This is a genomic window from Micromonospora sp. ALFpr18c (genome assembly GCF_008868155.1).
Classification (GTDB): Bacteria; Actinomycetota; Actinomycetes; order Mycobacteriales; family Micromonosporaceae; genus Micromonospora.
On sequence record NZ_WBKR01000030.1, the window covers coordinates 1 to 40,644 of the forward strand.

General features: G+C 70.2%; 39 protein-coding genes. 32 read left to right on the forward strand and 7 right to left on the reverse strand.

All coding sequences use genetic code 11. From position 1 onward, the window contains the following. Window positions 1–1,111: 1,111 nt before the first annotated feature. Both F8271_RS08635 and F8271_RS32260 read right to left on the reverse strand, forming a co-directional pair. The gene (locus tag F8271_RS08635; RefSeq protein WP_151489169.1) at window positions 1,112–1,645 is read right to left on the reverse strand and encodes a hypothetical protein; all 534 of its coding nucleotides are present in this window, start codon (window positions 1,643–1,645) and stop codon (window positions 1,112–1,114) included. Between the two features lie 301 nt (window positions 1,646–1,946). Then, a complete protein-coding gene (locus F8271_RS32260) occupies window positions 1,947–2,303 on the reverse strand; it encodes a transposase (RefSeq protein ID WP_192580197.1) in 357 nt (118 codons plus the stop codon). A 240-nt stretch (window positions 2,304–2,543) separates the two neighbouring features. Between F8271_RS32260 and F8271_RS32265 the strand changes: the two genes are divergently transcribed. Both F8271_RS32265 and F8271_RS08645 read left to right on the forward strand, forming a co-directional pair. Further along, a complete protein-coding gene (locus tag F8271_RS32265) occupies window positions 2,544–2,762 on the forward strand; it encodes a hypothetical protein (protein ID WP_192580198.1) in 219 nt (72 codons plus the stop codon). Window positions 2,763–2,818: 56 nt separating this feature from the next. Then, a complete protein-coding gene (locus tag F8271_RS08645; protein WP_151489171.1) occupies window positions 2,819–3,670 on the forward strand; it encodes a menaquinone biosynthetic enzyme MqnA/MqnD family protein in 852 nt (283 codons plus the stop codon). Between the two features lie 77 nt (window positions 3,671–3,747). Here F8271_RS08645 and F8271_RS08650 read toward each other — a convergent pair whose 3' ends face one another. Both F8271_RS08650 and F8271_RS08655 read right to left on the reverse strand, forming a co-directional pair. Next, a complete protein-coding gene (locus F8271_RS08650) occupies window positions 3,748–4,716 on the reverse strand; it encodes a serine hydrolase (RefSeq protein WP_151489172.1) in 969 nt (322 codons plus the stop codon). Next, window positions 4,716–5,693 carry a hypothetical protein gene (locus tag F8271_RS08655; RefSeq protein WP_151489173.1) on the reverse strand — a complete coding sequence of 326 codons (978 nt, stop codon included), beginning with the start codon at window positions 5,691–5,693 and terminating at the stop codon, window positions 4,716–4,718. Before F8271_RS08655 ends, F8271_RS08650 begins: the two co-directional genes overlap by 1 nt. Window positions 5,694–6,065: 372 nt before the next feature. On the opposite strand from F8271_RS08655, the gene paaA reads away from it, so the two are divergent. The 5 genes from paaA to paaE are packed head-to-tail and all read left to right on the forward strand — an operon-like array spanning window position 6,066 to window position 9,783. After that, window positions 6,066–7,145, forward strand: a complete 1,080-nt coding sequence (paaA, locus tag F8271_RS08660) for a 1,2-phenylacetyl-CoA epoxidase subunit PaaA (protein ID WP_151489174.1) — start codon at window positions 6,066–6,068, stop codon at window positions 7,143–7,145. Continuing rightward, entirely contained in the window at window positions 7,142–7,426 is a 285-nt protein-coding gene (gene paaB / locus F8271_RS08665) for a 1,2-phenylacetyl-CoA epoxidase subunit PaaB (protein ID WP_151489175.1), read from the forward strand. Before paaA ends, paaB begins: the two co-directional genes overlap by 4 nt. A gap of 55 nt (window positions 7,427–7,481) precedes the next feature. Next, the gene (paaC, locus tag F8271_RS08670) at window positions 7,482–8,207 is read left to right on the forward strand and encodes a 1,2-phenylacetyl-CoA epoxidase subunit PaaC (protein ID WP_151489176.1); all 726 of its coding nucleotides are present in this window, start codon (window positions 7,482–7,484) and stop codon (window positions 8,205–8,207) included. Beyond that, window positions 8,201–8,677: a 1,2-phenylacetyl-CoA epoxidase subunit PaaD gene (paaD, locus tag F8271_RS08675; protein ID WP_151489177.1), complete on the forward strand. Its 477-nt coding sequence runs from the start codon at window positions 8,201–8,203 to the stop codon at window positions 8,675–8,677. Before paaC ends, paaD begins: the two co-directional genes overlap by 7 nt. Continuing rightward, complete coding sequence (paaE, locus tag F8271_RS08680; RefSeq protein ID WP_151489178.1) at window positions 8,674–9,783, forward strand: 1,2-phenylacetyl-CoA epoxidase subunit PaaE; 1,110 nt, start codon at window positions 8,674–8,676, stop codon at window positions 9,781–9,783. Before paaD ends, paaE begins: the two co-directional genes overlap by 4 nt. A 43-nt stretch (window positions 9,784–9,826) precedes the next feature. Here paaE and F8271_RS08685 read toward each other — a convergent pair whose 3' ends face one another. Then, the gene (locus tag F8271_RS08685; RefSeq protein WP_151489179.1) at window positions 9,827–10,198 is read right to left on the reverse strand and encodes a hypothetical protein; all 372 of its coding nucleotides are present in this window, start codon (window positions 10,196–10,198) and stop codon (window positions 9,827–9,829) included. Window positions 10,199–10,341: 143 nt separating this feature from the next. On the opposite strand from F8271_RS08685, the gene F8271_RS08690 reads away from it, so the two are divergent. From F8271_RS08690 to F8271_RS08795, 22 genes are all read left to right on the forward strand, one after another. Then, complete coding sequence (locus tag F8271_RS08690) at window positions 10,342–11,190, forward strand: helix-turn-helix transcriptional regulator (protein WP_151489180.1); 849 nt, start codon at window positions 10,342–10,344, stop codon at window positions 11,188–11,190. Between the two features lie 7 nt (window positions 11,191–11,197). Then, window positions 11,198–11,401 (forward strand): DUF397 domain-containing protein, encoded by a 204-nt coding sequence (locus tag F8271_RS08695; protein ID WP_151489181.1) that lies wholly within the window; start codon window positions 11,198–11,200, stop codon window positions 11,399–11,401. A 200-nt stretch (window positions 11,402–11,601) separates the two neighbouring features. Beyond that, window positions 11,602–12,792 (forward strand): cyclic dehypoxanthinyl futalosine synthase, encoded by a 1,191-nt coding sequence (mqnC, locus tag F8271_RS08700; RefSeq protein ID WP_151489182.1) that lies wholly within the window; start codon window positions 11,602–11,604, stop codon window positions 12,790–12,792. A 412-nt stretch (window positions 12,793–13,204) separates the two neighbouring features. Further along, window positions 13,205–14,428 carry an LPXTG cell wall anchor domain-containing protein gene (locus tag F8271_RS08705; protein ID WP_151489183.1) on the forward strand — a complete coding sequence of 408 codons (1,224 nt, stop codon included), beginning with the start codon at window positions 13,205–13,207 and terminating at the stop codon, window positions 14,426–14,428. Window positions 14,429–14,567: 139 nt separating this feature from the next. After that, a complete protein-coding gene (locus F8271_RS08710) occupies window positions 14,568–15,278 on the forward strand; it encodes a demethylmenaquinone methyltransferase (RefSeq protein WP_151489184.1) in 711 nt (236 codons plus the stop codon). Window positions 15,279–15,349: 71 nt separating this feature from the next. Continuing rightward, window positions 15,350–15,574 carry a hypothetical protein gene (locus tag F8271_RS08715; RefSeq protein ID WP_151489185.1) on the forward strand — a complete coding sequence of 75 codons (225 nt, stop codon included), beginning with the start codon at window positions 15,350–15,352 and terminating at the stop codon, window positions 15,572–15,574. 139 nt (window positions 15,575–15,713) lie between these two features. Further along, the gene (locus F8271_RS08720; RefSeq protein ID WP_151489186.1) at window positions 15,714–16,991 is read left to right on the forward strand and encodes a geranylgeranyl reductase family protein; all 1,278 of its coding nucleotides are present in this window, start codon (window positions 15,714–15,716) and stop codon (window positions 16,989–16,991) included. A 133-nt stretch (window positions 16,992–17,124) separates the two neighbouring features. Further along, window positions 17,125–17,490, forward strand: a complete 366-nt coding sequence (locus tag F8271_RS08725) for an NADH-quinone oxidoreductase subunit A (RefSeq protein ID WP_007454588.1) — start codon at window positions 17,125–17,127, stop codon at window positions 17,488–17,490. A 14-nt stretch (window positions 17,491–17,504) separates the two neighbouring features. Beyond that, the gene (locus F8271_RS08730) at window positions 17,505–18,182 is read left to right on the forward strand and encodes an NADH-quinone oxidoreductase subunit B family protein (RefSeq protein WP_151489187.1); all 678 of its coding nucleotides are present in this window, start codon (window positions 17,505–17,507) and stop codon (window positions 18,180–18,182) included. After that, window positions 18,179–18,907 carry an NADH-quinone oxidoreductase subunit C gene (locus F8271_RS08735; protein ID WP_151489188.1) on the forward strand — a complete coding sequence of 243 codons (729 nt, stop codon included), beginning with the start codon at window positions 18,179–18,181 and terminating at the stop codon, window positions 18,905–18,907. Before F8271_RS08730 ends, F8271_RS08735 begins: the two co-directional genes overlap by 4 nt. Beyond that, window positions 18,904–20,229 (forward strand): NADH-quinone oxidoreductase subunit D, encoded by a 1,326-nt coding sequence (locus tag F8271_RS08740; RefSeq protein ID WP_151489189.1) that lies wholly within the window; start codon window positions 18,904–18,906, stop codon window positions 20,227–20,229. The genes F8271_RS08735 and F8271_RS08740 overlap by 4 nt, the downstream gene beginning before the upstream one ends. Continuing rightward, window positions 20,226–21,425 carry an NADH-quinone oxidoreductase subunit NuoE gene (gene nuoE / locus F8271_RS08745; RefSeq protein WP_151489190.1) on the forward strand — a complete coding sequence of 400 codons (1,200 nt, stop codon included), beginning with the start codon at window positions 20,226–20,228 and terminating at the stop codon, window positions 21,423–21,425. Before F8271_RS08740 ends, nuoE begins: the two co-directional genes overlap by 4 nt. After that, window positions 21,422–22,738 carry an NADH-quinone oxidoreductase subunit NuoF gene (gene nuoF, locus F8271_RS08750; RefSeq protein WP_151489191.1) on the forward strand — a complete coding sequence of 439 codons (1,317 nt, stop codon included), beginning with the start codon at window positions 21,422–21,424 and terminating at the stop codon, window positions 22,736–22,738. Before nuoE ends, nuoF begins: the two co-directional genes overlap by 4 nt. Further along, window positions 22,738–25,299 carry an NADH-quinone oxidoreductase subunit G gene (locus tag F8271_RS08755; protein ID WP_151489192.1) on the forward strand — a complete coding sequence of 854 codons (2,562 nt, stop codon included), beginning with the start codon at window positions 22,738–22,740 and terminating at the stop codon, window positions 25,297–25,299. Before nuoF ends, F8271_RS08755 begins: the two co-directional genes overlap by 1 nt. Continuing rightward, window positions 25,296–26,642 (forward strand): NADH-quinone oxidoreductase subunit NuoH, encoded by a 1,347-nt coding sequence (nuoH, locus tag F8271_RS08760; RefSeq protein WP_151489193.1) that lies wholly within the window; start codon window positions 25,296–25,298, stop codon window positions 26,640–26,642. The genes F8271_RS08755 and nuoH overlap by 4 nt, the downstream gene beginning before the upstream one ends. A 1-nt stretch (window position 26,643) precedes the next feature. After that, window positions 26,644–27,285 (forward strand): NADH-quinone oxidoreductase subunit NuoI, encoded by a 642-nt coding sequence (gene nuoI, locus F8271_RS08765; RefSeq protein WP_151489194.1) that lies wholly within the window; start codon window positions 26,644–26,646, stop codon window positions 27,283–27,285. Next, on the forward strand, window positions 27,282–28,052 hold the full coding sequence (locus tag F8271_RS08770) for an NADH-quinone oxidoreductase subunit J (RefSeq protein ID WP_151489195.1): 771 nt from the start codon (window positions 27,282–27,284) through the stop codon (window positions 28,050–28,052). Before nuoI ends, F8271_RS08770 begins: the two co-directional genes overlap by 4 nt. Window positions 28,053–28,110: 58 nt before the next feature. After that, window positions 28,111–28,410: an NADH-quinone oxidoreductase subunit NuoK gene (gene nuoK / locus F8271_RS08775; RefSeq protein WP_030486270.1), complete on the forward strand. Its 300-nt coding sequence runs from the start codon at window positions 28,111–28,113 to the stop codon at window positions 28,408–28,410. 71 nt (window positions 28,411–28,481) lie between these two features. Then, window positions 28,482–30,350 carry an NADH-quinone oxidoreductase subunit L gene (gene nuoL, locus F8271_RS08780; protein WP_370461887.1) on the forward strand — a complete coding sequence of 623 codons (1,869 nt, stop codon included), beginning with the start codon at window positions 28,482–28,484 and terminating at the stop codon, window positions 30,348–30,350. Between the two features lie 64 nt (window positions 30,351–30,414). Further along, on the forward strand, window positions 30,415–31,947 hold the full coding sequence (locus tag F8271_RS08785; RefSeq protein WP_151489197.1) for an NADH-quinone oxidoreductase subunit M: 1,533 nt from the start codon (window positions 30,415–30,417) through the stop codon (window positions 31,945–31,947). A gap of 55 nt (window positions 31,948–32,002) precedes the next feature. Beyond that, on the forward strand, window positions 32,003–33,556 hold the full coding sequence (nuoN, locus tag F8271_RS08790) for an NADH-quinone oxidoreductase subunit NuoN (RefSeq protein ID WP_151489198.1): 1,554 nt from the start codon (window positions 32,003–32,005) through the stop codon (window positions 33,554–33,556). Window positions 33,557–33,646: 90 nt separating this feature from the next. After that, on the forward strand, window positions 33,647–34,732 hold the full coding sequence (locus tag F8271_RS08795) for a polyprenyl synthetase family protein (RefSeq protein WP_151489199.1): 1,086 nt from the start codon (window positions 33,647–33,649) through the stop codon (window positions 34,730–34,732). On the opposite strand, the gene F8271_RS08800 is transcribed toward F8271_RS08795, so the two are convergent. Further along, complete coding sequence (locus F8271_RS08800) at window positions 34,708–35,925, reverse strand: MFS transporter (RefSeq protein ID WP_151489200.1); 1,218 nt, start codon at window positions 35,923–35,925, stop codon at window positions 34,708–34,710. The genes F8271_RS08795 and F8271_RS08800 overlap by 25 nt on opposite strands. Before the next feature lie 154 nt (window positions 35,926–36,079). Between F8271_RS08800 and F8271_RS08805 the strand changes: the two genes are divergently transcribed. After that, window positions 36,080–36,862 (forward strand): IclR family transcriptional regulator, encoded by a 783-nt coding sequence (locus tag F8271_RS08805; RefSeq protein WP_151489201.1) that lies wholly within the window; start codon window positions 36,080–36,082, stop codon window positions 36,860–36,862. A 110-nt stretch (window positions 36,863–36,972) separates the two neighbouring features. Here F8271_RS08805 and F8271_RS08810 read toward each other — a convergent pair whose 3' ends face one another. Beyond that, the gene (locus F8271_RS08810) at window positions 36,973–39,099 is read right to left on the reverse strand and encodes a PhoX family phosphatase (protein WP_151489202.1); all 2,127 of its coding nucleotides are present in this window, start codon (window positions 39,097–39,099) and stop codon (window positions 36,973–36,975) included. 239 nt (window positions 39,100–39,338) lie between these two features. Between F8271_RS08810 and F8271_RS08815 the strand changes: the two genes are divergently transcribed. Together F8271_RS08815 and F8271_RS08820 are read left to right on the forward strand one after the other, a co-directional pair. Next, a complete protein-coding gene (locus F8271_RS08815; protein ID WP_109817284.1) occupies window positions 39,339–39,854 on the forward strand; it encodes a sigma-70 family RNA polymerase sigma factor in 516 nt (171 codons plus the stop codon). After that, window positions 39,851–40,570, forward strand: coding sequence for an anti-sigma factor (locus F8271_RS08820; protein ID WP_151489203.1), 720 nt, complete (start codon window positions 39,851–39,853; stop codon window positions 40,568–40,570). Before F8271_RS08815 ends, F8271_RS08820 begins: the two co-directional genes overlap by 4 nt. The last annotated feature ends 74 nt before the right edge of the window (window positions 40,571–40,644 follow it).

The following is a 40,644-nucleotide window of genomic DNA, read 5'->3' on the forward strand; positions in this document are numbered from 1 at the left end:
GACGAGGTTCTTATCTGTGGCCGTCACCGACAGCCGGTCATCCCACCCGATAGACTTGCTCACCAGAAAGGTGCACCCGCTTCTACAAAGGACATGGCGTAGACAACCACATCCTTGCAGGTCGGGTGCACCTTTCCTTGATCACCCTCGATACCCGCTATCTACTCTGAATAGCGGAGGCCATCGCTGGCGCAGGTTCCGTGGCCCCATAGGGAACCACTGGATACAACGGACATCGCGAGCTTGAGGTTCAACCACTCCACCTGGGGCAGGCACATTCCGGACCAGGGCCATTGCGTAGTCCGTTTGCGCAGATCAGCCCCAGCTGCAGCCCCGTCGTGGCGATCCCGGTCCGTTGGGCCTGCAGGGCCGCCCAAGCTCCCCGCCTGCACGGCGCACTGCTGGCCCGCGAAGGCTGCCGGCTACGACTACCCCCTGCTCGACGGCACCCTCATCGAAACCGACCGGATCACCACGCCAGGATCCACCCCCGGCGGCGTCAACGTGATCGAGGTCTTCTTCATTCGGGAGACGCTGGGTGGCTCGGCCACCACGTTCGGACTGGTCAGCGCGGCGTGGTCGGCCGGCATGCTGCCCGGCGCCTGGTTCGCGGCCCGACTCGCCCGTCGGCTTCGACGTCGTGTGCGGGGACGAGGTGTACGGCGCCTGCACGTAGCTGCGGGAGTTCTTCGAACACCAGCAGCGAGCGTACGTGCTGCGGGTGGCCTCCACGTTCCTGCTGGACCTCGGTGCCGGTGTGCGGTTGACCTGCTGGTCCGCCGCCACCGACGCACCGGCGAGCTGGCGTTTCACTACTGCTACCAACCCGACGGGCAGCCGAAGAGCCATGACCCGGCTGATCCGCGCCGCCGGACTACGCTGGTCAGTCGAGGAGGACTTCGAGTTCGGCAAGGACGAGTTCAGCCTCGACCAGTGCCAGGCCCGCCTCTACGGCGCGATCACCCCCCGACCAGGCCCCGCCAGTAGGCCCCGGCCAGATCCCCCTGACCGTCCCCGAAACCCGACGACTGACCAGACTCACCCACCAGCCGAAACCACCCCACCACGCAGAACACCGGACCGGCTGGCATGCCGCGAAACGAGCAAATGGTTACCTTGGATGTAACCCGCGAGCAGGATCACCAAAAGCGAAAGCCCAGGCAGCTGTTCCCGGGCGCACGATGCCAGGCACCCCGGAGCTTCCCCTCGCCGCCGATAACGGCAGGCCGTTGAAAGAATTAGTTGCAGCGGCGACGGCACGCTGGGCGGCGTCGGAACGGGGGAGGAAAATTTGGGATCTTGCCTCGGCCCGGGTCTGCGAGCTTACAAAATCCTCCAATTTCGATTTCAGGGCAGCCTTCCTCGACCCGAAGTGTAGGATACGGGCGCCGAAGTGATGAGCTTTTATAGCCACCGAAACCAACAATGACTTCTCTTGCTCATGATCGCCATAGCGCGCAGTCCCTGCCTTTATTCGTTCCGACGCTTCATGGTCGGCCCTATCGGCAATTATCGCCGTACGCTCTCCCCACGGCACATGCGGATAATCGCGGGCCTGATCTTCCCACTCGTTCCAAAACTTCTGCAACCCGGTATCACTCCCCCGCAGACTTTTTGGCAGGTCGTCATCGGCATAGAGTGGCATGTTTAGCTCCTCCAAAGCCATCCTATGGAGCGTTTCGACAGTCGGCTTTCCCATAGCTACTCCCATCGCTGGCGCAGGTTCCGCGGCCCCACAGGGAGCCACTGGATACAACGGACACCGCGAGCTTAAGGTTCAACCCTGATTCTTCGTGGGTCTGGCGTCGATCGATGACCAGCGAGCTTGCATCGTTGATGGTGGATGTATCGGCTCTGTTGGGTGTGGTTGTGGGCCGGCTGTCGCGCCGGTGGCGTGGTCTCCTGGGGTTCCTCCTGGTCGTTGGGGCGGTGGTGTGGGTGCTCGCTCAGGTGGCGGGCATGGGCATTCGGCGGATGATCTCGATCGCGGTGGCCAGGTCGGTGGCCCAGGGCCAGGTTCGGGGTAGGCGTAGCCCCCGGTAGCGGCGGGCTTGGACCAAGCGTGCGGGGGTCTGGAAGATCTGGTAACGCAGTGTTTTGGGCTCGGCCTTGGCCAGGGCGCTGGTCAGCGCGTAGAGGCGCATCCACGCGGTGAGGTCCACGGCGATGGTGACGGCGGCGCAGCAGGCCTTGTTGACCTGCCATTGTTTGGACGGCAGATGCCCGAGGCCGGTGTCCTTGGTGGTGCGTACGTCGTCGTCGACGCGGGCGTGTACGCGGTGACGGGTGTCGGCGCGCTGCACGGACAGGCCGTCCGGGCCGTGGGCGCCGGTGTTGGTGACGAACGCCGAGTACCGGTAGCCGCGCAGGTGTCGAACAGGGTGGCTTGTTCGTGGTCGAACAGCTTGCGCCGGCGCACGATGACCCGCATCGCTTTCGGCCGTTTCAGGCCGGTCAGCCGCTCGCGGAGCAGGTCGGTGATCTCGGTGACCTGAAGGCCCGTCTTCGCGAACCTGCTCACCGCCCGTCGGGTGCCGGAGGCGATGCGCGCCCGTGCGTACGCCAGTTACGGGGCCGCCGTGCAGGGTGGCTCGATGGCCGGGTTCCTGGTCGGTGGGGCGCTGCTCGCGGCCGTGTCGCCCCGGCCGCTGATCGCCGGAACCGGTGCGGCCGGGCTTCTGGTGGTGCTGGCGTTCGTGCCGATGGTCACCCGGGCCGTGCGGCGGCCGTCGCTGGACCCCGCTGGTGCGGATGCGGGATGAGCCACTTCGCGTCGGCCCGCCGAGCCCGAGCCGGACGCCGGGGATACGGTCGGGGCATGGCTGAGCGCATCGCACGCCCGCGGGTCGGGCACATCCAGTTCCTGAACTGCCTGCCGATCTACTGGGGTCTGATGCGCTCGGGTGCCCTGCTCGACGTGGATCTGCACAAGGACTCGCCGGACCGGTTGAGTGCCGCGCTCGTCGCCGGTGATCTGGACATCGGCCCGATCACCTTCGTGGAGTATCTGAAGCACGCCGACGAGTTGCTGCTCCTGCCGGACCTGGCGGTGGGCAGCGACGGGCCGGTGCTCTCGGTCAACATCGTGTCCACGAAGCCGCTGGGCGAGCTGGACGGCGCCCGGGTGGCGCTCGGTTCGACCTCGCGTACCGGGGTGCTGCTGGCCCAGCTGCTACTCGCCGACCAGTACGGTGTGCGGCCCGACTACTTCCGCTGCCCGCCGGACCTGACCCAGATGATGCTGGAGGCCGACGCCGGCGTGCTGATCGGGGACGTGGCGTTGCGGGCGCTGTACGAGGCACCGCAGCTGGGCCTGACCGTCACCGACCTCGGGCAGGCCTGGCGGGAGTGGACCGGGCTGCCGATGGTCTTCGCCGTCTGGGCGGTACGCCGAGACTTCGCCACCGCCCACCCGGGCCTGGTCAAGGAGGTGCACGAGGCGTTCCTGCGCTCGCGTGACCTCTGCCTGGCCGAGCTGGATCAGGTCGCCGAGGCGGCGGCCCGGTGGGAGACGTTCGACGCCGCGACGCTGGCCACGTACTTCCGGACGCTGGACTTCTCCCTCGGTGACCGGCAGGTCGCCGGGCTGCGGGAGTTCGCCCGCCGCGCCGCCGTGATCGGCGAGACGCCGGCGTTGCCCGACGGCGGCCCCGAGTTCTTCGCCGGCTGAGCCGCCGGCCTGCGGCCCGCTCGTGCGGCGGGCCGCGCTGCGCCGGGTCCCAGACGCCGGGTCCCAGACGCCGGGCGTCAGACGCCGGGCCGGAGCAGCGCCTCGGTGATCTTCTCGCAGTTCTGCATGCCGTAGTCGTAGCCCATGCCGATCGGGTACCTGACCATCACGCCCATCGTCCAGGTGTCGCCGATGGCCAGGCAGTTGACGTGCGTCTCCTGCTCCTTGGTCCGGTCGATCCACCCGTTCTTGATGGCGATCTGCTTCTGTTCGGCGGCCGGGAACGCCTTGCGGATGCCGAAGTCACCGGCGCCACGGACCAGTTTCATCTCGTTGAGCAGCCACGTGGTCCACTTCGGCCCGGCGGCGGTGCCGGTGGCGATGCAGTTGCCCAGGCGGGCGGTGTCCCGTGGGGAGAGCGCCGTGCGGCTCCAACCGCCGTCGGGTGCGACGCTGCTGTCGGTGAGCTTGCACATGGAGATCAGCCGCTTGATCGAGGCTGCCCGGCCCACCGTGTCGTAGAACTGCTCGGCCCGGGTGTTGTCGCTGTCCCGGATGATCCGGGTGGCGTCGGCGAGCTTCGCGTCGCTCGGGGTCTGGCCGGCGTCGGCCGCGCGGCGCAGGTAGTCGGCGACGATCCAAGACTTGATCATCGAGGCGGTGGTGTTGGTCTCGCCCATGTTCTTGGAACCGATGATCTTCCCGGTGCGTCGGTCCAGCACGCTCCAGGAGTACCAGCCCTTGATGTTGAGGTTGAGGTCCTTGGCCACGAACGGCAGCGGTTCCAGTGACGGGCTGGGGCTGGGGCTCGGCGGCGGCGAGGCCGGCTTGCGGGCGCTGCGGTCGGTGGCCGTACCGGTGGATCGGTCGCTGACCGTGCCGGAGTGACCCCACTTGGCCGCGGCGGACGACTCGAAGGGCGACCCGGGCAGCAGCCGCAGCGACACCAGCGCGAGCCCGATCAGGATGACCGCGATGGCCACCAGCCGTAGGGGGGACGACGTCTCGCCGTCGCCGCGTCGGTCCGCCCGACGGCTGCCCGCCATCAAAGCTTCCCGACCGGCTGCTGCGGGACCTTGAGCGCGGCGCCCGGCTGCGGGGTGACCAACTGGGTGGCCACGCTGGAACAGACCTGGGCACCGTAGTTCAGTCCGCTCCGGAGCGGGTAGCGCACCATCACCGCGAGGCTCCACTTTCCGTTGACGGCCAGGCAGTTGACGTGCCAGTTGCTGTCGTACGCGATCGGGGTCCACCCGTTCTTGATGCTGACCGGCCCCTGAGCGGTGATCGACTTGGGCAGGCCGTCGATGATCCCCCAGCGGCCACCACCGGACGTCTTCTTCTGCTCCTTGACGCTGCCGCGTACCTCGCTCATCTGGTCGAGCACCCACTTCGTCCACTTCGGGCCGGCGGCCTTGCCGTCGGCGATGCAGTCGCCGAGCCGGACCGCGTCGCGCGGTGACATCCGGGTGAAGCTCCAGTACCCGGTGTACGGAGCGACGTTGCCACGCTTGGTGTCGGTCAGCCCGCAGATCGTGATCGCCCGCTGGATCACCGCGTCGGGCGTGCTGCTCGTCGAGGGTTTGTACGAGCCGCCCGCGGCGGCGTGGATCTTGTTGGCCGCGACGTCGTCGCTGTCGATGATGGCGAGCCGCGCCGCCTCCTTGAGCGCTGCGGGAGGCTCCCTGTCTCCGAGCTGCCGCAGGTAGTCGGAGACGATCCACGCCTTGATCATCGACTCGGTGGAGCTGGTCGAGGTCATGTTCGACGACCCGGAGATCTTGCCGGTCTTCCGGTCCATCAGCGCCCACGAGAAGAATTCGCCCTGGAAGCTCACCGACACCGGGCCCGCCGACAGGGTTGGCGGTGGCCGGGTGGGCGCGGGGACGGTCGAGGCGGCACCGCCGCCTCCGCCTCCGCTGCTGGTGTCGTCGGCCAGTCGGGCGTACGCGGCGGGAACCAGCAGGACGCCACCGAGCAGGGTCGCCGCGACGGCGAGCACCGTGGTCACGCGGGATCGCATGATGTGGGTGAGCTCCAGATGTCAGGGCCGGGGGACCGGCTTTGTTGTCCGGGGCGACCGGTGCGATCGCCGAGGCCGGGGGAGGTGGCCTCTGTGGAGACGGCGATTCTGGGCAGCCGATCGTGTGACCAGCAGAAGTCTACGTCCGGACTGGCGACTCGCCAGAACTCGACACCTGGCAACTTGCGATGAAGACGGAATATCGAGATGGTATGCGGCTTCTGGGCGGGTTCATCTTTGTATCGTGAGCTACCTCACAGCCGACGCGGTCGCGCAACGTGAGGAACAACCGCCTAAAGGTGGCCGAAGGTGACACGGGTTTTCTGTTACACCCCCTGGTGCATCAGGGCGCAAGCTGTAACACTTGTCCTCATGTATGGCAACGACTTCTCCGCACCGACGGACGCCTCGGACGACATTCCCGGCGGCGGTCTGCTGGGTGAGGTCGAGGCGGCCGAGGCGGAGCTGCGCGCGGCCGCCGCACGCGAGCGACGCGGCGGACCCGCGCCGGACGAGGACCTGGCGGCATACTTCGCCGACGTCGTCGGCTCCGAGCAGAAGATCGAGCCGCGCGACTGGATGCCCGACGCGTACCGCCGGACGCTGATCCGCCAGATCGCCCAGCACGCCCACTCCGAGATCATCGGCATGCAGCCGGAGGGCAACTGGATCAGCCGGGCGCCGTCGCTCAAGCGCAAGGCGATCCTGCTGGCCAAGGTGCAGGACGAGGCCGGCCACGGGCTCTACCTCTACGCCGCCGCCGAGACTCTCGGGATCAGCCGCGACGAGCTGGTCCAGTTACTTCTCGACGGGCGGCAGAAGTACAGCTCGATCTTCAACTACCCCACCCTGAGCTGGGCCGACGTGGGCGCGATCGGGTGGCTGGTGGACGGCGCGGCGATCGTCAACCAGGTGCCGCTGTGCCGCTGCTCCTACGGCCCGTACGCGCGAGCGATGATCCGGGTCTGCAAGGAGGAGTCGTTCCACCAGCGCCAGGGCTACGAGATCCTGCACACCCTGGCCCACGGCACGCCGGCGCAGCGGGCCATGGCCCAGGACGCGGTGGACCGCTGGTGGTACCCGTCGCTGGCCATGTTCGGCCCGCCCGACGGCGACTCCACGCACTCCGCCCAGTCGATGGCCTGGAAGATCAAGCGTTTCTCGAACGACGACCTGCGCCAGCGTTTCGTCGACATGTGCGTCGGGCAGGCCGAGGTCCTCGGGCTACGCATCCCCGACGACGACCTGCGCTGGAACGAGGAACGGCAGGCGTACGACTACAGCCAGCCGGACTACGACGAACTCATGCGGGTGATCTCCGGCAACGGGCCGTGTAACCGGGAGCGGATGGCTCACCGGCGGGCCGCCCACGCCGACGGCGCCTGGGTGCGTGAGGCCGCCGCGGCGTACGCCGCCAAGCGGGCGGAGAACAGGGAGAAGGTGGCGGCATGACGGAACAGACCCCGCTGTGGGAGGTGTTCGTGCGGGCCCGGCGTGGGCTGTCGCACACCCACGTCGGCAGCCTGCACGCCCCGGACGCCGAGTTGGCGCTGCACAACGCCCGGGACCTCTACACCCGCCGGCAGGAGGGCGTGTCGATCTGGGTGGTGCCGGCCGCCGCGATCACCGCAACCAGCCCCGACGAGAAGGACGCCTTCTTCGACCCGGCGGCCGACAAGGTCTACCGCCACCCCACCTTCTACGAGGTGCCGGACGGGGTGGCACACCTGTGAGCGAGCGAACCAGTCAGCTCAGCCGCGCGGCCGCCGAGCGCGGCGAGGTGGCGGCGTGAACGGGCCCTTCGACTTCACCCTCGGCCTCGGTGACGACGCGCTGATCGCGGCGCAGCGACTGGCCGAGTGGACGACCCGCGCGCCGGAGATGGAAGAGGACATCGCGCTCGCCAACATCGCCCTCGACCAGCTCGGCGCGGCCCGGCTGCTGCTGTCGTACGCGGGGGAGCTGGAGGCCGCCGGCCGTGACGAGGACGCGCTGGCGTACCTGCGTGACGACCGCGAGTTCCGCAACGCCCTCCTGGTCGAGCTGCCCAACGGCGACTTCGCGGTGACGGTGGCGAAGCTGTTCTTCCTGGCGGCGTACCAGGTGCCGCTCTACACGGCGCTGGCCGGCTGTGCCGACGAGCGGCTGGCCGCGATCGGCGCGAAGGCCCGCAAGGAGTCTGCGTACCACCTGGACCACGGCGCGTTGTGGGTGAAGCGGCTCGGTGACGGCACCGAGGAGTCGCACCGCCGGATGCAGTCGGCCGTCGACGAGGTGTGGCCGTACACGCACGAGCTGTTCGGCGCGGACCCGGCGGCGCCGGTCGACCCGTCCACCCTGCGGCCGGCGTTCGACGAGACGGTCGGCGCGGTGCTGGCCGAGGCGACGCTCACCCGCCCCGAGGGTGCCTGGGCGCCGGCCGGCGGGCGCGACGGCGTGCACACCGAGCACCTGTCCTACCTGCTCGCCGAGATGCAGGTGCTGCACCGCGCGCACCCCGGGGCGCGGTGGTGAACCCCAGGGACGCGGCCGCGTCGGTGGTGGACCCGGAGATCCGGGTGATCACCATCGACGAGCTGGGCATCCTGCGCGCGGTCGAGGAGGATCCGGCCAGTGGCCGGGTCACCGTCACCATCACCCCGACCTACACCGGCTGCCCGGCGATGGACGTGATCCGGGCGGACATCCGCCGCGCGCTCGCGGTGGCCGGGCACCCGGACGCGGAGGTCCGGACCGTCTACAGCCCACCGTGGAGCACCGACTGGATCTCCGCGGGCGGCCGGGCCAAGCTCGCCGCCGCCGGGATCGCCCCGCCGGCCCCGGTGCCCACCGCCGGCGTGGTGTCGTTGACCCTCGCGGTCCGCTGCCCGCAGTGCGGCTCACCGGAGACCGAGCAGGTCAGCCGCTTCGGCTCGACCGCCTGCAAGGCGTTGTGGCGCTGCCGCTCCTGCGCCGAACCCTTCGACCACCTGAAGGCGCTGTGACTGTCACCATCACCCGTCCGGTCCGCCGTCGGCCGGTCTTCCACCCGCTGCCGGTCTCCGCCGTCGACCGCCTCACCGACGACTCGGTGGCTGTCACCTTCGCCGTACCCGAGGATCTGCGGGAGACTTTCGCGTTCCGCGCGGGTCAGCACCTCACCGTGCGGCGAGTCGCCGAGGACGGCACGGACGTGCGCCGGTCGTACTCGATCTGCTCCACCCCCGACGACCTGGCCCGGCACGGCCGGTTGCGGATCGGGGTGCGGGAGATTCCCGGTGGCGCCTTCTCGGCGTTCGCGTGCGGTGCGCTGCGCGGCGGCGACACGGTCGAGGTGCTGCCGCCGCTGGGCACCTTCACCACGGCGTTCGCGCCGGACCGGGTGCGGCACTACGGCGCGGTCGTCGCCGGCTCCGGCATCACCCCGGTGCTCGCGCTGGTCGCGACCGCCCTGGCCGTCGAGCCGGCCAGCACGTTCACCCTGGTGTACGGCAACCGCACGGCGAACACGGTGATGTTCGCCGAGGAGTTGGCCGACCTGAAGGACCGCCATCCGACCCGGCTGCACCTGGTGCACGTGCTGTCCCGCGAGCAGGGCGAGTCGCCGCTGCTCTCCGGTCGGATCGACGCGCAGCGGCTGGGCCGTCTGCTGGAGACCATCGTGCCGGGCGACGCCATCGAGGAGTGGTTCCTCTGCGGCCCGTACGCCATGGTGGTCGACGTCCGGGACGTGCTGACCGCGCGTGGGCTGCCCGAGTCGGCGGTACGCACCGAGCTGTTCCACGTCGACGCGCCGCCGGAGCCGGTGCGCCGCCCCGCCGACCAGGCCGGCGCCGGCACCGAGGTCACCATCCTGTTGGACGGCCGGTCGTCGAGCTTCGCGATGGGCCGCGAGGAGCGGGTGCTGGACGCCGCGCTGAAGGTGCGGGGCGAGCTGCCGTACGCCTGCAAGGGCGGCGTCTGCTCGACCTGCAAGGCGAAGGTCGTCGACGGCGCGGTCACCATGGCCCGCAACTACGCGCTGGAGCCCGACGAGCTGGCCGCCGGCTACGTGCTGACCTGCCAGTCCAGCCCGACCACCGACAAGCTCACGGTCGACTACGACGCCTGACTCACCGGCGACGAGTTCTGCTGTTCCGAACCGGCAGGCCACCTCAGTTCTCGGGACGGACGTGTGCGGTCCAGTAGGTGAGGTCGGAGCGGTGCTCGACCAGGGTGACCCGCTCCCCGCACGCCTCCTCGATCAGCGTGACCGCCTCGTCGAGGTGAGCCGGGTAGTGGTCCCAGTCGGTGTCGCGGAACAGTTGGAGGCCGACCTCGCCGCGGTTGTCGCCCAGCGCTACCGCGGCCTCGGGTGGCACCAGCACCACTGTGTAGCGGCTCGCCTCTCGCTGCGCCTCGGTCGGTGTCGGCTCATCCTCCCGTCCGTGTCGCCGGAAGTGGGCGATCACCGACGGGATCGGCCCGGGTGAATCGGCCGGATCGTACGGTCGCAGCCAGGCGGGCTGTTGAGTCCAGATCGGCATCGTAACCTCCGGCGGGTGGGGAACGAGATTCAGCAACGTTGCTTGCGATGGTTGCGGGTTGCTGAGATCAAGTCAATACTCAACGCGATGAGTCCATGCCGTCAGCGTGACGGTGCGACAGGAGCCGACGCGGAGGACCAGGGATGCCCAAGGCCAGTCAACCCACCGTCGTTGGTCGTGGGCTCGGCGGCGAGTTGCGTGAGCTGCGGGAGGCGCGCAAGTTGCCGCTGCGTCGGGTGGCCACCCGGCTGGGCTGGCAGCCGTCGAAATTGTCCCGGATGGAGACCGGCATCCAGGGCATCCAGGCAGCGGATGTCGCGTCGCTGCTGGTGATCTATGGCGTGACCGGGGACGAGCGCAAACGACTGCTCGGCATGGCCGAGCGGTCGGCCGAGTCCGGTTGGTGGGAGGCGATCGGTGGGCTGTCCGACGAGTCCCGGACGCTGATCCGGTTGGAGTCGGAGGCGACCGACATCGTGAACTGGGAGCCGCTGCTGGTGCCGGGCCTGTTGCAGATTCCGGACTACACCCAGGCGTTGATGCGCAGTGGGGGCATCCCGGATGACGAAGCGCAGGGGCGGGTGGCGGCCCGGTTGGGCCGGCAAGCGATTCTGAGCCGGGCCACGCCGCCGACGCTGCACGCGCTGCTCGACGAGATGGTGTTGCGCCGGGTGCTCGGCGGCCCCCGGGTGATGGCCCGTCAGCTTCGGCACCTGATCGAGGCCGCGGCACGGCCGAACGTGACCTTGCAGGTGGTGCCGCTGGCGGTCGGTGGGCACACCGGGCTGGACGGGGCGTTCGCGCTCTTCGACTTTCCCCGCAACCGATCGGTGGTCTGTCTGGACCACAAGTTGACCGGGCTGTTCCTGGAGGAGCCGCCGCAGGTGGCGCACTTCCGGCGGGAGGCCGATAGGCTGGCCGAGGTGGCGCTGAGCCCCGTCGATTCGGTGGAGTTCGTTGCGCGGGTCGCAACGGAGCACGAGCGAGAGTGAGCCCCTGATGATCACTCCGGAGCTGTCCGGCGCGACCTGGCGCAAGTCCAGCCGCAGTGGCACCAACGCCAACTGCGTCGAGGTCGCCGAGCTGACTCATGCGATCGCCGTACGCGACTCGAAGGACCCGGCCGGCCCGGTCCTGGCCTTCGAGCGTGCAGCGTGGGCCCGTTTCGTCGCAGGCACGGGGCATCCGAGCCAGGCGGAGTGACGGCATGCGGTGGCGTACGGGTTGGCGCGAACGGGAGGGAAATCCGCGCAGATCTTGGACACTTTCCGTTCCGCGCTGACGGAAACTGTCCAAGGTCTCGCCGCTGGACAGATCGCCGCCGCTGAGCGCCGCTTGGGGTTGCCGTCACGGGAGGCAGAGCGGAGTGCTGGCCGCTGAGCGGGCGACGTAGGCTCGGGGTTGTGACGGTGAGCCGGGAGATCGACGACATCCTGCAGCGCGGCGCGGACGGTGGGCGGATAACGCCCGAGGAGGCCCTGCTGCTCTACACCGAGGCGCCCTTCCACGCGCTGGGCGAGGCGGCGGACGCGGTGCGCCGCCGGCGCTACCCGGACAACGTCGTCACGTACCTGATCGACCGCAACATCAACTACACGAACGTCTGCGTGACGGCGTGCAAGTTCTGCGCCTTCTACCGTGCGCCCAAGCACAAGGAAGGGTGGACCCACCCGACCGAGGAGATCCTGCGCCGCTGCGGCGAGGCGGTCGAGCTGGGCGCGACCCAGGTGATGCTCCAGGGCGGCCACCACCCGGACTACGGCGTCGAGTACTACGAGGAGTTGTTCTCCTCGGTCAAGCAGGCGTACCCGCAGCTGGTCATCCACTCGATCGGCCCGAGCGAGATCCTGCACATGGCCAAGGTGTCCGGGGTGAGCCTGGACGAGGCCATCGCCCGGATCAAGACCGCCGGCCTGGACTCGATCGCGGGCGCCGGCGCGGAGATGCTGCCGGAGCGGCCCCGCAAGGCCATCGCGCCGCTCAAGGAGTCGGGTGAGCGCTGGCTGGAGGTCATGGAGCTGGCCCACCGGCAGGGCATCGAGTCGACCGCCACGATGATGATGGGCACCGGCGAGACGCACGCCGAGCGGATCGAGCACCTGCGCATGATCCGTGACGTGCAGGACCGTACCCGTGGCTTCCGGTCGTTCATCCCGTGGACGTACCAGCCGGAGAACAACCACCTCAAGGGCCGCACCCAGGCGACCACCCTGGAATACCTGCGCCTCGTCGCGGTGGCCCGGCTCTTCTTCGAGACCGTGCCGCACCTCCAGGCGTCCTGGCTGACCACCGGCAAGGACGTCGGGCAGCTCTCCCTGCACATGGGTGTGGACGACCTGGGCTCGATCATGCTGGAGGAGAACGTCATCTCCTCGGCCGGCGCGCGGCACCGCTCCAACCTGCACGAGCTGATCGGCATGATCCGCTCGGCGGACCGGATCCCCGCGCAGCGGGACACCCTCTACAACCGGCTCGCCGTGCACCACACGCCGGCCGACGATCCGACCGACGAGCGGGTGGTCTCGCACTTCTCCTCGATCGCCCTGCCCGGCGGCGGGGCGGGCCGGTCGCTGCCACTGGTCGAGGTCAACTGACCCGGCCGTTCGGCTGACCGGGGCTCGTGCTCCCGCCCGACGGTGGTGGGCGGTACGGGTGGTCCGCGCCGTCGCAGCGGCAGGCTGTCCGGTCCGGGGCTGGTGGAGATGATCGTCGGCGGCTAGCGTCCCGGCTCGGATCCGTCGCCACCCGATCGGCGAAATCAGCGCGACCGTGCTGGTGGCGGATGGTCTGATGGTCCTGGTCGAGGGCTGTCCTCCATCGGCCCGTGAGGGTCGTTCATATAACGCACGGCGGTACGGGCGGGATGGGTGACCATCCCGCCCGTACCGTCTCATCGGTCCAGGCCGGACGGATGAAAGCGGCCCTGCGCGCTGGCGTGGGAGATCGACCTCCGATAACGTCCGCTCGTTCCGCAACCACTCTTTCTTCCCTACCCCCGGGGGACTGATGACAGCGTTCCACCGCTCGGCCCTGGCCCGCGCCGGTGTCGTGGCCCTGTTGGCGACCGGTGGCCTGGCCGCCGTGGCCGCCCCGGCGCACGCCGCCGACCAGGCCGATCTGGCCCTGGTGCCGATCAGCACCGAGCTCGCCAAGGGCGTCAAGGCGGCCAAGGCCAAGCCGTTCAAGTTCCGGGTCGACAACAGCCGGAGCACGGTTGCCGCCACGGGTGTCAGCTACACCGTGGACACCAGCAGGCTGAAGGAGAACAAGGTTGGCGTCGTGGTGCCCCTCGGCTGCCAGATGAAGGGCACGACGTTCACCTGCCCGCTCGGCGACCTGCCGGCCGGCACCGGCGAGGAGTTCGGCATCCCGCTGTTCTCCACCGGTGGTCGCGGAGACGCCGGCACGCTGGTGGTCTCCATCAGCTCGGCCACCTCCGGCTCCACGCCGGTCGACACGGTCGAGCACGACATCACCGTGGCCAAGGCCGGCTACGACCTGACCAGCTGGGTGCAGGACGTCCAGGCAAACGTTCTGGTCAACGGCGTCCAGGGCGACGACCCCGACCTGCGCCCGGTACGCCGGGGCGAGACGGTGCCGCTGGACTGGGCGGTCTACAACGACGGCAGCCGCAAGGCGACGGGCATCTTCTACGGCCTGACCCTGCCGGTGGGCGTGACGTTCGCGCAGAAGCCGCAGGGCTGCCTGGAGCAGGTGTTCCTGGGCAAGCAGCAGCTGTTCTGCGAGGACGCCGGCGCGGTCGTCAAGCCCGGGCAGTACTACACCGCGGACGTCACGGTGAAGGTCGGCAACAACGTCACCGAGCCGGTGCTGCACGAGGGTGACCTCTTCGCATTCGGGCTGGACGGTGCCGAGGGGCAGCCCGAGGAGGAGCCCGAGGTGGCCAGCTCGGCGCAGCGCAAGGCCTTCACCGAGGTCGACGAGGTGGACAACCACACCACCTTCGAGGCGTTCGTCGACCTGACCGCGGCCACGCCGAGCCCGACGCCCACGGCGACGGCGACTCCGACCGGCACGCCCACGCCGGGTGTCACCACCTCGCCGGGCACCGGCGGTGGTGGCGGCGGTCTGCCGGTGACCGGTGTGCAGGCCGGCCTGATCGGCGGCATCGGCGGTCTGATCCTGCTCGCGGGCGGGGCGCTGCTGGTGCTCTCCCGCCGGCGCAAGGTCGTCCTGGTCGCACCGGGCGACGAGAAGTCGACCGACTGACGGTCGTCGCGACACGAGGGCGGGGTGGGCGACCACCCCGCCCTTTCGCGTCTCCGACCGGGCCGCGCCGGTCGCGCACCCGCCCGGGGTACGCGGACCCGACGGCCGGCGGTCCGCGCGTGGCTGGCAGAGTGGAGGGGTGAGCCGTACCCCGCAGGGCCAGCGAGCCAGCCTGGACAAGCAGCCGCACGAGGTCGCCGCGATGTTCGACGGCGTGGCCGAGCGGTACGACCTGACCAACACGGTGCTCTCCTTCGGCCAGGACCGATCCTGGCGTCGGTCCACCCGGGCGGCGCTCGGGCTGCGACCGGGCGAGCGGGTGCTCGACGTGGGTGCGGGCACCGGTGTGTCGACCCAGGAGCTGGCCCAGTCCGGGGCGTACGCGGTGGGCGCCGACCTGTCGCTGGGCATGCTGTACGCGGGCAAGCGCGTCCGGCCCCAGGTGCCGCTGCTGGCCGGGGACGCGCTGCGGCTGCCGTTCGCCGACGCCAGCTTCGACGCGGTGACCATCTCGTTCGCGCTGCGCAACGTCAACGACACCGACGCGGCCCTGCGTGAGCTGGCCCGGGTCACCCGGCCGGGCGGGCGGCTGGTGGTGTGCGAGTTCAGCACCCCGGTCAACCCGGCCTTCCGGACGGTGTACCTGTCGTACCTGATGCGCTCCCTGCCGGTGGTCGCCCGGGCGGTGTCCAGCAACCCCGAGGCGTACGTCTATCTCGCCGAGTCGGTGCGGGCCTGGCCGGACCAGGCGGCGCTCGCGGGGCGGGTCGCCGCGGCCGGCTGGAGTCGGGTGGCGTGGCGCAACCTGACCGGTGGTGTGGTCGCCCTGCACCGGGGGATCCGCCAGTAACGCGGAGCTGACCGCAGGAGCGTTTCGTGAATATCCGTCTTTAGTCCACTTTGCCCCGTACGCTCGTCGGCATGACCGGAGCAGAGCCGGCGGACCCGGTGGCCGCCACCGACGACGACGCGGCCGAACTCGTCGCGCAGCTGCGCGCGCTGGCCGGAGCGGACCCGGCGGAGGTCCGGCAGGTGGTCGCCGAGGTGCTGGCCGCGCTGGACCGGGCCGCTGGTGGCGCGTTGCGCGAGCACCTGCCGGAGACCATCCGCGTCGACGCCGGCCTGGACGCGCCCAGCCCGGCCTGACACCCGACTGCTGTGGACGGTCGCCGACTGTCACATCGGCGAGTTAGGCACCCCTGACCCTGCGCAGGTATGACGTCGGTCATACACTCGTCCCGTCTGGCTTGTGAAGCATTTCACGAGCGTGCGGGAGGAGGCCCGAATGACCGCGGTGGAACACGACGCCGACGTCATCGTCGTGGGCGCCGGTCCCGGTGGATCGGCGACGGCGTACCACCTGGCCCGGCACGGCGTACGGGTGTTGCTGTTGGAGAAGACCGAGTTCCCCCGGGAGAAGGTCTGCGGCGACGGGTTGACCCCGCGCGCCGTGCGCCAGCTCATCCGGATGGGTGTGGACACCTCACCCGAGGCCGGCTGGCTGCACAATCGGGGTCTGCGGGTCATCGGCGGCGGCGTACGCCTGGAACTGGACTGGCCGGAGCTGGCGAGCTTCCCCAACTACGGGCTGGTGCGCACCCGACTGGACTTCGACGACCTGCTCGCCCAGCGGGCGGTGGCCGCCGGCGCCACACTGCGCACCAACGTCAACGTGCTCGGCCCGGTGCTCGACGGCGACGGCCGCGTGACCGGTGTCGAGGCGGAGGTGGGGCCCGGCAAGGAGCCGACCACCTTCCACGCCCCGCTGGTCGTGGCGGCCGACGGGGTCTCCGGTCGGTTCCCGCTCGCGCTCGGGCTGGCCAAGCGGGAGGACCGGCCGATCGGCGTGGCCGTCCGCCGCTACTACCACTCCCCGGTCAAGCACGACGACGACTACCTGGAGTCGTGGCTGGAGCTGCGCAGCAAGGACAGCGGCGACAACCTGCTGCCCGGGTACGGCTGGATCTTCGGGCTCGGCGACGGGCGGGTCAACGTCGGTCTCGGCGTCCTCAACTCGTCCTCCGCGTTCGGTAAGACCAACTACCGCCGGCTGCTCACCGACTGGCTGGCGAACACGCCCGCCGACTGGGGGATGACCGACGAGACCAACGCCGACGGCCCGATCCTCGGCGCCGCCCTCCCGATGGGCTTCAACCGGGTGCCGCACTACACCCGCGGCGTTCTGCTGGTCGGCGACTCCGGCGGCATGGTCAACCCGTTCAACGGCGAGGGCATCGCGTACGCGATGGAGTCCGGCGAGTTGGCGGCGGAGGTGGCGGTGCAGGCCCTCGCGCGCCCCGCCGGCCCGGAGCGTGAGCGGGCGCTACTGGCGTACCCGAACGAGCTGAAGGCCCGCCTCGGTGGCTACTACCGCCTCGGCGGGATCTTCGTGAAGCTGATCGGCCGTCCGGAGATCATGCGGATCGCCACCAAGCACGGCATGCCACACCCGACGCTGATGCGTTTTGTGCTCAAGCTGCTGGCAAACCTGACCGACCCGCGCGGCGGGGATGCGATGGACCGGGTCATCAACGCGATGACGAAGGCCGCGCCAGCCGTATAGATGAACGGTGTCGGTGCTGGTCGCAGCACCGACATGACAAAGATCGACCCCCGCCGACAGTCACTGCGAGGGACGTGAATAGTGTGATTTTCGTCAAGCACCGAGGGCAGGGAAGGACGAGCAGGAGAAAACGATGTCGCTCTCGCCTTACGCACCGATCATCGGGCTGTTCGCCCTCGCCGCGGCGTTCTCGCTGTTCTCCGTTGGCGCCGCCCGCTTCGCCGGTCCCCGTCGATACAACAAGGCCAAACTCGAGGCTTACGAGTGCGGCATCGAGCCCAGCCCCCAGCCGGTCGGCGGCGGGCGGTTCCCGATCAAGTTCTACCTGACGGCGATGCTCTTCATCGTCTTCGACATCGAGATCATCTTCCTCTACCCCTGGGCGGTCTCGTTCGACGCCCTGCCGATCTTCGGCTTCGTGGAGATGGTCCTGTTCATCGTCGCGGTCTTCGTCGCGTACGCCTACGTGTGGCGGCGCGGCGGCCTGGACTGGGACTGAGGAAGGAACGTCAGATGGGCATCGAGGAGAAGCTTCCCGCCGGCGTCCTGCTCACCTCGGTGGAGAAGCTGGTCAACTGGTCCCGGAAGTCGTCCGTCTGGGGCGCCACCTTCGGCCTGGCCTGCTGCGCCATCGAGATGATGGCCGCCGGTGGTCCGCACTACGACATGGGCCGCTGGGGCATGGAGGTCTTCCGGGCCTCGCCCCGGCAGGCCGACCTGATGATCGTCGCCGGCCGGGTGAGTCAGAAGATGGCCCCGGTGCTGCGGCAGATCTACGACCAGATGGCCGAGCCCCGCTGGGTGCTCTCGATGGGCGTCTGCGCCAGCAGCGGCGGCATGTTCAACAACTACGCGATCGTGCAGGGCGTCGACCACGTGGTGCCGGTCGACATGTACCTGCCCGGGTGCCCGCCCCGGCCGGAGATGCTCATCGACGCGATCCTCAAGCTCCGCGAGAAGATCATGTACGAGCCGCTGGGCCCGAACGGCCGCAAGATGCTGGCCGCCCGTCAGGAGCGCGGCGACGTCCCGGTCGTGCCCTACGGCTCCATGCCGTCGTCGTACCGCAGTGACAAGACCCGCCGTGCCGAGTGGACCCGCGCGGTCCGCGAGGGCCGCGAGGAGCAGCTGCGCATCGAGAACTGGATGAACGCCCAGAACCACCTCCACCCGCAGGCAGGCCCCAAATGAGCGACAAGCCCAACGACGGCGGCGTACCGCTGCCGGTGGTGCCGGCCGGTGCCACCGGTGGTGCCCCGGCCGAGTTCCCGCCGGCCAGCCCGGCCGGTCGCGGGATGTTCGGCAACCACGGCAGCGGTGACGTGTCCGGCTACGGCGGCCTGGTCCGCCAGCGCCAGCCGATCGAGGAAACCCCCCGTCCGTACGGCGGTTACTTCGACGAGGTGCGCGACGCGCTGGAGGAGGCGTATCCGCACTTCGGTGACGCGATCGAGAAGGTCGTGGTGGACCGGGGCGAGCTGACCCTGCACGTACGCCCGGAGCGGATCGCCGAGGTCTGCCAGGTGATGCGTGACGACCTGGCGCTGCGCTTCGAGCTGTGCTCCTCGGTGTCCGGGGTGGACTACCTGGGCGCCGACGAACGTCGGCTGCACGTGATCTACCAGCTCACCTCGATGACCTACCGGCGTCGGGTCCGGCTGGAGGCCGCGGTCTCCGCCGAGGCCCCGCACCTGCCCAGCGTGACCGCGGTCTATCCGACGGCGGACTGGCAGGAGCGGGAGGCGTACGACATGTTCGGCATCGTCTTCGACGGCCACCCCAACCTGACCCGGATCCTCATGCCGGACGACTGGGAGGGCCACCCGCAGCGCAAGGACTACCCGCTCGGTGGCGTGGCGGTCGAGTACAAGGGCGCTGAGATTCCGCCGCCGGACCGGAGGAGGTCCTACCAGTGACCACGTCGAACTATGCGACCGAGCGGGAGACCACCGAGGGTCGGGTCTTCACCGTCACCGGTGGCGACTGGGACACCATCGTCTCGGGCACCGACCCGATCAACGACGAGCGGATCGTCGTCAACATGGGTCCGCAGCACCCGTCCACGCACGGCGTACTGCGGCTGATCCTGGAGCTGGAGGGCGAGACGGTCCGCGAGGCCCGTTCCGTCGTCGGCTACCTGCACACCGGCATCGAGAAGAACCTCGAATACCGCAACTGGGTGCAGGGTTCGACGTTCGTGACCCGGATGGACTACCTCGCCCCGATCTTCAACGAGACGGCGTACGCCCTCGCCGTGGAGAAGCTGCTCGGCATCACCGACGACATCACCGAGCGGGCCACCACCATCCGCGTGCTGATGATGGAGCTCAACCGGATCTCGTCGCACCTGGTCTGGCTGGCCACCACCGGCATGGAGCTGGGCGCGATCTCGATCATGCTGTACGGCTTCCGGGAGCGGGAGTACATCCTCGACATCTTCGAGACCATCACGGGTCTGCGGATGAACCACGCGTACGTCCGGCCGGGCGGTGTGGCGCAGGACGTGCCGGACGCGGCGATCGTCAAGATCCGCGAGTTCCTGAAGATGATGCCGAAGAAGCTCAAGGAGTACGAGGACCTGCTCTCCGGCCAGCCGATCTGGACCGAGCGTACGAAGAACGTGGCGGTGCTGGACGTGACCGGCTGCCTGGCGCTCGGTGTCACCGGCCCGGTGCTGCGCTCCGCCGGCCTCGCCTGGGACCTGCGCAAGACCATGCCGTACTGCGGCTACGAGACGTACGAGTTCGACGTGCCGACCCACCCCGACGGTGACGTGTGGGGCCGCTACCTGGTCCGGCTCGCCGAGATCCGCGAGTCGATGAAGCTGGTCGAGCAGGCGCTGGACCGGCTGAAGCCGGGTCCGGTGATGGTCGCCGACCGCAAGATCGCGTGGCCGGCGCAGCTGGCCATCGGCGTCGACGGCATGGGCAACTCGCTGGAGCACGTCGCGAAGATCATGGGTCAGTCGATGGAGTCGCTGATCCACCACTTCAAGCTGGTCACCGAGGGCTTCCGGGTTCCGCCCGGCCAGGTGTACGTCGGCATCGAGTCGCCGCGCGGCGAGCTGGGCGTGCACGCGGTCTCCGACGGCGGCACGCGGCCGTACCGGGTGCACTACCGGGAGCCGAGCTTCGTCAACCTCCAGGCCCTGCCGGCGATGGCCGAGGGCGGCCTGATCGCCGACGTGATCGCCGGCGGCGCCTCGCTGGACCCCGTGATGGGTGGGTGTGACCGATGAGTGTTGTCTTCACCGACGAGACGCGGGAGCGGGCGCGCGAGATCATCGCCCGTTACCCGGCGGACCGGTCCCGCTCGGCGCTGCTGCCGCTGCTGCACCTGGTCCAGGCCGAGGAGGGGTACGTCTCCCCGGCCGGTGTGGCGTTCTGCGCCGAGGTGCTCGGGTTGAACAAGGCCCAGGTGGGCGCGGTGGCCACCTTCTACACCATGTACAAGCGCAAGCCGACCGGTGACTTCCTGGTCAGCGTCTGCACCAACACCATGTGCAACGTGCTCGGTGGCCAGGAGGTCTACGACACGCTCTCCGAGCACCTGGGTGTCGGGCACGACGAGACGACCGCCGACGGCACGATCACGCTGGAGCACGCCGAGTGCCTGGCGGCCTGCGACTACGGCCCGGTGATGACCGTCAACTACGACTTCTTCGACGGCGTCGACCCGTCGACGGCCCGCGGCGTCGTCGACGAGCTGCGCGCGGGCGGGCGGCCGATGCCGACCCGGGGCGCCCGGCTCTGCACGCTCAAGGAGATGGCGGTGCAGCTCGCCGGTTTCGCCGACGAGCGCGACGGCGCGGTCGCCGACGGCGGGCCGGGCGAGCCCACCCTGCGCGGGCTGCGGCTGGCGCAGCAGCACGGCGTCTCGGTGCCGGGCTTCGACCCGAACACCCCGATCCGCAGCAAGGCGGAGGCGGACAAGGCCGCCGCCGAGGCGAAGGCGAAGGCGGAGGCCGCCAAGCCGGCGCCCGCCGAGGCCAGTGCTGCCCCGGTGAAGGGTGGCGACGGGGCGTCCGCCCCGACGGGGGCCGCCGGGGTCGCCGGGCCGGCGAAGCCGGCAGACGCCACTGAGCCGGCGAAGCCGGCAGACGCCACCGGCAGCACCACGCGGGACGTCACGGCACCGGACGGCAAGTCGCCGCAGGTGCGTACCGCCGAGACCCGGCAGCCGGACGCGGCCACCGCCGTGGCGGACGCCCCGGGCACGAAGGTTCCGGTGGACGGCACCGGCACCGCGCCCGCGGCTGGCGACGCGCGGGCGGCCGAGGCCGCCGGCGTGGCGGCCAACGCGCCGGCCGGCGACGGCAAGCCCGCCGGCGACGAGGCCGGGGCGCAGGAGCGCAACCTCACCGAAGCGAAGGCTGGCACGGACGCCGACGGCGCCGGACCGGCGGACGCGAGCGAAACGGGGGCCCAGAAGTGACCACTCCCCGCCCGGAGACGTTGGCCAAGCTGACGCCGGTGCTGACCAAGCGCTGGCTGTCGCCGGACGCCTGGCGGATCGGCACCTACGAGCAGCTCGACGGCTACGCCGCGCTGCGCAAGGCGCTCAAGGCCCACCCGGACGACCTGATCCAGCTGATCAAGGACTCCGGGCTGCGCGGCCGTGGCGGCGCCGGCTTCCCCACCGGACTCAAGTGGGGCTTCATCCCGCAGGGTGACGGGAAGCCGCACTACCTGGTGGTCAACGCCGACGAGGGCGAGCCGGGCACCTGCAAGGACCTGCCGCTGATGACCCACGACCCGCACGCGCTGGTCGAGGGCGTCATCATCGCGTCGTACGCGATCCGGGCCAGCCGCGCCTACATCTACATCCGGGGCGAGGCCGTGCACGCCGCACGTCGGCTGCGCAACGCCGTCCAGGAGGCGTACGACAAGGGCTACCTCGGCCGGAACATCCTGCGCAGCGGCTACGACCTGGAACTGGTCGTGCACTCCGGCGCCGGGGCGTACATCTGCGGCGAGGAGACGGCTCTGCTGGACTCGCTGGAGGGGTTCCGGGGTCAGCCCCGGCTGCGCCCGCCGTTCCCGGCCACCCACGGCCTCTACGCCAGCCCGACGGTGGTGAACAATGTCGGCACCATCGCCAGCGTGCCGCCGATCGTGCTCGGTGGGGCCGACTGGTGGAAGACCATGGGCACCGAGAAGTCCTCCGGTCCGATGATCTACTCGCTCTCCGGTCGGGTCGCCAACCCCGGCCAGTACGAGTGCTCGATGGGTGTCACGCTGCGCGAGCTGCTGGAGCTGGCCGGCGGGATGCAGCCCGGTCACAACCTGCGGTTCTGGACTCCGGGCGGATCGTCCACGCCGTTGCTCGCGGCCGAGCACCTGGACGTGCCACTGGACTTCGAGGGGGTGGCGGCGGCCGGCTCGATCCTGGGCACCACGGCCACCCAGATCTTCTCCGACCAGGACTGCCCGGTGTACGCGACGTACCGGTGGCTGGAGTTCTACCACCACGAGTCGTGCGGCAAGTGCACCCCGTGCCGCGAGGGCAACTACTGGATGGTCCGGGTCTACCGGCGGATCCTCGCCGGTCAGGGCACCCACGAGGACCTGGACACCCTTCTGGACACCTGCGACAACATCCTCGGCCGCTCGTTCTGCGGTCTGGGTGACGGCGCGACCAGCTCGGTGACCTCGTCGCTGAAGTACTTCAAGCAGGACTACCTCGACTACATCGAGGGACGTACCGCGCCGAAGCTGTCGGACAAGCAGCTGGTGGGAGCCCACTAATGACCGACGTAGCCAAGCAGACCGAGACCGTCACCCTCACCATCGACGGCATCGAGGTCACCGCCCCCAAGGGGACGCTGCTGATCCGGGTCGCCGAGCAGATGGGCACCGAGATCCCCCGGTTCTGCGACCACCCGCTGCTGGCCCCGGCCGGCGCGTGCCGGCAGTGCCTGGTCGAGGTGGAGGGGCAGCGCAAGCCGGTCGCCTCGTGCACCCAGACCGTCGCCGACGGCATGGTCGTGCGGACGCAGATCACCTCCCCGGTCGCCAAGAAGGCGCAGGAGGGGGTGATGGAGCTGCTGCTGCTCAACCACCCACTGGACTGCCCGATGTGTGACAAGGGCGGCGAGTGCCCCCTGCAGAACCAGGCGATGTCCACCGGCCGCACCGACTCGCGCTTCCACGAGCACAAGCGGGAGTACGAGAAGCCGATGGCGATCAGCAGCCAGGTGCTGCTGGACCGCGAGCGCTGCGTGCTCTGCCAGCGGTGCACCCGGTTCTCCGAGGAGATCGCCGGCGACAAGTTCATCGACCTGATGGGCCGGTCGTCCGCCGAGGAGATCAACATCTACCGGGACGACGCGTATGGAGGGAAAGCGGACGACGGCAGTGCTGGCCGCACCGACTCGGCCTCCGCTGGCGCTCCGGATTTCGCCGGTGGTGACGTCCCGTTCAACTCCTACTTCTCCGGTAACACCGTGCAGATCTGCCCGGTGGGTGCGCTCACCGGTTCCCAGTACCGGTTCCGCGCCCGCCCGTTCGACCTGGTGTCCAGCCCCAGCGTCTGCGAGCACTGCTCGGCCGGCTGCGGGCAGCGCACCGACTGGCGTCGCGGCAAGGCGCTGCGCCGCCTGGCCGGTGACGAGCCGGAGGTGAACGAGGAGTGGAACTGCGACAAGGGCCGGTGGGGCTTCCAGTACGCCCGCGCCACCGACCGGCTGACCACCCCGCTGGTCCGCGACGAGCGCACCGGCGAGCTGCGCGAGGCGTCCTGGAGTGAGGCGCTCACCGTGGCCGCCGAGGGGCTGCACGCGGCCCGGGAGGGCGGGCAGGGCACGGCGGTGCTCACCGGCGGCCGGCTGACCGTCGAGGACGCCTACGCGTACGCGAAGTTCGCCCGGGTCGCCCTGAACACCAACGACATCGACTTCCGGGCCCGGCCGGTCTCCCGCGAGGAGGCCGACTTCCTGGCCAGCTCGGTCGCCGGGGTCACCGACGTCACCTACACCGACGTGGAGAACGCGCCGGCGGTGGTGCTGGTCGGCCTGGAGCCGGAGGAGGAGTGCCCCATCCTCTTCCTGCGGCTGCGCAAGGCGTACCTGAAGAAGACCCTGACGGTGTACGCGCTGGCGCCGTTCGCCACCCGCGGCCTGGAGAAGCTCGGTGCCAAGCTGGCCCGGGTGGTGCCGGGCGAGGAGGCCAGCGTGCTTGCCGAGCACGCCACGGTCACCGAGGCGCTGAGCGCGCCGGGCGCGATCCTGATCGTCGGCGAGCGGCTGGCCAGCGTGCCGGGTGGGCTCTCCGCCGCGGCGGACGTGGCCCGGCGTACCGGTGCGAAGCTGGCCTGGGTGCCGCGACGCGCGGGTGACCGTGGCGCGGTCGACGCGGGCTGCCTGCCCAACCTGCTCCCGGGTGGCCGGCTGGTCACCGAGCCGGCGGCGCGGGCCGAGCTGGGCGAGGCGTGGGACATACCGGCCGGGGTGATCCCGAGCCAGGCCGGTCGGGACACCGATCAGATCCTGGCCGCCGCGGCCAACGGGCAGCTCGGCGCCCTGGTGGTCGGCGGTGTCGACCCGGCCGACCTGGCCGACCCTCGGCTGGCCGAGGCCGCTCTGGACGCGGTGCCGTTCCTGGTGAGCCTGGAACTGCGCGCCAGCGCGGTGACCCGACGCGCCAACGTGGTGCTGCCGGTCGCCCCGGTGGTCGAGAAGGCCGGCAGCTTCCTGGACTGGGAGGGTCGGCTGCGGCCGTTCGAGGCGGTGCTGGACACCGCCGCGATGACCGACGGCCGGGTCCTCGACGCGCTCGCCGCCCTGCTCGACGTGCGGCTCGGCACCGGCGACGTGCTGAGTGTGCGTCGCGAGTTGGGCTCGCTGCCGGCCACCCGCACGTCCCGGCCGGCGGCACCGTCGGTGTCGCCGGGCGCGGTGCCGCACCCGGGCGCCGGAGAGGCCGTGCTGGCCACCTGGCACCAGCTGGTCGACCTCGGCACCCTGACCGACGGCGACGAGCACCTCGCCGGCACCGCCCGCCCGCCGGTCGTCCGGCTGGGCAAGGGCACCGCCGAGGCACTCGGTGTGGCCGACGGTGACGCGGTCACGGTCGGCACCGACCGGGGCGCGTTGACCCTGCCGGCCGAACTCACCGAGATGCCGGACGGCGTGGTCTGGCTGCCGACCAACTCACCCGGTGCGACCGTGCGACGCAGCCTCGGGGCGACGTCCGGCGCGGTCGTCCGGATCTCCGTTCCCGCACCGGGCGCGGCCGTTCCGGCCGGGCGCGTCGCGGCGGACGAGGCCGGTCTCCCGGGTCCGCTGCTCAATGCTGGGGGTGTCGAGTGAGGTACCTGGCGCAGGATCCGACGCTGGCCGACTTCGGCCGGGATCCGTGGTGGCTGGTCCTGGGCAAGATTGTCTTCGCGTTCGCCTTCGGTCTGCTGGCCACCCTGCTCGGCGTCTGGTTCGAGCGGCGCGTGGTGGGCTACATGCAGGTGCGGCCCGGCCCCAACCAGGTCGGCCCGTTCGGTCTGCTGCAGACCCTCGCCGACGGCCTGAAGATGGCCTTCAAGGAGGACATCCTGCCGAAGGCGGCCGACAAGGTCGTCTACTTCTTCGCCCCGACCATCTCGGTGATCTGCGCGGTCACCGCGCTGTCGGTGGTGCCGTTCGGCCCGATGGTGAGCATCGCCGGTCACCACACGCCGTTGCAGGTCACCGACGTGCCGGTGGCGGTGCTGCTGCTGCTGGCCTGCTCATCGATGGGCGTGTACGGCATCGTGCTGGGCGGCTGGGCCTCCGGCTCGACGTACCCGCTCCTCGGCGGTCTGCGCTCCAGCGCCCAGATGATCTCCTACGAGGTCGCCATGGGCCTGAGCATCGTCGCGGTGTTCATGACCGCCGGCACGATGAGCACCAGCGGGATCGTCGCCGCTCAGGGCGACGGCACCCAGCTGACCGTCTTCGGCACCGAGATCCCCGCGCCGGGCTGGTACGCGATCCTGCTGCTGCCCAGCTTCATCATCTTCTTCATCGCCACCGTGGGTGAGACCAACCGGGCGCCGTTCGACCTGCCCGAGGCCGAGTCCGAGCTGGTCGCCGGCTTCATGACGGAGTACAGCTCGCTGAAGTTCGCGCTCTTCATGCTCAGCGAGTACGTCGCGATGGTGACCATGTCCGCGGTCACCACCACGCTGTTCCTGGGCGGTTGGCGGGCACCCTGGCCGATCACCCTGTGGGAGGGCGCCAACTCCGGTTGGTGGCCGATGCTCTGGTTCTTCGGCAAGGTGATCGCGTTGGTCTTCGTGTTCGTGTGGCTGCGCGGCACGCTGCCCCGGCTGCGCTACGACCAGTTCATGCGCTTCGGCTGGAAGGTCCTGCTGCCGATCAACCTGGTCTGGATCCTGGTCCTGTCGGGCCTGCGCTCCATCGAGGACTGGGACTCGCGCAGCAAGCTCATCGCCGTCGGCATCCCGGCCGGTGTCCTGCTGATCGCCACGCTGTTCTGGCCCAACCGCCGCCCGCAGCCGAAGCCGACGACGCAGGAACAGGTGGACAGCCGGCCGTACGGGAGCTTCCCGCTGCCACCGATGGATCTACAGGTACCACCGAGCCCGCGTATCACGCGCGTGGTCGCCGAGCGGGAGCCGGCCAACATCGTCGCCGGCTCGGACTCCAGGGAGGTGTGACGTGGGCGCGATCACCGGAACGTTCAAGGGATTCGGTGTCACCTTCTCGCACATGTTCAGGAAGGTCGTCACCACCGACTACCCGTTCAAGCCGCCGGTGTCGGCGCCGCGCTACCACGGGCGGCACATCCTCAACCGGCACCCGGACGGCCTGGAGAAGTGCATCGGCTGCGAGTTGTGCGCCTGGGCCTGCCCGGCGGACGCGATCTACGTCGAGGGTGGCGACAACACCGACGACCAGCGCTTCTCGCCGGGTGAGCGGTACGCCAGCATCTACCAGATCAACTACGCGCGGTGCATCTTCTGCGGCCTGTGCATCGAGGCCTGCCCGACCCGTTCGCTGACCATGAGCAACGAGTACGAGCTGGCCCGGGACAACCGGCAGGACCTGATCTTCACGAAGGAGCAGTTGCTCGCGCCGCTGCTCGAAGGCATGGAGCAGCCGCCGCACCCGATGCGCCTGGGCGACAGCGAGAAGGACTACTACGTCGGCGCCCTGGACAATCCGGGCACCTCCGCCGGTGCCGAGACGTCCCCGATGGGCCCCGGCCGGTACCAGGTCGAGGAGCACCCCGGCGTGACGTTCCCGGGTGCCGAGCAGGCCGCCCAGCGCGCGGCGGCCGGCAAGGGAGAGCAAGCATGACCACGTCTACGGTGCTGGCCGCGGCGGGTGGGGTGTCCGGTGGTGAGGAGGTCACCTTCTGGATCCTCGCGCCGCTCGCGCTCATCGGCGCGATCGGGATGGTGGCGGCCCGCAACGCGGTGCACTCCGCGCTCTGGCTGGTGCTCACCATGCTCTGCCTGGGCGTGTTCTACGTGCTCCAGGCCGGGCCGTTCATCGGCATGGTGCAGATCATCGTCTACACCGGCGCGATCATGATGCTCTTCCTGTTCGTGCTGATGCTGGTCGGCCGGGACGCCTCTGACTCGCTGATCGAGACGCTGCGCGGCCAGCGCGTCGCCGCGATCGTGCTGGGGCTGGGCTTCGCCGGCCTGGTCGGCGGCGCGCTCTACCGGGCGCTGGAGGGCACCACCGCGGTCGGCCTGGAGCAGGCCAACGCGGAGGGCAACGTGCAGGGCATCGCCCGACTGCTCTTCACCAAGTACGTCTTCGCGTTCGAGCTGACCTCGGCGCTGCTGATCACCGCGGCGGTCGGCGCCATGGTGCTCGCGCACATCGAGCGGCGTAAGCAGGACAAGGTCGACCAGCCGTCGACGATGCGGGCCCGCTTCGCGCCGGGCAACTACCCCGGCCCCAAGCCGGGCCCGGGCGTCTTCGCGACCTCCTCCTCGGTGGCCACCCCGGCGCGGCTGCCGGACGGCCGGCTCACCGATCGGAGCACGCCGGACATCCTGCCGGTGCGGGAGCTGACCGCGCAGGAGACCACGCTGAAGGGTACGGATCGGTGAGCGCGAGGAGTGCAGCGAAGCGGAGCCCCGCAGTCGCGAACGAAAGGCGAGGCCAGTCATGACGCCCGACTACTACCTGGTGTTGGCCGCGGTGCTGTTCACCATCGGTGCCGCCGGGGTGCTCGTGCGGCGCAACGCGATCGTGCTGTTCATGTGCGTGGAGCTGATGCTCAACGCGGCCAACCTGACGCTGGTCACCTTCAGCCGGATCAACGGCGACCTCAACGGTCAGATCATGGCGTTCTTCGTGATGGTCGTGGCGGCGGCCGAGGTCGTGGTCGGTCTCGCGATCATCATGTCCATCTTCCGGACGCGGCGCTCGGCGAGCGTCGACGACGCCAACCTGCTCAAGTACTAAGGGGCAAGCAAGTGGAAGAGACTGTGCAGTACGCCGGTGCCACGGGCTTGCTCGGCAGCGTCTGGCTGCTGGTGGCGATCCCGCTGGTCAGCGCGGCCATCCTGCTGCTGCTCGGCCGTCGGGCCGACCGCTGGGGGCACTGGCTGGGCGTCGCCGCCATCGGTGCCGCCTTCGTGCTCGGCCTGACCTTCTTCTTCCAGCTGCGTGGCCTGGAGAACAAGTCGGTCGAGCTGAGCCTCTGGGACTTCATCGCGGTCGGTGATCTCCGGGTCGACTTCGGTCTGCTGTTCGACCCGCTGGCCGCGGTCTTCGTGCTGCTGATCACCGGGGTGGGTTTCCTGATCCACCTGTACGCGGTGGAGTACATGGCGCACGACGAGGGCCGCCGCCGGTTCTTCGCGTACTTCAACCTGTTCGTCGCGGCGATGCTGCTGCTGGTGCTCGGCAACAACTACGTGATGCTGTACTTCGGCTGGGAGGGCGTCGGTCTGGCGTCGTACCTGCTGATCTCCTTCTGGTACGGGCGGCCCAGCGCCGCCACCGCCGGCAAGAAGGCGTTCCTGATGAACCGGGTCGGCGACACCGGCCTGGCCATCGGCATCTTCATCATGTTCGCCACCCTGGGCACCACCCAGTACGACGAGGTGTTCAACGGCGTCGGTTCGCTGACCGGCACCACCGTGCTGGTGCTCGGCCTGCTGCTGCTGCTCGGCGCGGCCGGCAAGTCCGGTCAGTTCCCGCTGCAGGCGTGGCTGCCGGACGCGATGGAGGGCCCGACCCCGGTGTCGGCACTCATCCACGCCGCCACCATGGTCACCGCCGGCGTGTACCTGATCGCCCGCTCCAACCCGGTCTTCTCGGCGAACTCGACGCTGCAACTCGTGGTGGTCAGCGTCGGCGCGCTCACCCTGCTGATGGGCTGCATCATCGGCGCGGCCAAGGACGACATCAAGCGGGTACTGGCCTGGTCGACGGTGAGCCAGATCGGCTACATGTTCCTCGGCGTCGGCCTGGGCGGCGGGGCGTACGCGCTGGCCATCATCCACCTGCTGGCGCACGGCTTCTTCAAGGCCAACATGTTCCTGGGCGCCGGCTCGGTGATGCACGGCATGAAGGACCAGGTCGACATCCGCCGCTTCGGTGGCCTCTCGAAGCACATGAAGATCACCTGGTTGACCTTCATGATGGGATGGCTGGCCATCATCGGCCTCCCGCCGCTCTCCGGCTACTTCTCCAAGGAGCCGATCATCGCGAGCGCCTTCGATCGGGAGGACTGGACCGCCTGGCTCTTCGGCGGCGCGGCACTGCTCGGCGCGGGGCTGACCGCGTTCTACATGACGCGGCTGTTCGTGCTCACCTTCCACGGCCCGAAGCGGTGGACCGAGGACATCGAGCACCCGCACGAGTCGCCGAAGCTGATGACCATCCCGCTGATCCTGCTGGCTGCCGGCTCGGTGGTGGCCGGTGGCCTGATGGCCTGGAACGACGGGGTCGCCTCCTGGCTGTCACCGGTGCTCGGCGAGGAGGCCGCCGGTGAGGCCCACGGCGTGCTCTCCCACACGGTGATCACGATCCTGTCGCTGCTGGTCACCGTGCTCGGCGCCGGGCTGGCCTGGTTCCTGTTCCGGACCGGTACGGCCACCGCGCCGCAGCCGGCCGGGGTGCTGGTCACCGCCGCCCGGCGCAACCTCTACGCCGACGCGGTGAACGAAGCGGTCTTCGAGAAGCCGGGCATCTTCCTCACCCGGGCGCTGGTCTTCCTCGACAACCGGGGCATCGACGGGCTGGTCAACGGGCTCGCCGCCGCGGTCGGCGGTGGTTCGGGCCGGCTCCGGCGGATGCAGACCGGCTTCGTCCGCTCGTACGCCACCTCGATCCTGGCCGGCGTGCTGCTGGTGATGGCGGCGTTCCTGGCCGTGCAGGCGGGGTGGTTGGCGTGATCGACCTCTTTCCGGCCGCCCCCGCCGGCGGACCACGCAGTGACGACGGAGGTAAGGCCGCATAATGTCCAACTTCCCGTTCCTCTCGGTGCTCACCGTGGCGCCGCTGGTGGGCGCCCTGGTGGTGGCCTTCCTGCCGCGTCACCGGCCGGAGCTGGCCAAGCAGGTGGCGTTCGCCTGGTCACTGCTCGTGCTGGTGCTGTCGGTGGTGATGTGGGTCAGCTTCAACGCCGGCGGTGACCGGTTCCAGTTCCGCGAGTCGTACTCGTGGATCCCGAACTGGGGTGTCAGCTTCACCTTCGCGGCCGACGGCATCGCCCTGGTGATGTTGATGCTGATCGCGGTGCTGGTGCCGCTGGTGATCCTGGCGTCCTGGCACGACGCGGAGTCGTCGAAGCGGTCGGTGCCCGTCTACTTCGCGCTGCTGCTGGTCCTCGAATGCACGATGATCGGCGTCTTCGCGGCCGCCGACGTCTTCCTGTTCTACGTGTTCTTCGAGGTCATGCTGGTGCCGATGTACTTCCTCATCGGCAGCTACGGCGGCCACCAGCGGCAGTACGCGGCGGTGAAGTTCTTCCTCTACTCGCTCGTCGGCGGTCTGTTCATGCTGGCCGCGGTGATCGGCCTGTGGGTGGTCGGCGGGAAGACGTTCGACTGGCAGGCGCTGTCGCAGGTGGACATCAGCACCGGCACCGAGCGGTGGCTGTTCCTCGGCTTCTTCCTCGCGTTCGCCATCAAGGCGCCGTTCTTCCCGTTCCACACCTGGCTGCCGGACGCCGGTGGTGCCGCTCCGGCGGGTGCCGCCGCGCTGCTCGTCGGCGTGCTGGACAAGGTCGGCACGTTCGGCATCCTGCGCTACTGCCTGCCGCTGTTCCCCGAGGCGTCGAAGTGGTTCGCGCCGTGGGCTCTGGCGCTGGGCGTGATCGGCATCGTCTACGCCGCGCTGCTGGCGGTCGGCCAGAACGACCTCAAGCGGCTGGTGTCGTACACCTCGATCGCGCACTTCGGGTTCATCGGGGTGGGCATCTTCGCGTTCACCACGCAGGCCGGCACGGGCGCGGTGCTCTACATGCTCAACCACGGTCTGGCCACCGGCCTGCTGTTCCTGGTGGTGGGCATGCTGATCTCCCGGCGTGGTTCGGCGCTGATCAGCGACTTCGGTGGTGCCGGCAAGCTGGTTCCGGTGCTCGCCGGTGTGCTGTTCTTCGCCGGTCTCGCCTCGCTCGCGCTGCCCGGGACCGCGCCGTTCATCTCCGAGTTCCTGGTGCTGATCGGCACCTTCACGGTGAACAAGCCGGTGGCGGTCATCGCCACGCTCGGCATCATCCTGGCCGCCGCGTACGTGCTGTGGATGGTGCAGCGCACCACCCAGGGCACGCTCAACCCGGCGCTGACCGAGGTCGACGGCATGCGCCGGGACCTGAATCTGCGCGAGAAGGTCGTGGTCGCCCCGCTGATCGCGCTGATCGTGCTGCTCGGCTTCTACCCCAAGCCGGTCACTGACGTGATCAACCCGGCCGTCCAGGCGACCATGGACGACATCGGCAGGACCGACCCCGCCCCGTCGGTGGGCACCGTCCAGGAGGCGCACCGGTGAGCGCGAGGAGTGCAGCGCAGCGGAGCCCCGCAGTCGCGAACGAAAGGTCGGCACAGTGACCGAGTTGAAACTGCCGTCGCTCGACTACGCGGCGCTGGCCCCGATCCTGATCATGTTGGGCACCGCGTTGCTCGGTGTGCTGGTCGAGGCGTTCGTGCCCCGGCGTTCGCGGCACCTGGTGCAGCTGACGTTGGCACTGCTGGCGGTGCTCGCCGCGCTGACCATGGTGGTCCTGAGCGCCGACGACCGGATCATCACCGCCGGTCAGGCCCTCGCGGTGGACGGGCCGACGCTGTTCCTCCAGGGCGCGATCCTGGTGCTGGCCGCCATGGCGCTGCTGCTGATCGGTGACCGCTCGGTGGAACGCGGCGGTGCGTTCGTCGCGCAGGCCGCGGTGACCGCCGAGTCGGCCGACGACCGGCGGCAGGCCGAGGGCCGCAACGGGCTCACCGAGGTCTACCCGCTCACCACGTTCGCGATCGGCGGCATGCTGATCTTCGTGGCGGCGAACGACCTGCTGACCATGTTCATCGCGCTGGAGGTCTTCTCGCTGCCGCTGTACCTGCTCTGCGCGCTGGCCCGTCGCCGGCGGCTGCTGAGCCAGGAGGCGGCGATGAAGTACTTCCTGCTCGGCGCGTACGCCTCGGCGTTCTTCCTGTTCGGCGTGGCCCTGATCTACGGCTTCACGGCCGGCGTTCCGGGTCGGGCCGCCGGTGTCGACTTCGCCACCATCAACGCGGCGGTGACCGAGTCGCCGGCCAGCCCGGTGCTGCTCTTCGCCGGCATGGCGCTGCTCTCCATCGGCCTGCTCTTCAAGGCCGCCGCGGCACCGTTCCACGTGTGGACGCCGGACGTCTACCAGGGTGCGCCGACCCCGGTCACCGGGTTCATGGCGGCCTGCACGAAGGTCGCCGCGTTCGGTGCGCTGCTGCGTGTCTTCCACGTCGCGTTCGCGGACGCCGGCTGGGACTTCACGCCGGTGCTCGGTGCGGTCGCGGTGCTGACCATGCTGATCGGCGCGGTGCTCGCCGTCACCCAGACCGACATCAAGCGGCTGCTCGCGTACTCCTCGATCGCCAACGCCGGCTACCTGCTGGTCGGTGTGCTGGCGCCGAGCCGCGACGGGCTGTCCGGCACGATGTTCTACCTCGTGGCGTACGGGTTCTCGGTGCTGGCCGCGTTCGCGGTGGTGACGCTGGTGCGCGACGCCGACGGGGAGGCCACCCACCTGTCCCGCTGGGCGGGGCTGGGTCGGCGTTCGCCGTTCTTCGCCGGGCTGTTCACGTTCATCCTGCTGGCCTTCGCGGGTATCCCGCTGACCAGCGGCTTCACCAGCAAGTTCGCGATCTTCGGGCCGGCCCTGGAGGAGGGGCAGGCCTGGCTGGTGATCGCCGGTGTGTTGACCAGCATGGTGCTGGCGTTCCCGTACCTGCGGGTCGTGGTGATGATGTGGCTCTCCGAGCCGGGCGAGTCCACCCCGACCGTCACCGTGCCCGGTGGGCTCACCTCCGCCGCGCTGATGATCGGCGTGGTGGCCACTCTGGTGCTGGGTGTCGCCCCGGCGCCGCTGCTCGATCTGGCCGCCGGAGCAGCCGAATTCGTGCGATGACGCGAGTCTCGTCGATCGGAGGCCGGTACGCGTTCGCGTGCCGGCCTCCGGTGCGTATCCCCGACCCGGAGCAGGTCGAACGGGTGTGGCATGGTTGATGGTGTGGTGATTCCGGCTGGTGAGCGTTCAGGTGCCTCCGGCTCCGGCGGTCGTCGGGGTCGGGCGAGCACGAGTCAGTTCGGCGCGCTCGGCCTGCATCTCGCCGATCCCCGCGTCGAGGCGTCCGTGCTGGGTCTGCTGGCCTCGGTGGAGGTCGAGCTAAGGGCCAGCGTGGCGAGCGCGGACCCGTTCGTCACGGAGGCCGCCCGGCATCTGGTCGAGGCCGGCGGAAAGCGTTTCCGCCCCCTGCTGGTGGCGCTGGGCGCCCAGTTCGGTGATCCGACCGGCGCACAGGTCATTCCGGCCGCCGTGGTGATGGAGCTCACGCACCTGGCGACGTTGTACCACGACGACGTGATGGACGAGGCGGCCGTGCGTCGGGGTGCGCCGAGCGCGAACTCCCGCTGGACCAACTCGGTCGCCATCCTGGTCGGCGACTATCTCTTCGCCCGCGCCGCGGACATCGCCGCCGATCTGGGCCCCGAGGCGGTCCGGTTGCAGGCGCGCACGTTCGCCCGCCTGGTGCACGGTCAGATCGCGGAGACCGTGGGGCCGCGTGCCGACGACGACCCGGTCGCGCACTACCTGAACGTCATCGCGGACAAGACCGGTTCGCTGATCGCCACGTCGGCCCGTTTCGGCGGCATGTTCGGTGGTGCCGCGCCGGAGCACGTCGAGGCGTTGGCCGGGTACGGCGAGACGATCGGGGTGGCCTTCCAGCTCTCCGACGACCTGCTGGACATCGCGTCCGAGTCGGTGCAGTCGGGCAAGACCCCCGGCACGGACCTGCGGGAGGGCGTTCCCACGCTGCCGGTGCTCTACGCCCGTGCGGCGGACGACTCCGACGCCTCCTCGGTGCGCCTGCGGGAGATCCTGGCGACCGGCCCGCTGACCGACGACGCGCTGCACGCGGAGGCGCTGGGGCTGCTCCGGGAGAGCCCGGCGCTCAAGCGGGCGCGGGAGACCGTGCGCAGCTACGCCGAGGACGCCCGCGCGCGACTCGCCCCGCTGCCGGACGGGCCGTCGCGTCGCGCCCTCGAATCGCTCTGCGACTACATCGCCGACCGCACCAGCTGATCCGCACTCCGGGTCGTGCCGGCGACGGTCAGGAGCCGACTGCCGACGAGCATGAGCGCGGCGGCGAGCAGCATCGACACCGCCGCCGTGGACCACATCGCCGGGTAGCCGAGGTGGGCGGCGAGCGGGCCGAGGCTCAGCGGGCCGAGGCAGCCGCCCGCGTACACCCCGGTCTGGGTGATCGACGTGGCGGTGGCCGGCGCCTGCGGGTGGAGCCGGACCACCGCGAAGTTCATCAGGCCGGGCCACGCCCAGCCCAGGCCGAAGCCGAGCACCACGCCCGCCACCAGCGGCACCGCGCCGGTCAACGCGAGCAGGCCCAGGCCGACCGCGCCGACCACCAGCATCGCGGCGATCAGCGCGACGTGGCCGCTGGCCCTGCGGTCGGCCAGCGCGCCGGCACCCACGCGGGCCGTCACGCAGACGGCGCTGCCCAGGGTCAGGGTGAGGCCGGCGAGGCCCGGGGACAGTCCTCGGGCGGCCGCGGAGTCCACCAGGAAGGTGCCGAGCGCGTTGGCCGCGGCGGCGGCCAGGGTCGCCGCCGCGCCGATCACCACGAGCGCCCCGGTGGCCCGGCCGGCACGCCTGTCGCTGGCCTTGCGGGCGCGGCCGGCCTCCTGCCGGGGTACGAGCGGCAGCGTCGTCAGCGCCGCACCGGCGGCGGCCACGAACGCCCAGCGCCAGCCGGCGGTGAGCGCGATGGTGGGGACCGCGGCACCGGCGAGCAGGGTGGAGACCGGGATGGCCGCCTGCTTGACGCCGAACGACAGCCCCTGGCGGCGGGCCGGCACGTGCTGGGCCAGTGCCGCGTTGCTGGCCAGCTGGCCGAGGGCGTTCGCGGCGGCGCTGAGCGCCAGCAACCCCACCAACACCGGGTACGACCGGGCGAGCGCCGCCACGGCCAGCATCGACCCGGCGGCCAGCAGGATGCCGCCGCGGGCCACCACGGCCGGTCCGTACCGTTCGACCAGGCGGCCGGAGGGCACCGAGGCCAGTGCGCTGACCCCGAAGTAGACGGCCACGGCGACGCCCAGGCCGGCAGGGGAGAAGCCGACGTCGGCGCCCATCTGCACGGCGAGGCCACCGAGCAGGAAGACGGGCATGACGCAGGCGACGGTGGTGGCGACGGCACCGACGCTGGCCCGGACGGGTCGGGGACGGGCGGTGGCCGGGGTGAGGGCTGTGTTGGTCATCGTCCGGCAAACCTACGCGAGGCATGTGCAGAGCACTCCTCGTGACCGGCGGGGCACAAGCTGTGGATGGTGATCTGGCATCCTCGACCCGAACAGGCATTTCGCACCGGGCCTGTTTTTCATATGGTGTAAGTCCCCGGCGGCGGAGGTGGTTGTGCGCGACCCCTTGGCAGAACCTTCGGACCTGATCCGCAGCGTGTCCAGAGCACTGCGGGTGCTGGAGTCGGTCGGTCGCGCCCCGAAGGGCCTGACCGTCAAGCAGATCGCTCGGCGTTGCGAGTTGACGGTGGCCACGACCTACCATCTGGTGCGCACACTCGCCTACGAGGGTTACGTGATCCGTCGCGAGGACGGCACGTACATCGTGGGGTTGGAGGTGGCCGACCGCTACCGGGAGCTGGTGACCGCGTTCCGGGGTCCGCCGGCCGTCGGTGAGACGCTGCGGCGGGCCGCGATGGACACCGGCTACAGTCACTACCTGGGCCGCTTCGTCGGCGGTCAGGTGGCCATCACGGCGGTCGCCGAGGGGCACCGGTCGCCCTACCTGGAGGATCTGGTCCCCGGCTTCGACGAGGGTGCGCACGCCACCGCCCTCGGCAAGGCGCTGCTCGCCACCCTCACCGCCGACCAGCGTTTCCGCTACCTGCGCGAGTACGGCATGCGGCCGTTCACCAGCGCCACGTTGACCACCACCGAGACGTTCGAGGCCGACCTGGCCGCCGGGGACCGGCGCGGGATGCAACTGGAGCTGGGGCAGTTCCGCCAGGGCGTGGCGTGCGCGGCGGTGCTGGTCACCCCGGACAAGGACATGGAACGCCGGGTCGTGCTGGCCTGTGCGTTGCCGGCCAGCGAGATGATGACCTCCGCCCGGGTGGTACGCGCCAAGCTGCTCACGGTGGCCCGCAGCGTCGCCGACGGTATCGCCGCCGACCACTGACCCGTACGACGCCGAGAGGCCCTCTCCCGGGCTGGGAGAGGGCCTCTGGGGGCGGTCCAGGGCCGGACCGCCGGAGCAACGTCAGCGGCCCGCCGGCCGCGTGGGTGACGTCAGCTGCCCACCGGGCCGCCGTCGAGACGCCAGGTGACCACCACGCCGGGCTTGGCGTAGTCGCCGTCCGGCCAGTTCGAGGCCGGGTTCTCCACCGAGGCGCCGGTGATCTCACCCGGGTGCTGCACCGCCACGAAGACCGAGCGGTTGTCGCCGGTGATGAACGGGCCGCAGGTCTCCGCGCCGATCGGCACGGTCAGGAACTGCTTGAGGTGACCGCGCTCCGGGCCCTCCACGGCGACCGCGAACAGGCCGTCGTTGCTGCCCAGCGCATTGCCGTCGGTGGAGATCCAGAGGTTGCCGGTGGCGTCGAAGGCGACGTTGTCCGGGCAGGAGATCGGGGAGACCTTGGTCTTGTCGTACCCGGCGAAGAAGGTCGACGGGTCGGTCGGGTCGCCGCAGACGATCGGCAGCGACCAGGCGAACGTCTCCGCCGCGTTGTCGTTGCGATCCTCGACCAGCTCGAGGATCTGCCCGTGCTTGTTGGCGATCCGCGGGTTGGCCTCGTCCGGCTTGGGGTTGCTGCCGACACCCCGGTTGGTGTTGTTGGTCAGCGCCACGTACACCTTGCCGGTGAGCTGGCTCGGCTCGACGTCCTCGGGGCGGTCCATCTTGGTCGCACCGACCTTGTCGCCGGCGAGCCGGGTGAAGGTGAGCACGTCCGCGGCGGTCATCCCGTCGACGAACGACCGGTTGCCGCTGACCAGCTTGATCCAGCGACCCCGGCCGTTGAAGGCGCCGTCGCTGGGCAGCTTGCCGGAGCCGTCGATCTCACCGGCGCTGGTCTGGTCCAGCTGCGCCACGTAGAGCGTGCCGGACTCCAGCAGGGTCAGGTTGTGCTTGCGGGCAGCCCAGGAGTTGCCCTTCATGAACTTCTTGTCCGAGACGAACTTGTACAGGTAGTCGAACCGCTCGTCGTCGCCCATGTACGCGACCACGTGCCCGTCCTTGGCGACGATCACGTTCGCGCCCTCGTGCTTGAACCGGCCCATCGCGGTGTGCTTGCGCGGGCGGCTCTCCGGGTCGAACGGGTCGATCTCGACGATCCACCCGAACCGGTGCGCCTCGTTGGGGTGCTTGGCCAGGTCGAAGCGCTCGTCGGCGCGCTCCCACTTACGGCTGCCGCTGGGGTAGCGGCTGGCGGTGCTGATGCCGTAGCGGTCCAGCTTCGGCTTCAGCTCGGCGGGCGCGGCGTCGGCGCCGACGAAGTACTGGTTGAAGTTCTCCTCGCCGGAGAGCACCGTGCCCCACGGGGTCACGCCACCGGAGCAGTTGTTCAACGTGCCGACAACGGTACGACCCTTGGGGTCGGCGGCGGTCTTCAGCCACGCCGAGCCGGCGGCCGGGCCGGTCAGGTCGAACTTGGTGCTCAGCGCGGTGACCCGCCGGTTGTACGGCCGAGGGCCCTTGCCGACCGGCTTCCACTGCCCGGTGCCGGCGACCCGCTCCAACTCCACCACGGACATGCCGTGCGCGGCCATGGCCGTGCGCAGCTGCTCCACGGAGAGCCCGTCGAGGCCCGGGAAGCCCGGGAACATCAGGTCCTCGTTGGTGTACTCGTGGTTGACCACGAGCAGCGCCCGGTTGCCGCGCTTGTCGAGCGGCAGCACACCCACGAAGTCGTTGTTGTAGCCGAACTGCTTGGACTGCGCGGCGGCGGTCTGGTGGTGCACGTTGAACTCCGGCGCGCCCGGCACCACCGGGTCACCCCACTTGATCACCACGGCGTGGTCGTAACCGTTCGGCACGACCAGGTTGTCCAGCTTGTTCGGCGGGATCGGCTTGAACGACAGGGCGCCGCTGCCGACACCGGTGCTGGGACGGCCGAAACCGAAGCCCTCCGGAACGTCCGGGGCGGCGGGGGCCGCCACGGCGGGGGCCGCGCCGGCCAGCGCGCCGGCCGCCGTACCGCCGAAACCGAGGACCAGCGCGCCGACCGCACCGGCCCGGACCACGCCGCGCCGCGAGACCTCCGCGTTCACCACGTCTCCGAAGTACGCGTTGTCGGACGTGTTCGGGACCGGGTGGTCGCAGGCGTTTCCGCAGCGGTAGAGACAGGTCATGGCGTCACGGGTGCCGTGGCGGTTGCCGGTCAACAAAGGGAGCAGCCGGGGACGGTCGCTCATGGGAGTGGCCTCCTGGAAGTCGGTGGCGCGCCGGAGAAGGTCGACGGCGGGCGTACCAGCCGGACGCTAGGAGGACGCGGTGAGCGGTCGTCGGCCGCAATGTGAACCAGGCATGAACACCTGTCCGGGTCCGCGCCGACCCGCAGCCGGTCTGACCTCGGTCTGAACCGTTCGGCGTCACCGCACGTATTCCCGGGCGAACGCACCGCCGGACGCGCGCCGGAAGTGAGGAGAACGCCATCAGCGACCACGACGCCCAACTGCTGCGCGCGCTGCACGACGAGCACGCGGAGGCGCTGTACGCACACGCCCTGCGGCTGGTCAACGGCGACCGGCAACGCGCCGAGGATCTGGTGCAGGAGACGCTGCTGCGGGCCTGGCGGCACCCGGAGTCACTCGACCCGCGGCGCGGTTCGGTCCGGGCCTGGCTCTTCACCACCGCCCGTAACCTGGCCATCGACGCCTGGCGTCGGCGATCCACGCGGGTCGGCGAGGTGTTCACCGACGAGATGCCCGAGCCGCCCGAGGTCGTCGACGAGGCCGAACGCGCGGTGGAGGCGTGGACCGTCGCCGAGGCGTTGAACCGGCTCAGCCCGACCCACCGGGAGGTCCTGGTCGAATGCTTCTACCAGGGACGGTCGGTGGCCGAGGCGGCGTCGCGGTTGGGCGTGCCACCGGGCACCGTGAAGTCCCGCACCCACTACGCGCTGCGGTCTCTACGGTTGGTCCTGGCTGAGATGGGAGTGACGGGATGACCCGGTGCGAGTTCGCGCACGACGATGGCGCGTACGTGCTGGGTGCCCTGGCTCCCGCCGAGCGGGCCGCGTACGAGCGGCACCTCGCCGGCTGCGCCGAGTGCCGCGACGCGGTCGCCGAGATCGCCGTCCTGCCCGGACTGCTCGGCCGTCTCGACCCGGCCGGGCTGGAGCAGTTCCTGCCGCCGCCGACCGCACCCCGGGTGCCCGCGCTGCTGGAGGAGGCTCGGGCCCGGCGGCGCCGCGAGCGGTGGTCCAACCGCCGGGGGTACGCGGTGACCGGGCTGGTCGCCGCCGCGATGGCACTGGTGGTCGGTGCCGGCACCGCCACGGTGCTGCGAAACACCCCGGGCACGACGCCCCTCCCGGGCGCGGTGGGGACGAGCCCCGGCCCGCGGGTGTCGATGGTCGCCATGCGACCGGTGGCCGCCGCTGGGCCGGTGCACGCCGAGATCGGGCTGACCGGCACCGAGTGGGGCACCGAGGTGACCATGCGCTGCGGGTACGACCCGCGCACGAGCTACGGCAAGGCGTACCCGTTCCGGTTGGTGGCGCACGGCCCGAACGGCGCCAGTGAGCAGATCGGCTCGTGGCTCGCCGCGCCGGGCGACAGTCTCCAGTTCACCGGCGCCACGAGGTTCACCGACGCCGAACTGGTCAGCGTGGAGCTGCAGAGAGCCGACGGCACCCCCATCCTGACCTACGCGGTCCCCTGACCCGCCCCGGTGATCATGAGGTTGGCGGGGCCTCGGGAGATCGACAACACCGTCAACCTCATGATCAACCAGGG

Coding starts and splice junctions, on each gene's coding strand:
- F8271_RS08635 (WP_151489169.1), bottom strand. CDS start 1,645: ATGCCACTCTATGCCGATGACGACCTGCCAAAAAGTCTGCGGGGGAGT.
- F8271_RS32265 (WP_192580198.1), top strand. CDS start 2,544: ATGCGCGCCCGTGCGTACGCCAGTTACGGGGCCGCCGTGCAGGGTGGC.
- F8271_RS08645 (WP_151489171.1), top strand. CDS start 2,819: ATGGCTGAGCGCATCGCACGCCCGCGGGTCGGGCACATCCAGTTCCTG.
- F8271_RS08650 (WP_151489172.1), bottom strand. CDS start 4,716: ATGGCGGGCAGCCGTCGGGCGGACCGACGCGGCGACGGCGAGACGTCG.
- F8271_RS08655 (WP_151489173.1), bottom strand. CDS start 5,693: ATGCGATCCCGCGTGACCACGGTGCTCGCCGTCGCGGCGACCCTGCTC.
- paaA (WP_151489174.1), top strand. CDS start 6,066: ATGTATGGCAACGACTTCTCCGCACCGACGGACGCCTCGGACGACATT.
- paaB (WP_151489175.1), top strand. CDS start 7,142: ATGACGGAACAGACCCCGCTGTGGGAGGTGTTCGTGCGGGCCCGGCGT.
- F8271_RS08685 (WP_151489179.1), bottom strand. CDS start 10,198: ATGCCGATCTGGACTCAACAGCCCGCCTGGCTGCGACCGTACGATCCG.
- F8271_RS08690 (WP_151489180.1), top strand. CDS start 10,342: ATGCCCAAGGCCAGTCAACCCACCGTCGTTGGTCGTGGGCTCGGCGGC.
- F8271_RS08695 (WP_151489181.1), top strand. CDS start 11,198: ATGATCACTCCGGAGCTGTCCGGCGCGACCTGGCGCAAGTCCAGCCGC.
- F8271_RS08705 (WP_151489183.1), top strand. CDS start 13,205: ATGACAGCGTTCCACCGCTCGGCCCTGGCCCGCGCCGGTGTCGTGGCC.
- F8271_RS08715 (WP_151489185.1), top strand. CDS start 15,350: ATGACCGGAGCAGAGCCGGCGGACCCGGTGGCCGCCACCGACGACGAC.
- F8271_RS08720 (WP_151489186.1), top strand. CDS start 15,714: ATGACCGCGGTGGAACACGACGCCGACGTCATCGTCGTGGGCGCCGGT.
- F8271_RS08725 (WP_007454588.1), top strand. CDS start 17,125: ATGTCGCTCTCGCCTTACGCACCGATCATCGGGCTGTTCGCCCTCGCC.
- F8271_RS08730 (WP_151489187.1), top strand. CDS start 17,505: ATGGGCATCGAGGAGAAGCTTCCCGCCGGCGTCCTGCTCACCTCGGTG.
- F8271_RS08735 (WP_151489188.1), top strand. CDS start 18,179: ATGAGCGACAAGCCCAACGACGGCGGCGTACCGCTGCCGGTGGTGCCG.
- nuoE (WP_151489190.1), top strand. CDS start 20,226: ATGAGTGTTGTCTTCACCGACGAGACGCGGGAGCGGGCGCGCGAGATC.
- F8271_RS08755 (WP_151489192.1), top strand. CDS start 22,738: ATGACCGACGTAGCCAAGCAGACCGAGACCGTCACCCTCACCATCGAC.
- F8271_RS08770 (WP_151489195.1), top strand. CDS start 27,282: ATGACCACGTCTACGGTGCTGGCCGCGGCGGGTGGGGTGTCCGGTGGT.
- nuoK (WP_030486270.1), top strand. CDS start 28,111: ATGACGCCCGACTACTACCTGGTGTTGGCCGCGGTGCTGTTCACCATC.
- F8271_RS08785 (WP_151489197.1), top strand. CDS start 30,415: ATGTCCAACTTCCCGTTCCTCTCGGTGCTCACCGTGGCGCCGCTGGTG.
- F8271_RS08795 (WP_151489199.1), top strand. CDS start 33,647: ATGGTTGATGGTGTGGTGATTCCGGCTGGTGAGCGTTCAGGTGCCTCC.
- F8271_RS08800 (WP_151489200.1), bottom strand. CDS start 35,925: ATGACCAACACAGCCCTCACCCCGGCCACCGCCCGTCCCCGACCCGTC.
- F8271_RS08810 (WP_151489202.1), bottom strand. CDS start 39,099: ATGAGCGACCGTCCCCGGCTGCTCCCTTTGTTGACCGGCAACCGCCAC.
- F8271_RS08820 (WP_151489203.1), top strand. CDS start 39,851: ATGACCCGGTGCGAGTTCGCGCACGACGATGGCGCGTACGTGCTGGGT.